This window comes from Xanthomonas campestris pv. badrii (assembly GCF_012848175.1).
GTDB lineage: Bacteria > Pseudomonadota > Gammaproteobacteria > Xanthomonadales > Xanthomonadaceae > Xanthomonas > Xanthomonas campestris_C.
The window spans coordinates 518,694-576,364 of record NZ_CP051651.1; the positions used below are offsets into that span (position 1 = coordinate 518,694).

A 57,671-nucleotide genomic window follows, 5' to 3' on the forward strand; every position below is an offset into this window, starting at 1 on the left:
GATGGCAACGACCAGTGGAATGCCACGTTCTTCTGTGGCTCGTGCGCGGTGATCAAGCGCACTGCGCTGGAAGAGGTTGGCGGGGTGGCCGTGGAAACCGTCACCGAAGATGCGCACACCGCGCTCAAGCTGCAGCGCCGCGGTTACCGCACCGCGTACCTGGCGGTGCCGCAGGCCGCAGGGCTGGCGACCGAAAGCCTGTCGGGCCACGTGGCGCAGCGCATCCGCTGGGCGCGCGGCATGGCGCAGATCGCGCGCATCGACAACCCACTGCTCGGCCGCGGGCTCAAGTTGTCGCAGCGGCTGTGCTATCTCAACGCGATGCTGCACTTCTTCTACGGGTTGCCGCGCATCATCTACCTCACCGCGCCGCTGGCCTACCTGTTCTTCGGTGCGCACGTGATCCAGGCCTCGGCGTTGATGATCCTGGCCTATGCGCTGCCGCACATCCTGCAGGCCAATTTGACCAATCTCCGCGTGCAGAGCCGGTTCCGGCATCTGCTGTGGAACGAGGTCTATGAGACCACGCTGGCCTGGTACATCTTCCGCCCGACGCTGGTGGCGCTGATCAACCCCAAGCTGGGCAAGTTCAACGTGACCCCGAAGGGCGGCCTGGTGGCGCGCAGCTATTTCGACGCGCAGATCGCAAAGCCCTATCTGTTCCTGCTGCTGCTCAACGTGGTGGGCGTGGTGGCCGGCGTGCTGCGGCTGATCTATGTGGGCGGCAGCGGCGAGCAGCAGACGATCTGGTTCAACCTGGCCTGGACGCTGTACAACATGGTGCTGTTGGGCGCCACGATCGCCACTGCCAGCGAAACCCGCCAGGTGCGCAGCGCGCACCGCGTGCCGCTGGATATCCCGGTCAACCTGTACCTGCCCGATGGCAACGTGCTGGCCAGCCGTTCGCTGAATTTTTCCACCGGCGGCATGGCGATCAAGCTCGATCAGCCGCAGCCGATCGAGCCTGGCCTGCCGGTCCAGATCGGCCTGAGCCATCGCGGCATCGAACAGACCTTGCCGGCGGTGGTGCGGCAGGATCGCGATGGCCAGGTCAGCATCCAGTTCACACAGATGTCGATGGAACAGGAACGCTGGCTGGTGGCGTCCACTTTCGCGCGCGCCGATATCTGGCTCTCGCAATGGGGCCAGCACGACCGCGATTCGTTCTGGCGCTCGATGGGCCAGGTGCTGGAAGCCAGTGCGCGCGGATTCGGGCGGCTGGGCCGGCATATGGTGGACAGTGCGCGGCAGGGTTTTCGCCCGTCGCGCCCGGTGGATCTGGAGTCGTGAGTGCGATGCGTGCTGTGTCCCTGTCCCTTGCCAAGAAGCGATTGATGCGAATGTCCCCCGCCGTGTTGACCTGCGCGCTCACCCTCCTGGCCGGTCTGGCACAGGCGCAGCAGGCCGCCCCGACCGCGCCCGCAGCCGATGCGCAGGCCGCCGCGGCAACCATGCCCGAGGCGCCGCTGCCTGCCGGCAGCGCGCGCGCGGCCACGCTGCGCGATCTGGGCATCGATTACGAAATCACCTTGCGCGGCGTGCAGGGCAGTGCCGGCGTGCCCTTCAGCGTGCGCAGCGACGAGATCGTCACCGCCGCCACGCTCGATCTCAAATACAGCTATTCGCCCTCCTTGCTGCCGGACCTGTCGCACGTCAAGGTCACCATCAACGGCGTCACCGTGGCCACCTTGCCCACCGACAAGGCCAACGCCGGCAAGCTGCTCTCGGCCGACCTGCCGATCGACCCGCGCCTGATCACCGACTACAACCAGCTCAACCTGCAGCTGATCGGCCACTACACGCGCGAATGCGAAGACCCCGACCACAGCAGCCTGTGGGCGAACGTGGATGCGGCCACCAGCCTGTCGCTGACCACCACGCCGCTGGCGCTGGCCAACAACCTGGCGCTGTTGCCGGTGCCGTTCTTCGATGTGCGCGACACGCGCCGTCTGGAGCTGCCGTTCTACTTCCCGCAGCAGCCGGACATGGCCACGCTGCAGGCAGCCGGCACGGTGGCCTCGTGGTTCGGCACGCTGGCCGGGTATCGCGGCGCGGTGTTCCCGGCATCGACCACGGCGCTGCCAGACAGCGGCAATGCGGTGGTGTTCGCCACCCCGGCCACCTTGCCGGCGCAGTTCGCCACCGCCGACAGCGGCGTGGCCGATATCCGCGGCCCCACCGTGGCGGTGGTGGTCAACCCCACCGATCCCAACGGCAAGCTGCTGCTGGTGCTTGGCCGCAGCAGCGAGGAACTGCAGCGCGCCGCGGCCGCACTGGCGCTGCGTGCGCCGTTGACCGGCGCGGTGGCCCGGATCGGCGAGATGTCCGCGCCGGCGCCGCGCCAGCCCTATGACGCCCCCAAGTGGGTGTCCAGCGAACACCCGGTGCGGTTCGGCGATCTGGTCACCCAGGCCGGTGCGCTGAATGTCACCGGCTACCACCCGGACCTGATCCGGGTCGGCCTGCAGCTGCCGCCGGACCTGTTCGTGTGGGAGCGCGACGGCATTCCGGTGGCGCTGAAATATCGCTACACGGTGCCGGAGGTGGACAACAAGTCTGCGCTCAACGTCAGCATCAACGAGTCGTTCGTGACCACGTTGCCGCTGACCGGGCGCCCGTTTGCCGAGTCCACCCCGATGCGCTGGTGGAACAGCCTGGGCGCGCGCGGCAGCATGCCGGTGCACCAGGACCTGACCTTGCCGGTGGGCGCGTTTTCGGCCAATAGCCAGCTGCGCTTCCACTTCTTCTTCGATCGCCCGCAGGGCGAGGAATGCAAGAACACCTTCCCGGACGTGTCCGGCGCCATCGATGCCGATTCCACCATCGACCTGAGCGGCTTCCACCACTACATGGCGATGCCGAACCTGGCCGCGTTCGCAAACGCCGGCTATCCGTTCACGCGGCTGGCCGACCTGTCCGAATCGACCATCGTGCTGCCCAACAATCCGGGCGACCAGGATCTGGGCAACGTGCTGACCCTGCTCGGGCGGTTCGGCGCGAGCACCGGCTACCCGGCGCTGCATGCGCAGATCATCGGCGCCAGCGCGGTGCAGCAGCACGCCGATCGCGATCTGCTGCTGCTCGGCAGCGCCGACTCGCAGCCGTTGTTCAAGCAGTGGCGCGCGCAGCTTCCCATCGGCCAGGACGGACAGAGCCGGCGGATCGGCCTGACCGACTGGCTGTTCGAGAAACTGCCCGGCTTCCTGTCCTTCGACGCGCGCCGCACCGACCTGCCCACCACCACCGAGATCGCGCTGCAGCCGCAGCCGGACGACGTGCTGCTGATGGGCTTCGAATCACCGCTGACATCCGGCCGCAGCGTGGTTGCGTTCCAGACCGAAGACCCGGCCAACATGAGCCGCCTGTTCGATGCCTGGTTCGACCCGGCCTTGCTGAAGGACTTCCAGGGCAGCGTGGTCTTGCTGCAGCAGAAGAAGGTCACCAGCCTGGTCGGCAACCAGACCTATTACGTGGGCCACCTACCGCTGCCGACCTGGTTGCGCTGGTACTTCTCGCACCACCCGGTGTGGCTGGCGTTCACCGTGGTGCTGCTGGCGCTGTTGCTGGCCCTGGCCGCCCGCGTGCTGCTGCGCCGGCATACTGCAGAGCGACTCAACGAAGGACACGGTACATGAGCGCGCATCACACCGGCAGTGCGATGACCCGCCGCCGCCTGCTGCGCGCTGGCGCGCTGGCCGGCCTGGCGGCGGTCCTGCCGGCGGGCGCCAAGCCGGCACCGGCGCAGTGCGGCAGCTGGCCGTTGTGGAATGCATTCGTGTCCAGGCACATCCAGCCCGATGGACGGGTGGTGGATTTTCTCAACCCCGACCAGCGCTCAACCTCCGAAGGGCAGTCGTATGCGCTGTTCTTCGCACTGGTGGCCAACGACCAGGTGCTGTTCGACAAGGTGCTGGGCTGGACCCGGCACAACCTGTGCGGTGGCCGCCCGGACCTGAACCTGCCGGCCTGGCTGTGGGGCCGTGACGAGGGCGGCAACTGGCGGGTGCTCGACCCCAACACCGCCAGCGACGGCGAGTTGTGGATCGCCTACGCCCTGCTGGAAGCGGGCCGGCTGTGGAACCGCCCCGGCTACGTCAAGGCCGGCCAGCAGATCCTGCAGCTGATGCGTGCGCAGGACGTGGCCACGCTGCCCGGGCTCGGGCCGATGCTGTTGCCCGGCCGCAGCGGATTCGCGGACAAGGGCCGCTGGACGCTCAACCCCAGCTACCTGCCGATCCAGGCCCTGCGTCGCTGCGCCAGTGCCGATCCCAAGGGCCCATGGGCCGCCATCGCCGCCAACAGCGCGCGCGTGCTGCGCGGCAGTGCGCCGGTGGGGTTCGCTCCGGACTGGACGGCCTGGGACGGCAGCAGTTTCAGCGCCGATCCCAAGCGCGGCAATGTCGGCAGCTACGACGCCATCCGCGTGTACCTGTGGGCCGGCATGCTCGATGCCGGCGAACCGCTGCGCGCCAGGTTGCTGCAGGACCTGTCCGGCCCGGCCGACCTGCTGGCAGCAGGCACCGGTTTCGCCGAAAAGATCGATACCGCACGCGGCGTGGGCACCGGCGCGGTGCCGGTGGGGTTTTCCGCCGCGCTGCTGCCGTACCTGAGTGCCCTGGGCCAGCCCGCAGTGCTCAAGGCACAGGCACAGCGCATTCCCGCCGCCGCCCAGCCCGCGGCCGCCGCCCTGCCGTACTACGAACGCACGCTGGCCCTGTTCGGACAGGGCTGGCTTGAGAACCGCTACCGCTTTGCCGCAGACGGGCGCCTGCTGCCCGCCTGGAGAACGCCTGCATGCTCCGCAAGAACCTGACCCCGCTCTACCTCGCCGGCATGATCGACCTGTGCCTGCTCGCCTGCCCGGTGCATGCGCAGGCCAGCGCCACCCAGCAACTGGTCGGGCAGGGCAATTACTGGCATGACCAGGGCCGCGACGACCTGGCCGCCGACACCTGGAAAAAGCTGCTCGGCATCGACCCGGACCAGCCCGACGCCTTGCTCGGCCTGGCCCAGATCGACCTGGCGCAGGGCCGCCAGTCCGAAGCGCGCAAGCGCCTGCAGCAACTCGAAGCGGCCCACCCGCAGTCGCCGCAGGCCCAGCGCCTGCGCGTGGCGATCGGCGCGCGCGGCAGCGCCACCGCTGGCGAAGATCCCAACCTGCGCAACGCGCGCCGCGCGTCTGCCGCCGGGCGGTATGTGGAAGCTGCCCGCAGCTACGAGGCCGTGTTCGCCGGCAAGGCACCGCCGCCGAACCTGGCGCTGGAGTACTACCAGTCCCTTGCCGGCACGCCCACCGGCTGGGAGCGCGCCCGTGACGGTCTGCGCAAGCTGCAGGCCAGCGAACCGGGCAATCCGTCGCTGCAGCTGGCCCTGGCCCAGGTGCTGAGCTACCGCGAACCCACCCGCCGCGAAGGCATCGCGCAGTTGCGCACGCTGGCCCAGCGCGCCGACGTCGGCGGCCCGGCGCGCATCAGCTGGCGCCAGGCGCTGCTGTGGCTCAATGCCACCACCGCCGATGCGCCGCTGTACCAGGCGTTTCTGGCCGGCACCCCGAACGATGCGGAAGTCACCGCCAAACTCGGCCAGCTGAGCAACCGCCGCAGCGCCGAGACCACGCCCGCCGATCCCAATGGCATTGCGCTCGGCGAAGGCTTCCGTGCGCTCAACGCCGGCAACCTGGGCGTGGCCGAACAGCGCTTCACCCAGGTGCTGCGTGCGCGTGCGCGCGACCCCGAGGCACTGGGTGGGCTGGGCTCGGTGCGCCTGCGTCAGCAACGTTTTTCCGAAGCGCAGGAGTTGCTGCGCCCGGCGGCGGCCAGCAGTGGCAAATGGAAACCCGCGCTGGACAGCGCGCGCTATTGGCAGCAGCTGCAGCAGGCCGAGGCCGCGCGCGCGCGTGGCGACCTGGCCCAGGCACGCCAGCTGGTGGAGCAGTCGGTGCAGTTGCTGCCCAACGAGCCGGCCGGCCATGTGGCGCTGGGCGGATTGCAGGCCGCCGGCGACCCGGTCGCGGCCGAGGCCAGCTATCGCAAGGCGCTGTCGCGCGATGCCGACAATGCCGGCGCCCTGCAGGGCCTGGTCGGGCTGTACAGCCGCCAGGGCCGCATGCAGGAAGCCACCGAGTTGTTCAACCGCCTGCCAGCTGCCGAACGCGCCAAGTCCGGGGGACAGGCCTTGCTGCGTTCCAACGTGCAGCGTGCGCGTGCCCGCCAGTCGCTGGATGCCGGCGATGCGGTCAGCGCGCAGGCCGAGCTGGAAGCGGCCATGGTCGAACGTCCCGGCGATGCCTGGATCCGCCTGGATCTGGCGCGCCTGTACCAACAGGCCGGCCGCCCCGACCAGGCCCGCAGCGTCATGGACGGCCTGCTTGCCGTGCATGCCGACCAACCCGAAGCGCTGCATGCCAACGCCTTGTTCGCCCAGGAAAGCGGCGACTGGCAGGGCGTCTACGACAGCCTGGACCGCATTCCGGTTGCCGTGCGCACGCCGGAGATGACCCAGCTGCGCACCACCGCCTGGATCGAACTGCAGGCACGCCAGGCGCGCGGGCTGGTGCAGCAGGGCCGGGTGGGCGAGGCCCAGCAACTGCTGGCGCGTACCGAAACCGCGCTCGGCAACCAGCTCGACGACCCGCAACTGCTGTCCGCGCTGGCCGGTGCGCATGCCGACGCCGGCAACGCCCCGCGCGCGCTGGTGCTGGCACAGCGCCTGGTCACCGGCGCCAACCCGCGCACCGAAGACCGCCTGCACTATGCCGGCGTGCTGCTGCGCGCGCAGCAGCACGCCGAGCTGTCGGCGGTGCTGCGCCAGCTGCAATCCACCACCATGACGCCGGAACAATTGCGCCGCTATCAAACCCTGCGCAGCGCCTACACGCTGCGCCAGGTGGATGCCCTGCGCGAGCTGGGCAATCTGGAAGGCGCCTACGACGCGTTGTCGCCGATCCTGGCCCAGCAACCGGACAACCGCGACGCGCAGGCCGCGCTGGCGCGGCTGTATGCCGCGGCTGGCGACCAGCCGCAGGCGCTGGCGCTGTATCAACAGATCCTGCAGCGCCATCCCGACGATCTGGACACGCTCACTGCCGCCGCCAACAGTGCTGCCGCGCAGTCGGATCTGCGCAGTGCCGAGGGTTATCTGCAACGCGCGCTGGCGCAGGCGCCGGAGTCGCCGGAGGTGCTGGCTGCGGCCGGCCGGGTGTATCGCAGCGCCGGCAAGAACCGCAAGGCCGAGCAGTATTTCCGGGCCTCGCTGGCCGCCCAGCAGCGCCAGGCCGGCCAGCTCGACAACGGCCTGCCGGCCGCACGCGGCCCTGCCGTCGTGGCCTCGTCCGGTCGCCCGCTCAACCCGTTCTCCGGCATGACCGGCGGCATGCCGCGCTCGCCGGCGGTGCTGTCCGAGCGCATGGACGCCGGCAGTGCCTACGCGCAGACCGCGCTGGCGCCGCTGCCCGCGCAACCGGCCGCTGTAGACCCGGCCACGGCCACAGCGATCGCTGCCTATGCGGGCAACAACCCCGATGTAGTGCCGCCGCCACTCGCCAGCGCCGCGCCGTCGGTGCTGCCAGGGCCGGCCAGCCGTTCGAGCATGCCCGCACGCAGCGTGCCGACGCTGGCACCGGCCGACGACCTGCTCCCGCGCGGTGTCGCGGCGCAGGCACTGCCGCCGGCCAGCAGCGGCAACAGCGTGCTCGACGAACTGCGCGCCGTGCAGTCGGAAAACAGCGACAACCTGGCCGGTGGCGCGCTGTACCGCGCGCGCGATGGCGAAGACGGCCTGGGCCGCCTGGACGACATCGAAATGCCGGTGCAGGCCGAATTCGCGGTAGGCGAAGGCAAGCTCGGCGTCACGTTGACGCCCACCGTGGTGGATGCCGGCACCCTGACTACCGACTACGCCACCGCCAGCCGCTTCGGCACCGGTCCGCAGACGGCGGTCAACGACGCGCTTGCCGCCGACCGCAGCCCGATCGACACGCTGACCAACTCGTCGGTGTATCAACTGCTCGCCACCGAAGGCAACACCGCCGCCACGCGCGAACGCCTGCGCCGTTATGCCTTGACTACCGGCCTGTTCGGCGAGCTGCTCACCGAAAACAACAACAGCACGCCGGCGGCGTTGGCCGCGCTGGCCAACGAACCGTTGCCGGCGTACCTGCTCAGCGTCAATGCGTCCAACACGCCGATCGCGCAGTTGGCGCGCGACATCCTCAGCAACACCGCCATCAGCGAACAGCTGGCCGCAGGCGACGGCGCCGCGTTGCAGGCATTGGGCAGCAGTTCCGCCGCCGCGCAGCAGACGCCGACCTCGCTGGCGGCCACGCTCAACAGCATGGCCGCCACCGGCAACGGTGCGCGCCGGCTCAGCCAGGACGACACCGGCGTCGGCGTCGGTGTGCGCTATCGCAACGGCGGTTTCAGCGCCGATGTCGGCAGCACGCCGATCGGATTCCAGGAGCAGAACATCGTCGGCGGGGTTGGCTATCGCGGCGAGCTCGGCGAGACGGTGAGTTGGTCGGCCGATGCTTCGCGGCGCGCAGTCACCGACAGCGTGCTGTCGTTCGCCGGCGCACAGGACGGCCGCAGCGGCCGCCAATGGGGCGGTGTCACCAGCAGCGGCGTCGTCCTGTCGGCCACGGCCGACAACGGCCTGCTCGGTGGCTACGCCAATCTCGCCGCACACCGCCTGACCGGCAACGACGTGGCCGACAACGACCACCGCCAGGCGGACCTGGGCTTCTACGTGCATGCGCTGGAAACCCGCAACCAGTCGCTGACCGCCGGCGTCAATCTGACCGCCATGCAGTACGACAAGAACCTCAGCGGCTTCACCTACGGGCACGGCGGTTACTTCAGCCCGCAGGAGTATGTGGACCTCGGCTTCCCGGTGCACTGGAGCGGCCGCAGCGCCGGGCAGAGCGTCAACTGGAAGGTCGATGCCAGCATCGGCGTGCAGCATTTCAAGACCGATCCCACGCCGTATTTCCCCACCGACCCGACCCTGCAACAGGCCGCCTACGATGCTGCGTCGCTGGCGGCGCTGCTCGGCCTGGTCGATCGCTACACCGATCCGGTGTACGCGGGCGAAAGCCGCACCGGGGTGTCCTACAACCTCAGTGGTGCGGCCGAGTGGCAGGTGGCACCGCAGTTGTTCCTGGGCGGGCGCATGACCTTCAACAACGCACGCGACTACAACCAGTTCAGCAGCAATCTCTATCTGCGTTTCGTGATGGATCGCCTGGGCGCCGCGCTGGGCCGCGCACCACAGGTGCTGACCTCGCCGTACGCCGCCGATCGCTGAGACAGCGGCGACGCTGGCGGTTCGCTCCACGCGGCGGGCAGTTGCGGCTGCATGGCGGGCCGGGCGATGCACGCTTGCGGCCTGCTGCGTGAGCGCACGCCGGGCAGGCTCGTGCATCCATCTTGAGAGCGGCGTGCGGCGCACTGCCCCGCGCCGCGCCGCATAAACGAACGGCGCCTCGCGGCGCCGTTCGCATCCCCATCAGGTAGTGCAGGCGCGCCTTACGGGCGAACCTTGGTGGCACAGACGAAGGTTGCCGCCTGCTGCACGCGGCTGATCGCTCCCTGGTCTTCCAGTTCGCGCAGATGGTCGTTCATGCAGCTCAGGTAACCGAGGCGATTGCCTGCATTCTGCGTCTTGCACAGGCTGCTTTCGGCGGTGAGGTTGGCGCCGGCAATCAGGCCGCCAGTCTCCACGGTCGGTACCAGCGTGTTGCAGTTGCCCAGCCGGGTCAGGCCACGGTTCAAGGTCCAGCCGATATCGGCAAACATCGCCGGGGTCAGGTCGATGTTCAGATGCGCCTGCACTTCCGGCGTATCGAACGGTTCCATCAACGCGTTGGGCTGCAGGTCGGTATCGAAGTGCGAGAACGTCGAGCCACCGGCCACCACGCTGGGCGCATACAAGCGCGTGCGGCCGGCGCTGTCGGTGCCCTGCAGCAGTTCCGGATCCTCGTACAGCCTGGCCACGACCGCGGTGCTGCCCTTCAGGCGTGCGCCATCGGCCTGCGACACCATGATCGCCGGGATGGTGATGTCGGTGATCGGCGGGGCCGCATTGCCCATGGTCTGCACGCCGGCGGCGTTGTTGGCCACGATCACGCCCACTGCGCCATTGAGCTGGGCGTTCTTGACCTTGATGGCGAAGGCGCAGGTGCCGCGGTCGATCAGCGCCACCTTGCCGGCCACCTTGGCCGCGTTGACGAACGGGGTCTCGCAGCCATCGGTCGCCGATGCGACGGCGACGCCGTCGTTGACGGTCACCACAGCGCGGGCGGGGAAATTGCCGGCGGTGGCCAGCGGGCCGAAGCTGGCAAAGCCCACCTCGAACTTGCCGGCGGCGCTGCTGGGTGCGGTGACCTGCAGCAAGGTGCGCGGATCCAGGATCAAGGCCGCCTCGCGGTTGACGCGCGTGCCGGCCCATACCGTGCGGCCCGGCGTGCGCATCGCTTCGGCGCGCAGGGCATTGGTCATGGCCGGGTCGTCGAACCGCTTGTTCTGCACGTTGTCGTAGGCCTGCGAGGTATAGACGTCGGTCAGGCCGCTGCCGGAGCCGAGCACGCCGGTGGTCTTGTTGAGGAAGCCGGCAGCGCCCAGGCCGTGGCCGATCTCGTGCATCACCACGTTGAGGAAGTTGATCTGGCCCTCCGGCGTCTTGCCGTCCAGACCCAGATACCAGCCGGAACCAGCCAGGCAGTCGTCCTTGCCCAGGTCGCCGTTGAATTGCGAGAACACGTCAGCCGGATCGGCCGGATCGGGCACCAGGTCCTGCCCGGCGATCGCATCGCCCAGCGCGGACGGATACAGCGTATTGGGCTTGGCGCCGGGGAAGTTGTTGACGATCCAGTTGGGGCCGGCCTGGCCCAGCGTGCCGCCGGTGGCGGTACAGGTCAGCCGTGCGAACGAGGCATACACCTTGATCTCGACGTTGCTCTGCAGCACCGCGCCCCACAGGTCCATCGCGTACTGGTAGGCGATACGACGCTGCTCGCCGACCGTGCGGCCCGGGTTGCCACCCAGTGGTGCGGCAGCGGTCGGGTCGTTCAAACCGACCACGGTGCCGGCATCGCCATTGATCAGCGTGACATTGGCTGCCCGCGCATGCAGCGGTGCCAGCGCGGCCACCGCCAGGGACAACAGCAACAAGGGCTTATTCATGCGGCAGCGCTCCGTGCTCGGCGTGGGCGGGTTGGGTGTCGGCGTCATCGCTGTGTTCGATGACGATGCGGCCATCGGCCTGGCGGGTGGCAGTCAGCGAACTCATTTGCGTGGCCGGCAACTTGCGCGCCACGGTGCCGTTGGGCAGGCGACGCTCGGTGGCGCGTGCGGCCGCCTCGGTCTGCGGCATCGTGGTGCGGGTCGCGGCGCTGCGGGCAGCCGCGCCGGCCTGCTGCTCCAGTGCCGCGCTCTCGGCGTCGGTCAGCGGGCGCAGCTTGCCGGTGACAGGATCGATACCGACCTTGGAACCGGCGGCGACATCCTGCGCCCCGGCAAGCGCCGGCAGGCAGGCGACACACAGCACGCCGGACAGCATCCATCCGGGCTTGCGAAAGCTCATCATCGTTGGGGTTTCCTTGGGTCCAACTGCAGAAAGAACGCCGTGCGAGGTCCCGGCGTTCGGGAGAATCTTTGCGTTCAAGTCTGTTCATGACTGAATCATGAATCAGTGATGTGTGTCAATCTTTTGACAGGCCGGGCGTCCCAGGCAGAGTCGCGGCCTGAAAAAGTTGGCTTCGTCCCCGTGATCGGCCGTTTTTTTACATTTCCACGTCCCGTCAGGCCGGTCCGGTCAGAAATCTGACGCGGTGGCGGTGACCGCTGGCGTTCCCTCCGAGCGCTGCCAGCACGGGCGGTCCATCCGCTCGTACACTGCGCGTCACGCATTGCGGCACGGTCGTCAGCGATCACCGTTGCACGCGAGGTCCGTCGCCCCCTTCAGGTCATGCATGCACGCCGTCATCTACCACAACCCCGCCTGCGGCACGTCCCGCAACACCCTGGCGCTGATCCGGCATGTCGGCATCGAACCGCAGATCATTCACTATCTGCAGCACCCGCCGAGCCTGCAGGTGTTGCAGCAGCTGATCGCCGAGGCGGGTCTGTCGGTACGCGACGCGATCCGGCAGAAAGGCACGCCATACCTGGAGTTGGGGCTGGACGATCCCGCACTGGATGACGCCGCCCTGCTGAGCGCGATGCTGGCGCATCCGCTGTTGATCAATCGCCCGTTCGTGCAGACGCCGCTGGGGACGCGGCTATGCCGCCCCTCCGAGCAGGTGCTGGCTGTATTGCCGCCCGCCAGCAGCGCCTTCTTCAAGGAGGACGGGGAGCGCGTGCTGGACGACGCAGGGCGGCCGCTCGGCGGCTGAACGCCGCCGCGTCGTGCAGGAGGCCGCGGCGTGACACGTATCGACGACGGCCACGCCCTGGTGCATGTGGTCGGGCGCGCCAGCGCTGCATGGCGCGTTTGTCCGGCGACTGTCCCGGGCAAGGCGCCTGGCTGGTCCTGGCCTGGCGCACGGCGTTGCGCTCACCTCAACGCACGCAATACGCACTAACATTGCGGCATCGTTTTTTCGGGAGCATCCGCATGATTCGCCAGATCATCCGCATGGGCGACACGCGGCTGTTGCGCGTCGCACCTCCGGTCACCAACCTCGGCAGCGACGAGCTGCAGGCGCTGGCGGCCGACATGTTCGAGACCATGGACGCCGCGCGCGGCGTGGGCCTGGCGGCGCCGCAGATCGCGGTGGACCTGCAATTGATGGTGTTCGGTTTCGAGGCCAGCGAGCGCTATCCCGAGGCGCCACCGGTCCCGCGCACGGCCTTGGCCAATGCGCAGATCGAGCCGTTGTCGGACGAGATGGAAAACGGCTGGGAGGGTTGCCTGTCGATTCCCGGGCTGCGCGCAGTGATTCCGCGCTACCGCCGCATCCGTTACCGCGGCTTCGCGCCCGATGGCACCGCGATCGATCGCGAGGCCGAAGGCTTTCATGCGCGCGTGGTCCAGCACGAGTACGACCATTTGATCGGTCGCCTGTATCCCTCGCGCATCGAGAACTTCGCTACCTTCGGCTTCGACGATGTGTTGTCCTACGATCTGTAGACTCTTGCATGGCGCAGGCGCTCAGCGGCGGCAGGCCGATGCGGCGCGCATCACTCTTCGACCAGACTGTAGCCAACCCCGCGCACCGAATGGATGCGAACGCGTTGGGTCTTCTCGCCGATGATCCGGCGCAGCCGCGAGATCTGCGATTCCAGCGAGTTGGAACTCACCAGCCGGTCGTAGCCGTATACGCGCGCTTCCAGCGATTGGCGTGGGACGATCACGCCGGGGCGCGCCATCAGCGCGGCAAGGACCAGCGCTTCGGTCCTGCGCAGTGTCAGCGGCTCGTCGTTGATCCAGAACGCACGACCGTCGGCGTCGTAGCCGAGCGGGCCAAGCCGCTTCACTTCGCGGCCGGTGATGACATCGTGCCGCAACGCATTGCGGATGCGTGCCAGCAGTTCGCGAGGCTCGAATGGCTTGGCGATGTAATCGTGCGCACCCAGCTCCAGCCCGGACACCTTGCTGTCCAGGTCCGCCAGCGCGGTGAGCATGATGAAACGCTGCGGCCGGCTGTGCGCGCGCGCGTGCATGATCAGCGACAGGCCGTCTCCATCGGGCAGGCGGCGGTCCAGCAAGACAAGATCGAATGCATTGTCCAGCAGCACCGTGCGCGCAATGGCCAGGGTCGGGGCGAGATCCACCACGAACCCCTGTTTGACCAGGAAATGGGTCAGGGTTTCGACGATGTCCTGCTCGTCTTCTACAAGTAACAGGCGCATGCATGTCTCGGAAGCTGACGGCTCCGGCAATGGTCGCCGGCGCCGTGTGCGGGGTCAGAACTCGTACTGGACTTCCAGCGAGAGTGTACGACCGGCCGCATTGTAGCGTGCGGTATCGTAGGGGCGGTTCTGGACCACCACGAATGGCGGGGTGGAATCCAGAAGGTTACGGCCGGCGAAGTTCAGGCGAAGATCGTTGCTCATCTGCCAACTCAGCGTCAGGTCGTAGGTCGTGAAGGACTCCACCGACCTGGCATAGTCCGGGTTGAGGACGTTGCCGGACACCATCGTCAGCACATAGTCGTTGAGATAGGTCGGGGTGTAATAGGCCCACAGGGTGGCGGTGATGTCGCGGTACTGCCAGCCGAGCTCGGCGACCACCTTGTAGTCATCCACCCCCTGTACCGTGCCGATCGTCCGCAACGGCGGCACGCCCGGCAGCGACAGGGTCTGGGCGGTGATGTTGTCCAGCCAGGTTATCTTCGGGCGGAAGGTACCCAGGCGGGTATTCCACAGATAGCCGAGTTCGTAGGTCACCGACGCATATTCGGAGCTCTGCAGGTTGAAGGTCATCTGATTGACGTTGACGACCTTGCCGCTGGCATCGCGTTCGTAGAAGGCGCTTTGCAGCAACTGATCGCGTGCCGACAGGTAGCGGCTGAGCATGCCGAAGGCGGCATATTCGTTGCTGACCTTGGAGTGGTTGTAGTTGACGTCCAGCGTCAGGCCTGACAACGCGCCCTGCGGCATCCAGGACAGGCCATAGGAGCGCTGGATGGAGGTTTCCGGTTTCAGGTCCGGGTTCGGTGCCACCACGGCGCGTGCGGCGTAGGCGTTGCTGCCGCCAAACGCGCAATCCGTGCTGCAGGCATAGAGCGGGTCGTTGAAGATGTGGGTGGTAAAGCTCTGCGTGCCGCTGATGTTGAACAGATTGGTCGGCGGTGGCGCGGAGAATCCGCGCGACCAGCGCGCACGCACCCGCAGGCTATCGGTGAGCTCCCACAGCGCACCGAAGCTGGGGGTGGTCTTGGCGAATTTATTCTTGCCGAACAGGATTTCGCCGCCTTCGATGTAGGGGACGTTATCGACGGTTCCGATGGCGCCTTCGCTGGTGTAGGTGTCACGTCGCGCGGCAAGATTGAAGGTCAGCGATTTCATCAACGGAAAGGAAAACGCATTGCCGAACACCGGGATGGCGGCTTCGGCGAAATACGCGTAGCGATCGCGATTGGTTGCCAGTACCGACAGGTTGCGCACTTCCCGGCTGTCCACGCCGTCTTCGTTGTAATCTGCGCCGACCGCGTAGTACACACGCCCACCCGGCAATTCGAAGGCGCTGCCACTCAGGCGAAGTTCCAGGTTCTGCAGGCGTGAGGCGCGGTCTTCGTTATCCAGCGTGTAGTAGAAATCGTTGATGTCTGCACCGATGGCATCGCCAGCGGTGTTCCAGGGATTGAACGCCAGGCTGGGATCGGTGCTGGTCAATGCCTGGCATTGGCGGGCGAAGATCGCCTGCAATTGCTGCAGCGCTGCGCCGCTCAAACGGTTGTTGTCGAGATCGAAGTTGGCGCAGCGCAGGCCGTTTGCCGCGCCTGGATCCGGCTCGAACGAGGTGACCACCGAAGCGAAATTCCGGCTTGCGCCTTTGTTCGTGCTGCGCGAGGTGGTGTAGATCAGATCCAGCTTGGTGCTGTCGTTGAAGGCGTAATTCAGCCCGAGGTTGGCCGTCCAGGCTTCGGTGGTGTTGGAGATCGTGCCCACCGGCAGTCTGCCGGCGGCGATCTCGGCTTCCGGAAAGTAATAGAGCGTGGTGCCGGGGCTGAAGAAGCCGGCGTAATTGGCTGGAAACGGGTTGTAGAACTGGCCTGGCGCCAAGGTGACCGCCAGACCGTTGTCGTAACGCTGTTCCTGCGAGTTGGTCGAGCGGTCGAACAGGCCATTGGCGGTGAAGGTCAGCTTGTCGGTGATGTTCTGCTCGAAGTTGAGATTGATGCTGGTGGATTTGGTGTCGGGTCCGGCCAATTCTGGAACGCGGTCGGACTTGGCGCTGGCATCGAGCAGCACCAGGTCGTCCATGGTCGGCGCGCGGCCCAGGCCGGCCGGGACGGTCAGCGCCGTGTCGATGCGTGTGGTGAGTTGCGTCTGCGGGTCGAAGATGAAGTCGGTGATCGGAAAGACTGCCGGTTGCCTGCCCTTGGAGAAGCTGCGGAAGTCGTAGTTCGGATCGCCGTTGAAGTACGCCGAGTAATCTTCCGTGGTGTAGCCGCTCTTCCAGTTGTTCACCGGCCGCCGCCGGCTGTGACTGAGCGTGACCGAGGCTGTGCCGCTATCCCAGTGATAGCCGGAATAGACGCTGATGCGGCGGGTATCTGCATCGTTGCTGGAGTTCTCGTACTGCGCATTGACCGTGGTGCCCACGTAGTCGCGGCGCAGGATGAAATTGATCACCCCGCCCATGGCGTCGGCGCCATAAATGGCCGAGCCACCGTCGGTGGTGATCTCCACCCGCTCCACTGCGCTCAGCGGAATGCCATTGAGATTGACGAAGCCTTGCTGGATGCCGGCCGCGCCGGCCATGCGCCGTCCGTTGACCAGGATCAGCGTGCGCCCGGCGCCCATTCCGCCAAGATTTGCCGCAGACACGCCCAGGCTGCCCAGTGCACTGACGTTGACCCTGCCGACATTGTCCTGCAGCGGGCCGTTGAGGCGTTCATTGGTGATCGCCCCGATGGTGGCGAGATTTTGCGGCAACGTGCGGATCAGGTCTTCGACGCTGCTGACGCCACGCGCCTTGATCTCCTCCTGATCGATCACGATCACCCGAGAGCTGACATCGCCCTGCTGCAGGCGGCTGCCGGTGACTTCGATGCGTTGTAATGCGGTGGCGGCCTGATTGTTTTCCTTGTAAGCAATGCTGTCCTGCGGCACCTCGGTACTCTCCTGCGCCCAGGCAGGCGACAGTGCGGCGGTCAATGCGATGGCGAGCACCGACAACGGAAGCGAATGCATGTTCAACGGACGATCTCCATGATTCCAGACACGAAGGGGTGGACTGCTGGTGAAGCCACGCGCTGCAACCGGGGTCAGGGACGCCTCCCACGTCCGCGTGTCTGCTCGCTGTTCACCGCGCCCTGCGCCTGTGCCCTGCAATGACATGAACTCCCTGCCCGATCGAATCGGGACTTCCAACGCTCGCGCGCGTTCGCATCGCTACCGTTGGCGAGTCATGTTTACGTCATCAAGCTTGCACGAACCTTGTCTGAAACTATCCGGTTGCGTGCGTTGAGCGTGCCTTGAATTGCCCGGGCTGGTGCAACGGCCGCGGCGTGTGTCACCGTACTGGCGCTCGCGTACGCGCGAAGATGCGGCGCGCCCTTGTCGCAGCACGATGGTTGCAGCGGTAACCGCATCCCTGGTGCCCGTCACGGCCGTGGTGTGGGAGCGGCCTGCGGCCGATTTGGATGGTTTGAATTTGCGCAGTGTCGCTGCCCACATCGCTGGGCGGCGCGCGCGCCATAGCCAGGACGATGCAGTGAAGGCACGACCGTTGACGTGGATGTATCGCTCGATGATGGGACAGGTGACGCTGCTGGCCCTGCTGTATCTGGGCGGGCTGGTCTACTGGTTCGGCCTGCGGCCACTGCTGGAGATCCCGTGGACAGGCTCGGGAGATCCGCTCCCTCGCACGGCCAGCGAGGTGAGTACCCGGCTTAGCCATCTGGTCGAACGAACCCGCCACGCACCGCAGGAAAATGTCTCGCTGAAGGACGATGCGGTGCTGGCGCAGATCAAGGCGCGCAATCCCGGCTTTCGCTGGTACGCGCGTGTCGGTGATCGGGAATTCGACAGCGGCGACGGCGAGCTCTGGTTCCACTCGCAGCATTTCGACAAGCTTGCCGCGTTGCGCGCGGACCCAACCTATCCGCAGGTCTGCAGCCAGACCGAGCGCGATATGCGAACCCCGCAGGGGCTAGGCCATTTGAGCTATTACGACTGCGAGGGCGTGGTGTCGTATTACGAATACGCCGGCATCCGCACGCCGCTGGATCTGGACGCCAGTCTGGTGCCGTTCTATCCAAAATGGGTCTGGGATTCCAGCCGTGGGTTGATGCTGACCGGTGCCGGCATGTTCGTGATCTTCGTGTTGATCGTCGGCATCAACGTGATCATGATCGGGCGCATCACCGCGGTGACGCGGTCGTTCGATCCCAAGCATCTGGACCGCAAACTGCCGGAGGCGGGCTTGCCCAGCGAGGTGGTTCCGCTGGTGCAGGCGGTAAACGAGATGATCACCAAGGTGGACCAGGCGCAGAAGCGCCGCGAGTTTTTCCTGTCCACCGCCGCCCATGAGATGCGGACGCCATTGACGGTGCTGCGCACCCGCCTGGAGATGCTGGCCGATGGCCCGCTGAAGGACAAGCTGGTCGGCGATGTCGGGCGCTTGACCATGCTGGCCAATCAGCTGCTGAAGCTGATGAGCATCAGTGGTGGCCGCAAGCTGGAGAGCCTGGTCGACCTGGGAGCGAGCTGCCGCCGCGTCATCGGCGAACGTACACCGCTGGCCGAAGCGCGTGGCGTGCAGCTGGAACTTCGCTGCGGCGATGGGCCGGTGCGCGTGCTCGGCGATCCTGGCCTGCTGGACGTGGCCATCGCCAATCTCGTCGACAACGCAGTGTCGTTTTCGCCCGATGGCGGACGGGTGGAGGTGGGGGTGAGCGAGCGCGCCGAGGTGTGGGTGCAGGACACAGGGCCGGGCATCGCGGCCGAGCACCTGCCGACGCTGTTCGAGCCGTTCGCCAAGTTTCCGCCCAACCGCAATGGGCACGGCCTGGGGTTGGCCATCGTCAAGGCGATCGCCGAGCTGCACGGCGGCAGTGTCACTGCCGCCAACGTTGCGCAGGCGGGCGCTCGCTTCAGCTTGACGTTGCCGCCGGTGGTGTCCGCCGATTGATCGCTGCGGTGCCTGCTTGCAGCGGCTGTTCGAGCAGTGCCTAGTCGGTAACGCGGCCGTCGGCGTCCAGGATCTGCAGCGTGCCGAGGCCCAACGCACGCAACGGTGCTTCGACCTTGCGGCGGTCGCCGACGATCACCCAGGTCATCTTGCGCGGATCCACCACCTGGGCGATCGCCCGCTGCGCAGCGGCCGCATCCACGCGTTCGAGCCGGCTTTTCAATGTCTGCACGTCATCGTCGGGCCGCCGATACTGGACGATCGCCTGCATCGCGTTCAACACCGATTCGGTGGTTTCCGCGCTGCCGGGCAATGCACGGATCCGTTGGTTGCGTACCTTGGCGACCTCGTCATCCGACAAGGGACGGTCGGTCGATAGCGCAATCGATTCCTTGAGGATCTCCGTCACCGATTCGGCGGTGCGGTCGGTCTGTACCGGTGCATAGATCAACAGCGGACGCTGTCCCTTGGCGTCCATGGCGAAACTTTGCGCGCCATAGGCCCAGCGTTTGTCCTCGCGCAGGTTCAAGTTCAGGCGCGAGGTGAAGGCGCCGCCGAATGCGGTATTGGCCAGGCCCAGCGCAAGCGTGGCGGCATCGGTGCTGGGCGGTGCCAATAGGCCGGCCAGGATCAGCGACTGTGGCGCATCCGGCTTGTCGAGCAGGAACATGCGGGGCGCAGCGGCGGCAGGCGCCTGTTGCAGCACCACCCGACCCAGCGGCGTCGGCGGCGGCGTCCAGGTGCCGAAGCTGCGCTCCAGCAACGCGATCGCCTGGCCCAGGCCGATATCGCCAGCGACCAGGATGCGCAGGTTGTCCGGGCGGATCCACTGCTGGTGGAAGCGGGCCAGGTCCGCTGCGCGCAGCGCGGCGATGGCGGCTGCCTGGCCGGTGCCGGTCAGCGGTGTGGCATACGGATGGCCAGTGCCGTACAGCAATGGCGGCAGCACCCGTAGCGCCATGGCCGTGGGTTGGTTCTTTTCCTGGGCGATGTTGGCGAGCCAGGCGCTACGCACGCGCGCGATGTCCGCGGCGTCGAAGGCCGGCTCGCGCACGATGTCGGCCAGCAGTTGCAGCGATGGTGCGAGTCGATCGTTGAGCGCATCCAGGGTGGCGCTGCAGGTGTCCAATGAGCACTGGACGGAGGTCTGCGCCCCCAGGCGCTGATGCAGGCGCGCGATGTCCAGGGAATCGTGGTGGCGGGTGCTTTCGCCCATCAATGCGGCGGCGAAACTGGCAGTGCCGGGTGTGCCGTTGCGGTCGCCGGCGTAGCCGCCGTCGAACAGCAACTCGAACTGGGTGGCGGGCACGCCATTGCGGTGCGCAAGGATCACCTGCACGCCATTGCGCAGCGTGCCGCGTTGCAGCTGCGGAAAGCGCAGCGCCGGGAACTGCTCGACCGGCGGAATCCCGGTGCTGCGATCCACCGCACTGGCGGTTGCGGCAAACGCCACGGCAGGCGGCGTGCGCGATGGCGGGCGGCCTGCCAGGGCCGGCCGCGCCACCAGGCTGGCATCCTCTGCAGCGGCATCGAATCCCGGCCCTGCCGGCAGGACGGTCAGCAGATAGTCGCTCCTGCCAAGCCAGCGGCGGGCGGCGTCGCGCACCTCGGTGGCGGTGGCGGTCTGCAGGCGGCGCAGATCGGCCTGGTAGGCGCCTGGATCGTTGCGATAGATCTGACCATCGGCCAGCAGGGCGGCCTTGTCGCCCACCTTCTCCAGCCCGCGCACCACCGTGGCACGCAGATCGGTACGGGTCCGTTCCAGCTCGTCGGCGGTGGGGCCGTGCTCCAGGAAGCGGCGCAGCTCGTCGGCGATGGCGGCCTCGACCCGGGCTGGATCGACGCCGCTGGCGACGTCGGCCTGCACGCTGAACTGACCGGCCAGCTGCAGCGGCGTGAGGCCGGTGCTGATGTCGTCCGCCACCGCGTCGCGGTACACCAGGCGCTGGTACAGCCGTGAGGTCTTGCCGGCGCCCAGCACGCTGCTGGCCAGGTCCAGCAGCAGCGCATCATCGCTGCCGGCTTGCGGTACCACCCAGGTGCGCAGGATGCGCGGCTGCGCCACGTGATCGTGCTGCACGCCGCGGCTGGCGACGGCCAGCGGGGTGATCCACGGCTGTTGGCGCGGCACCGCCCGACCGGCGGCGATATGTCCGAAGTAACGCTGTGCCTTGTCGCGTGCCTGCGCCACGGTGAGATCGCCCGCCAGCACCAGGGTGGTATTGGCGGCGCCGTAGTTGTCGTTGAACCAGTGTCTGACATCGCGCAAGGACGCCGCGTCGAGGTCTGCCATCGCGCCGATGGTGTCGTGCTGGTAGGGGTGATTGGCAGGGAACACGCGCGAGAGGATGTGCTGGCCGACGCGCCCGTAGGGACTGTTCTCGCCTTGACGTTTTTCGTTCTGGACCACGCCGCGCTGGGTGTCCAGCTCGGTCTGGCCGATCGCTCCGAGCAGATGGCCCATGCGGTCCGATTCCAGCCACAGCGTCATGTCCAGTGCCGTCGTCGGCACCGTCTCGTAGTAGTTGGTGCGATCGAACGAGGTGGTGCCATTGATGCCGGTGGCACCGACCTTTTCGAGCGCTTGGAAATAGCTGCCGGGAGCGTGTTCGGAGCCGGAGAACATCAGGTGTTCGAACAGATGCGCAAAGCCGGTTTTGCCGGCAGGCTCATCGGCCGAGCCGATGTGATACCAGATGCTGACCGCGACCACCGGTGCCTTGTGGTCCTCGTGCACCACCACCGTCAAGCCGTTGTCCAGCGTGAAGCGTTGGTAGGCAAGATCGGGGATGGTTGCATCGTGCAGTGCCTGCCGCGCGGCAGGGGGCGCCACAGCTGGCGTGGTGGCGCTGGCCGCGGCGTGGCCGAGGGTTGCGGCGGCCAGCGTCGCGGCGATGCGCAGGAACAGGTGTCGTAGCATGGCGCTCACAAATTCATGATGGACGGAAGACGGCCGTGGAAAGCCCGGCAGGGCCGCTGTGTGGCGCCCGGCCGCGTTGCCGCTGCGATCAACGCAGCGGTTTGCCGTACACGTCCCACACCTCGACCGGGCCCAGCCCAAGTGCGCGGATATCGGCCTCGATGCGGTGCAGATCGCCCACCACCAGCCATGTCATCTGCTCCGGTTTGTAGGTGTCGCGCGCTCTTGCGCGCACCGTCTGCAGATCCACCGCGGCCAGCCGCTGCATGGCCCCCTCGGCGCGGTTGTAGGGCAGGCCCATGGCGCGCGCGCTGATCATTGCCCCCAACACCGCGCCGCTGGTGGTGAAGCTGGCCGGGATGGCCTGGATCGCGGCGCCACGGTCGCGTTCGAGCTCCTGCGGGGTGATCGGACGGGTGCCCACGTAATCGCGGATTTCCTTGCGGATTTCCACCAGCGCCGCCGCGGTCTTGTCGGTCTCCACGGTGCCGCTGGCGGTGAAGACGCGCGGGCCGCGCACCGCGTCGCTGATGCCCGCACCGAAGCCGTAGGTCCAGCCCTTGTGCTCGCGCAGATTCATGTTGAGGCGGCTGTGGAAGCTGCCACCCAGCGCCGCGTTCATGAGCGCTTCGGTGGCGGCCGCGTCCTGATCCAATGCCGGCACCAGGTGACCGGCCATGACACTGCTCTGTGGCGCGCCCGGCGCATCGATCAGGATCACCCGTGGGCCGCTGCGGACAGGGGGCGCATCCTGCGCCGGGTCGGGTAATGCCGTTGGCGTGTTCGCGCGCCAGTTGCCGAAATGACGCTCGGCGGCGGCAGTGACTTCGGCAACGCTGATGTCGCCCATCACGTACAGGGTTGCGTTGGCCGGGCCCATTTCGCGGTCGTGGAAGCGCGCGATGGCCGCGCGATCGTTTTGCCTGGCGAAATCGGCGTGCGCTCTGGCCCGGGTGGTCATGCGACCGTTGCGGTGGTTGGGCCCCCACACGGCGGCGGCATAGAGTTGTGCTGCCGATTCGATGGGATTGCGCTCGTAGGCATCGTAGGCGGCGTCGATGTTGACGTTGGCGCGGCGCCGGTCGATCTCGCTCTGCGGATAGGCCGGGTGGCGCAGCAGGTCGGCGGCCAGTGCAAAGCTGTCGTCCACCCGATTGCTGGTGGTGCTCCAGTTGAGCCCCATGTTGCGCTCGCCGATGGAGGTGTTCATGTAGAAGCCGATGCGGGCGATTTCGCGCGACACGGCGCTGGCGTCGCGCTGTGTGGTGCCCAGCGCAAGCAGGTTGATGGCCTGCGTGGCCACGCCCTCGCCATAGCCGTCCTCGCCATCGGTCCCGGTGGCGAACTGCACGCTGGCATCGATCAGTGGCAGGCCGTGGCGTTCGGCGACCACCAGCTTCATGCCATTGGAGAGCCGGGTCTCGACGATGGCCGGAAACCTGACCGTGCCCGTGAACGGCCCCGGCGTCGGGGGGGCGCTGCGATCCACCACGCCGGGCGCCGGCGCATTGGGCAGCGCCGGCTGGATGACCATCTCGTAGTAGGGGCGATCGAGCCATTTGCTGGCGACCTTGCGCAGATCCTCCGGCGTGGCGGTGCGCACCCAGTCCAGCTGCGCCAGCGCGCCGGCCGGATCGCCGTCGTAGAGCTGGCCTTGCGCCAGCATCGCGCCCACCGCTGCGTTGCTTTGCAGCGAGCGCAGCAGATTGTTTTCGGTGCCGACCACGATGGCCTGGATGCGCTGCGCATCGCGTGGCCCCTTGGCGAAGTAGTCTGCGAGGCTGCGATCGAGAATGGGGCCCACCTGTTCCGGCGTGACGCCGGGCCTGAGCGTCATCGCAATGCTGAAGGTGCTGACCAGCAGGTTGTTGGAGAGATTGGCCGACACGCTGCTCGCCAGGTGCAGCTTGTCCACCAGCAGGTCCCACAGGAGGGTGTCCGGCGAGCCGGCCAACGTGCCTGCGGCCAGTTGCAGCCTGGCCAGTTCGCGCGGGTCCTCGCCCGATACCGGCCAGCTGCGCCGCAGCCCGCCTGCCGCGCCGGTGCCCTGCACGTAATCGCGCTTGATCTGCGGGAAGTCCGGCAGCCAGCGCTGCATGTGGGAGGCCGGCGTGCCGGCCGGTACGTCGGCGAAATAGTGCGCCGCTTTCTGTTTGGCCGTCGCCAGGTCGACGTCGCCGGCCATGACCAGCACTGCGTTGGACGCGCCGTAGTACTGCGCGAACCATGCCTTCACGTCGTCGAGCGAGGCCTTGTTCAAGTCGTCCATCGAGCCGATGGTGGTGTGGCGATAGGGATGGCCCAGCGGGAAGTAGCTGTTGCGGTGGATCTGCGCAGTGGGGTCCTGTTGGCCGAGCTCGTCCTGGCGCTTTTCGTTCTGCACGACCGCGCGCTGCGCGTCCAGACCGGCCTGGGTGATGCTCCGGCCAAGGTTGGCCATGCGGTCGGACTCCATCCACAGCGCCAGATCCAGCGCGTTGCTGGGCACGGTCTGGTAATAGCGGGTCTGGTCCACGTCGGTGATGCCGTTCATGTCCGAGCCGCCGGCCTTGTCCAGCGGCAGGAAATATTCGCTCTTGCGGTTGATGGTTTCCTGGAACATCAAGTGTTCGAACAGATGGGCGAACCCGGTCTTGCCCTCCGGTTCGTCCTTGGAGCCAACCCGGTACCACACCCCGACGAACACGTTGGGCACGCTGTGGTTGCTGTGCACCACCACGGTGAGGCCGTTGGGAAGGGTGAACACGTGATGGTCGATGCTCACCTGGCCGATGTCCTTTACCGCGCCGGCGCCAGCCGGTGCAGCGGCCTGCGCAGGCCACAGGGCGGTGGTGCACAGCAGGCTGGCAAGCACGACGGGGAGGGCAGAGTGCAAAAGACGGTTCACGACGGACTCCTGAGCAGGCCATGCGGCAGGCAGGAATTGACGCACGTCAAGCTTGCACCGGGCTGGCACGTCGCGCGCCGAAGGACCGGCAACGACGCGGTCTCGGTAAGGTCCATGCAAGTGTCCTGGTGTGGAATGCTAGACAGTCATGCAGACCACCCCGCGCACCATGTCCATCCCCCTCCACAGCACCGATGCCGCGCTGGCGCAGCAGCTGGATGCGCTCGCGCGGCAGGGGCAGCGTCTGCTGGATCGGGCTGCGCTGCGCGTGGCCGTGCAGCGCGGCCTGCGCTGGGCGCTGGCCGGCAGTGCCGTGGGGCCGGCACTGGCGCTGATGGTGGCCTTCTGGGTGCAGCTGCCGATGGCGCGCTGGCTGCTGGGCTGCGCGCTGCTGCCGGTGCTGCTGGCCGCGCTGCCCTTGCTTGGGCTGCGTCGTGGCGCGTCGCTGCAGCGGCACGCTGCGCTGGCACTGCTGGACCGGCGTGCCGGCGCGCAGGATCGTCTGACCGCTGCGGACCAGTTCCTGGCTGAGCGGTCGCTCGATGGATTTCGCCAGGCCGCGCTGCGCGACGCACAGGCCTGGATCGGCCCGGCCCGGCAGGCCAGCCAGGCACCGATCGCCGTGCAATCGCGCCCGATCGAACGGTGGCGGTTCGCCATGCCGGTGCTCGCCGCGGCGCTGTTGCTTGCGGCTGCGCTGGTCTCGGGGCAGCGCGCAGGCGCGGCCGCTGCACGCGATGCCAGCGTGGGGCGTGGCAGCGCTGGAGTGTCCACGCCGGTGCTGGCGCCCACGGATGCCGATCGCACCCGTATCCCCCCTGCCGACGTGCAGCGTGCGGCGACCCCGGCCGGGCGTGGTCGCAGCGATGCGGCGCAGCCATCTGCCCAGGATATCGGGAGCGCCAACCCGCAGATGCGGCCGGGCGCGGCGCAGGGCGAATCCGGCAAGACAGCCGCGGCCGCGGCGGCACGGAGCGCGGCGTCCACTTCGGCCAGCGGCGGTGCGGGCGAGGCCAAGGATGCGGCAGCGGCGGCATCGTCACCCAACGACGGCGCCGGCCTGCCGGCCGATGCCGAGCAGCAACGGCAGATGGACGATGCGGCGATGTCCGCCAGCGATGCGGCCGCGGCGAGCGGCAACGGCGATGGGATGCCGGAGGCCGGTGCGATCTCACGCGAGCGCCAGCCGTTGACGCAGCCGGCGCAATCGGCGCTGTCGCCTGGCGCTGGCGCGGCGCAGCCACCAAGCCAAAGCGGCAGCGATCCAGGCCAGGCGTCGCGCCAGCAGAGCAGCGAGCGAGGCGATCAGGGCCAGTCGCAAGGCGACGGCCAGCACAACGGGCAAGGCCAGGGACAAGGCCAGGGCACCGATGGTGCGCTCAAACGCACCCGCGGCCTGACCGGCCTGTTGCTGGGCGTGCCGATGGAAGATCAGCTCACCGGTACGCCCAACCGCGGCCGCGTGCGCAGCATCACCCGGCCGTCGGATCCGCAGGGCAGTCCTGCAACGCCCACGCCCGCACAGTCGCGTGGCAGCCAGTCCGGCGATGCCGGACCGGTCAGCCCGCGGCCCGCATCCGCAGCGGACCAACGCCTGGTTCGCGACTATTTCCTGCTGCAGCGCAAGCGCGGCGATTCCGCTACCGAGAACTGAGCCCGATGACCACCTCCCACTTCCCCGACGCCGACAGCGCCCGCACCGCCGCCGCCGAGTTCTGCCAGGCCTTCGATGCGATTTCCAGCGAGGTCGGTCGCATGATCGTCGGCCAGCGCGAGGTGGTCGACGGCGTGCTCACCGCGTTGATGGCCGGCGGCCATGTGCTGCTGGAAGGGGTGCCCGGGCTGGGCAAGACCATGCTGGTGGCGTCCATCAGCCAGGCCGTGGACCTGCCGTTCTCGCGTATCCAGTTCACCCCGGACATGATGCCGGCCGATATCGTCGGCACCAACGTGCTCACCGAACGCGAGGGCGGTGGGCACGAGCTGGCATTTCAGCAGGGCCCGGTGGTGGCCAATCTGGTGCTGGCCGACGAGATCAATCGCGCCACGCCCAAGACCCAGGCGGCCTTGCTCGAAGTGATGCAGGAAAAGCAGGTGACGGTGGGGCGCCGCACCATCGCCATGCCGGATCCGTTCTGCGTCATGGCCACGCAGAACCCGGTGGACCAGGACGGCACCTACCCGCTGCCGGAAGCGCAGCTGGATCGCTTCCTGTTCAAGCTGGTGGTGGGGTATCCCACCGAGCAGGACTACCACGCCATCATCGAACGCACCACCAGCGGTCACCAGGTTCAGCTCTCGGCAGTGGCCGATGCGGCGCTGCTGCGACGCATGCGTGCGGTGGTGCGCCAGGTGCCGGTGCCCGAAGCCGCGCGCACCTGTGCGATCCGGCTGGTCATGGGCACCCAGCCCAACAGCCCTTACGCGCCGGCGAGCGTCAATGCCAACGTGGCGCTGGGGGCCTCTCCACGCGGCATCCAGGGGCTGATGCTGGCGGCCAAGGTGCTGGCATTGCGGAGCGGGCGCTTTGCGGTTGCCGAGCAGGACATCCGTGCCGTCGCCCTGCCGGTGCTGCGCCACCGGATCCTCACCAACTTCCAGGCCCAGGCCAATGGCATCACGGCCGACGCGCTGGTGGCCGATGTGATGGCGGGCCTGCGCTGATGGCGCAAGCCGCAGTCACCGCGCAGGACCTGTTCGACGCCAGTTTCCTCGACGCGGTGCAGGCGCTGTCGTTGCGTATTGCCCGGGCGCAGCGCGGCGGCCGGCTGGCGGAGCAGCGCAGTTCTGCACGCGGCCAGGGCGCGGAGTTCGCCGATTTCAAGCCCTATGCCAGTGGCGACGACTTGCGCGCGATCGACTGGAACGTCTATCAACGGCTTGGTCGGGTGTTCGTGCGCGTGTTCGAGGAGCAACAGGACCTGCCGGTCTATCTGCTGGTGGACGATTCGGCCAGCATGGTCGCCGAGCAGCCGCCACGCCTGCGGGCCGCGCTGCGCAGTGCCTTCGCGCTGGCAGCGATCGCCCTGTCGCAACAGGATTCGGTCAGCATCCTGCCGTTCGCCGATGCCGCGCAGCTGCCGCCGCGCCGGCTGTCGGGACGGGCCAACCTGATGCGGATGGCCAGCCAGCTCGGCGCGTTGACCGGGCAGGGCGGCACCGCGCTGGTCCAGGCCCTGCGTCAGCTGGCGGGCAGCCGCCTGCGCCGCGGGCTGGTGGTGGTGGTGTCCGACTTCTTCGATCCGGCCGGCATCGATGCAGTGGTCGCCGCGCTGCAGGCGCTGCCGCACCGTGTGCTGCTGGTGCAGCTGGTGCGCGCGCACGATGCCGACCCGCAACTGCATCCCGAGTTGCAGGGCGATGTGCTCATCGATGACGGCGAGCCTGGTCATGCGGTACCGCTGAGCGTGTCGCCGGAGCTGCTGCGTGCCTACGCCCAGGTGCATGCGCGCTTCAATGCAGGCCTCGCCGGTTTCGTGGCTGCCGGCGGCGGTGGCCTGTTGCGTATCGACGCCGCCGAAGACGTGCTGCCGCAATTGCTTGCAGCCTTCGGCAATGGAGAGCTGCGCTTGTGATGTTCGCCAACCTCTCTTCCGGTCTGGTGGCCGCGGGCGCAGCGATATTGCTGGTGCTTGTGACCGCGCTGTATCTGCTCAAGGTGCGCCGCAGGAGCATTGCGCTGGCCGGCGCAACGCTGTGGCAGCAAGCCTTGCGCCAGGTCCCGCCGCGCTTGCTGGGCAGCCGCTGGCACAGGCCGCTGGGCTGGTTGCTGTCGTTGTTGCTGGTGTGGCTGCTGTGGCTGGCTGCCGCCGCTCCGCAGCTGGCATCCGGCGATGATGGTCGCCGTCATGTGTTCTACCTGGACGCCTCGGCATGGATGCTCGCCGACGCCGGGTTCGATGCGGCGCGGCAGGCGCTGGAACGCGATGTGGCCGCACTGCCCGGCGCGCATCGCGAGGTGATCCTAGGTGAGGCATTGCCCGCGTTGCTGCTGGCACCGGACGAGCGTGCGGCGCTGTTGCCGGCACGTCTGCGCCAGGCGCGTGCGCAGCCACTGCCGTCCGGTTTCCAGGCGTGGCTGAGCACCGTGGCAGGGGGCGGCAGCCATGCCACCGTGGTGCATTACTACGGCGCCGGGCCGGTGTATGCCGCAGCGCGCGCTGCGCGACCTGCCGGGGTCTGGCTGCAGGCGGCCTTTGTGGCGGCACCGCTGGACACCAATCGGGGCATCGTTGCGCTGGGCGCTGCACCGGCTGCGTCGCTGCGCTGGGATGCGGTGGATGTCAGGGTCGGCCTGGATGCGGTTGGCGCGCCGCTGCCCACGCCCGATGCGCTGGAGATCACCCTGGACGGCAAGCCGCTGCCGGCCGGCGTGAGCGTGCAGGCTGCGGCGGACGGACTGCTGCTCAAGGATGTGCCTGCCCATGGCGGCACCATGCAGGTGGCGTTGCGCCAGGGCGACCGCTTCCCCATCGATGACAGCGCGGCCCTGGTGCTGCCGTTGCGTGCGCCGCTGCGGGTGGCCCTGGTGGGCGAGCTGCCGCAGGCGGTGCAGGATGTGCTGGCACTGGACCCGTCGCTGCAGGTGGTGACGCTGCCGCAGGCACAGGTGCAGGTGCTGGCGCTGGCGCCCGGGCAGACGCCACAGGCCGGGTTGCCCACGCTGCACCTGGTATCGGCCACTGCAGGAACGTCGGCATTTCGCTTCACGGTGCGCGATGCGCAGGCGCAGGACGCGCTTGCCGCCCATCTGGATGCGCTGGGCCTGGATCAGGCGCGCAACGCCGCCATCGCCGACCAGCTGGGGCGTGCGGTGGGCATCGATATCGTGCATGGCAACCGCGCGCAGGTGCGCGTCTGGCAGGAGCTGTTCGCTGCCGATGGGGCGTTCGTGCAATCGCGCGCAATGCCGCTGTTCGTCAACCGCAGCCTGCACTGGCTCGCCGGCGACGCCTGGTGGGCCCCGTACGCGGCTGCCGGCACGCCCTTGCAACAGGACTTGCTGCTGCAACCGTTGGGGCAGTCCGCGCAGGTGCGCGCGCGTGCGCTGGGCGACCGCCTCATCTTGCCCGCGGCCGGCCGCCACACCATCGCCGGTCAGCCGTTGCAGGTGTCGCTGCTCGACCGCGGCATCACCCGCGGCGTGGCCGACCCCGCCGCGGCCGGCGTGGTCGTGGCGCCGATGCCGGCGGCGTGGATTCGCGGCGACCTTGCCAGCGTGTTGCTGGTGGTCGCCTTGTTGCTGTGCTGTACCGAATGGCTGCTGCACCTGCGCGGCCACATTCCCTGAGCGCTATGCACATCCTCTTCCAATCGCCCTGGGCAGCGGCGTTGCTGCTGTTGTTGCCGTTGTTGTGGTGGCGCTCGACGCAGCTGCCGCGTTGGCAGCGCGTGCTGCGCGCTGCATTGCTGATCTGCGTGGTGCTTGCATTGGTGCAGCCGCTGCTACTGCTGCGTGGTGGCCCGCCAGCGCAAGTGGTGATCCTGGATCAACGCGCGTCGCTGGACCCACAGCAGCGCGCAGCGCTGCGTCACCGTCTGCAGCAACGCCTGGCCGCGACGCCGGCCGGCACCCGCACCAGCGTGCTGCAACTGGCCGGAGCCAGGCTGCCGCTGGAGGTGGACGAGTATCTGTTGCTGGGCGCGCGCTCGCCGGTGCAGGCGCTGCACACCGCGCTCGAGCGCCTGCCTGCAGGTCACGGCGGGACGCTGGTCTATCTGGGCGACGGTGGCTCGGCGGACCGGCAGTGGGGCGCTGCGGTCGCCGCGCTGGTCCAGCGCGGGATCGGTGTGGCCGTGGAGGAACGTGCCGCCACGGCAGGCACACCCAGGCTGGTGGATGTGCAACTGGATCCCACCGCCAGCGGTGCCCTGGCGCTCGCGCGGATTCGGGTCGCCGGCCGGGCCGATCGCGTCCAGGTCGTGGTGCTGCAGCGCGGGACCGAAGTGGCGCGTTCTCCGACGCTAGCGCTGGACGGACAGGCCGATGTGACGCTGCGCTTTGCAGCCGGTGCGGCAGGGTTTCATCCAGTGCGGGTGGTGTTGCAGCAGGCCGGTAGTGGCCGCGAACTCGCCGCCCTGGCAGGCACCATGGCAGTACAGGACCCGCTATCGGTGCTGTATGTCGCCGCTGATCCCGCTGCGGGCGCGCCGTTGCAACGCCTGTTGGGCAGCGGCTTTCGGGTGCAGCAGCAGGCACCGGATGCCATCGATGCCGGCAGCGTCGCCTCCGCCGATGTCGCCGTGATCGATGGCCTTGGCGTCCAGACACTGCCTGCCACCGCCCAGGCAGCACTGGCCGAGGCGGTGAGCCAACGCGGCATGGGCCTGCTGTTCAGCGGTGGTGGCAGTGCGTTCGCCGGGCTGCCGCGCGAGGCGTCCCAGGGCGGCCCGCTGGCGCGGCTGTTGCCGGTTGGCGGGCAACCGCAGGAGCAGTTGCAAGATCCCAGCGTGGCGCTGGTGGTCATCATCGACAGCTCCGGCTCGATGGCCGGCGCGCCGATGGAGCTGGCCAAGCAGGTCGCGCGGCTGGCAGTGCGCCGTCTCAAGCCGGAAGACCGCGTAGGCGTGGTGGAATTCTATGGTGCCCGTCAATGGTCGGTGCCGATTCAGCCCGCACGCGATCCAGCCGATGTGGAGCGTGCGATCGGGCGGATGCAGGCGCAGGGCGGCACGCAGCTGTTCCCGGCGATCCAGGAGGCGTATTTCGGTTTGAAGAACACCGATGCCCGCTTCAAGCACATGTTGGTCATCACCGATGCGGGCGTGGAGGACGACAACTATCAGCGGTTGCTGCGGCACATCGCCCAGGACCGGATCAACGTCTCCACCGTGCTGGTGGGCGAGGGCGAGGGCGAGCAGCGGATGGCCGAGATGGCCAACTGGGGACGTGGCAGGTTCTATCAGATCGGCACCGATGCGAGCATGGTCGACATCAATCTCAAACAGCCGCAGCTACAGCCATCGCCCGGCTACCGGAGCGGTCGCTTCGAGGTGCAGCCTGCCGCCGGACAAGCCTGGTGGCAGCGTGATGCCCTGCAGGGGATGCCTGCGCTGAAGGGCCTGGCCACAGCGGTGCCCCGTGCGGGCGCGCAGATCATGGCGCGCAGCGGCGAGCAGCCGGTGGTGGCGAGCTGGCAGTACGGCGCAGGGCGCGTGACCACCCTGATGACCGAACCGCTGGGTGCCGGTACCGCAGGGTGGGGCGCCTGGCCGGGGTACGGGCCCTGGCTGGCGCGGCTGCTGGCCGGCACTGCCCGCCAGCAGCCTGCGCAGACGCTGCAGGTCTCGCGCAATGGCCAGGCCGTGCAGGTGCTGGTCGAACAGGCCGACGCTGAAGCGAGCGATACGCTTCGGCTGGCGCTGGTGGACGCGGACGGTGGCGAACGCGACGTGCCGCTGCAGCGGCGCACTCCCACCGTGCTGGAAGCGGGCCTGCAGCTGCCTGCCGGGCAGGATGCGCGCCTGACGCTGCAGGCTGCACACGCGGTCCTGCGCGCCACCGACGGGGTCTGGACCGATGTCGGCGCCGAGCCGTCGCCGGTCCGCTACCGATTGCCGTTGCAGGCGCTGGCCACGCTCACCCGGCAAACCCGCGCAACGCCGGAGGCCGGGTGGCAGCTGCATGATCTGCGCACGCTGCTGGCGGCGCTGGCCATTGCGTTGTACCTGATCGAACTGCTGTGCCGCCGCTGGCCGTGGCGGACACCCTCGTTTTCCTGGAATTCGCCTTGATCGCCGCCAAACCCCGCGTGCTTGCCCTTGCCCTTGCGCTGGCTGTCGCTGCCACAGCCTCCCCGCTGCAGGCAGCGACACCCGACACAGCAGCAGCGCTCCAGCAGTACCTGCGGGCGCCGCACGCCGATCTTGAAGCGCTGGATGCGCTGATCCGGCGCAGCGCAGCGCAGGGGGTGACGCCAGCGATGCTGATGCAGCAGCTGGACGCCAGTGCGGCGCAACCACAGAACACCCCGATGGCAGCGCGCGCGCTGCTGGCACGCGGCTGGCTGCAGTGGCGGCAGGGCGACGCGGCCGCTGCGCTGGCGACGGTGGATGCCGCGCTTGGCCTGCAAGCCGACCTGCCGGCCTTGCGCCTGCGCGCCGCACTGCTGGACGCCTCCGGCGATATCGCTGCGGCGGCCGACGCCTATGCCCTGGCCGCCTCTGCCAGCAGCGGCGAACTGCGTTGGAACCTGTCGGTACACCGCGCACTGGCGAGCGCCGATCCGGCGGCGGCACTGATCGCGCTGGGCAAGGCCGACCCAGCGCAACAGCATCGGCTAGCGGTGTTGCTGGCCATGCTGGGGCGTAGCGATCTGGCGCTGTCGGTCGGTAGCCACGCAGCAGCGACTGGCGGCGATGGCGCGATCGCGCACCTGCGCCGTGCGGTGTGGTCGCTCGATAGCGGCGATGTCGCCCAGGCACGGACGCAGGCCTGGGCCGCGTTCGATCAGGCCAGCGACACCGGCGACAAACGCTACGCGCTGGCGCTATGGATGGAAGCATGGCGCGATGCCGGGCAGATGCAACAGGCGGTGGACTGGCTACGCAGCCAGCCCCCGCAACCGGAGTCGCGCCAGGCCCTGGTCGATGCGTTGCTGGAACTCAGGCGCTTCGACGAGGCGATCGCGCTCGTGCGCGGCTCCGACGATCCGGCGCTGCGTCAACGCCTGCTTGGCATCCTGGAGCTGGCCGGGCGCAGCGAGGACGTGGCGGGCGAGTACCGGCGACAGATCCGCACCGATCCACACGATGCTGCTGCCTACAGCGCATTGGCGGCGCAGGAAATGGCGGCCGGCCGCCAGGCAGAGGCGGTGGCGGTGTTCGAGCAGCTGTTCGCGGCCAACCCTCACCAGCCGCAGGTGCTGTTGCCCGCAGCGCGGCAGATGGCCGGCATGGGCCTGCAGGCGCAAGCGCTGGCGTTGCTGCGCAGCGCCGGCCTGGGCAGCGCCGCACGCTCGGCGGTGGACATGTTCGCCTTCGACAGCCTGCTCGCGCAGGGCGAGAACGCCCGCGCAGCGGAGGTGCTGGCGGGGCTGCGCGCACGCACCCCGGCCGGCGATGCAGTCCAGGCCGATGTGGCCGATGGATACGAGCGGCTCCAGCAACCGCGGCAGGCGCTCGATGTGCTGTTGGCGATGGAGCGCGCGCGCCGGCAGTCGCTGGATTACGACCTGCAGGTTCGCATCGCCAACCTGTCCCTCACCGCAGGCGAGCCCAAGCAGGCATTGCAGCGTTGGCGCGCCTTGTGGGAACAGGCGCGACTGCCGGCGCGGCGTGCCTTCCTCGAACGGCAGATCGTCACCACGGCCCGCGGGCTCCAGATGCTCGAACCCATGGCTGCGGCGTTGGAACAGCAGCAGCGCAGCGGTCGGCTGCAGCCGGCGCAACTGGATCTGCTGGTAGCCCTGGCGCTGGCATTGGAGATGCCGCAACGTGCGGAGGCGGCGGTTGCCCGCCAGGCGCGTGCCACAGGTGCCGGCCGTGTCGCCGAACTGCTGCAACTGGGCGGCTTGTACGCCCGCCTCGGCGACGGTGCGCGGGTGGAAACCACGCTACGCGCCCTGGTGCAGGAGGATCCGGCCAATGCCGGCCTGTACCTGCGCAAGCTCGCCCTGATCACCGCACGCCAGGTGCGTGGCGACGGCACATCCGGGCCGCGCGACGATGCCCAGCGTCTACAAGCGCTGCAGGACGTGGTGGCACAGCTGCAGGCGCGTGAGCCCGAGGCGGGCCAATCCCTGCAATACGCTGCCGGCCTGTATGCGATGGCCGGTCTGGACGATGCGGCGGCCCAGGCTTACGAGCGCGCCGTGGCGCTGGCGCCGGACGATCTGGACAACCAGCTGCAGCTGGCCGAGCTGCGCAAGCGTCAGCAACGGCTCCCCGAGGCGGTGGCGATGTTGCAGGCCGCCGCCACCGCCAGCGACAGTCAACGCCTCTACATCCAGCTGGTCGATGCGATCGTAGGCCTGCCGGTCATCGGGCCAGGCGAACAGATGCGCCCAGGCGACCCGCGCGCCGCGTTGGCGCCACGCGTCAATGCGTGGGCGAAGCGGCAGTTGCTGGCACGGTTGGCCATCGATACGCAGGAATATCCGCTGTACGCGGTGCTGGCCGACCTGGCCCAGTCGCAGGCGGACTTTCCACTGCAGCAGCGCGCGTACGACAACGCATTGGCATCGGCCGGCGAACAACGCGGCCTGGTGCTGCGGCAACTGACGACGCTGGTCTCCGGGAACGACGGCTTCGATGGCAGCGCAGCTGCGTCGATCGGCGACAACGCACGCAAGGTTCGCTACGCACGACGGCTGCTGGCGCTCAAGCGCGAGTTCCCGCCGGACTTCTTCGCCGACCTGGGCCGTTCGCTGCTCGCCAGCGGCGACGACCTCGGCGCCGAGCGCGCGTTTGCCGCCATGTCCGATATCGGCGGGCTGGTCAACGTCTGGCAGATCAAGGGCGACGCCTACGCGCGTGCGGGCCGGGTCGAGCAGGCGCTGATCAACTACAGCCAGGCGCTGGCACGCGACCAGGACAATCTCGACCTGGCACTGAAGACCTCGATCCTGCTCGAGCAGCGCGGCGAAAATGCACGCGCCAATTACTGGTACTGGCATGCGCTGCGCAGTCTTCTGCAACGCCAGCCACTGCAGAACAACGGGCTGATCAATGATGCGTTGCTGGACAGCCAGCGGCTGCAGCCGTCGCTGCTGGAAGGATTGCTGCTGACCTGGCGTGCGGACGACCCTGCAGCCACGCAGGCCTGGCAGCAACTGCAGACGATGTTCGAGCAGACATTGGCCCAGGCCGACCCGGCGGTGCAGCCATTGGCACGTCACGATCGCCTGCAAGGTGCATTGACGCTGCTACAGCGCTGGGGAACCAATCGTGGCGCCATGGACCGGGTGCAACGTGCAGAAGACGCGGTGTTGGCGCGTTTTGCCGGCGATGCGCAGGCACGTACCGAGATCGCCGCCGTCCGGCTGCGCGCGGGCCGCAGTGCCGATGAGGCCGCAGCGGCCGATCCCGATTGGGCGCTGAACGGGCTACGGCGTCAGACCGCGCTTGGCCGCAGCAACACCGGACTGGCGCTGGCGATCGCCGCCACAAACGGCGATGACGCGCAGATCCAGGCGGTCGTGCAGGACGCGTTGCAGGCCGAGGCCGCGTGGCAGCGCCTGGATGCCCGTCAGCCACAGTCCACGCCAGGTCCCGATGGTCTGTATGTCCTGTTGGCGCAGGGGATGCGGTTGTTGCCCGCAGAACGCTTCGTGCGGCAGATATTCACCCCGCTGGATGCTACGCCCGAACGCGAGAGCGTGCTGTTCAACCTTTACCGTGGCGCCCCGGACACGTATCGCGCGCTGGAAACGCAGGTCGGCCGGCCGCTCCTGGACGACCGGGTCCTGATGCGTCTGCTGGTGGAAAAATCCAATCTGCCACTGCCCTTCGTGGTGACCAAACGCATCTCCCTGGAGGAAGCCGGTGAGCAGCTGGAACGTCGCTTCGATGCCGACCAACGCTTGCTGATGCTGGAGCAGTTCAATGCCCTCGCACAGGCCGGCAAGGGGAGTTCGATGTTCCAGCCGCTGCTGCTGGCCGGGCTGCTGCGCAAGCCACTCACCGGGCCGCAGCGCGAACGCGTGGGCAAGGCGATGACGTCCATGATCCATCATCCGGCAGACTTCGAGCAGGGCAGTGCCGCCTTCACGATCAAGAAATTGCTGATACTGGATGCCGATCCTGGCAACCGCGCACTGCTGGTCGATGCCGCGTCTGAGCTTGCCCGCCTGCGCCCGGACGGCGCCCACTTCCCGGGGTTTCTGCAGGCCTGGTTCGACGGCGACCGCAGCAAGGCGCTGGCGCAATTGCAGGCGCTGCACGCCGACACCGGCGATGTCGCCGGCAACTACACGCAGGCGCTGGTGGCCCGTTGGTTCCCGGAGCAGCGGCAACAACGCATCGCTGCCTTCCTGGCCAACCCCTCGCCCGACGCTGCCAGCACCGCCGCGTTTTACCGCGAGTTCCTGGCCGACACGCAGTCCGGCGCCGATGCCTTGCAGCCTGCCCAGATGCGCGCATACCTGGAGCGCCTGGTCGCGCTGGAGCCCGATAACGAGACCTATCTGGCCAGCTTGCTCGATGTGTTGCTGCAGAGCGACGCGCGGCAGCCCTTCATCGCCCACCTGCAGCGCTTCGTCCAGGCCCATCCCACGCAGGCCAACGCGGCAGCGGCGCTGGCGATGGAGTTGCGTATAGACGGCGATACGGCGCGCGCCACACAGGTGGAGAAAGACAGCGGCATCGATGTGGATGACAGCGCCGCGATGCTGGTGCTGATCAACAAGGCGCAAGTGCCCAAGCAGACCTCCGCTGCCGACTTCGACCGGATCCTGATGCAGTCGTTCGCACGCTTCCAGCAGGCGCTGCCGCAAGCGGCGCTTTCCGTCGCCGTGGTCAAGCAGGCCAAGGCCAGCGCACAGGTGCGGGCGGACGCACTGCAACTGCAAGGGCTGGCCCGCGCCCACCGCGACGCCCCTGCGGCAGTCGCTACGACGCTGCGCGGGATCTGGCGCAATGCGTCGCCGGGCGCCCGCCAGATCCTCATGTTTCAGCCATTCGACAGCGACGGCAACATGGCCGGAACGCCCGTCTCCAGCGCGACCGATGGCGTCGACCTGCTGCATGCGGTGGCTGCAGATCCCGGCGTGGTGGAGGAACTGGAGCGCTATCTGCGGGCGTTGCCGGATATCCAGCGGCAACGTGCACAGCCGCTGTATGCCCTGGTGGCCTCCGGCCTGGTGGACACGGGGGTGGCCCCCGAGCGGCTGGCGCAACTGCAAGCGCAGTTGATCGCGCATCGCCTGGATGGCCATGGCCTGCAGCTGATGGCCAGCGTGCTGGTACAGATGGGGCAAGGCCTGGACGAGCAGGCCTTGCAGGCACTGCAGCGTGCGTTGCTGCGCATGCCGCTGATGGAGGCAGCGCAACGCGGCGTGTTCGCGCAGGTCTTTGCCCTGTCCGGCCGCAGCGACGACGCCACCTCGCTGCTGCGGGCTGCTGCCCTGCAGTTGTTGTACCCGGCTGGCGCGGGGAGTGCCGACCAGGATCTGTGGCAGCGCCCGCAGGAAGGCCTGGAGCTGCTCGCCGAGTCCATGGGGCGCTGGCCCGACCGGGCCGCGGCCGTGCAATGCTGGGGTTGGCTCACCACGCAGGTGGAAAGTGCCGGTGCCGAGCTGGGAATCAAGCAGCTCAAGCAGCCCGCATGGTTGCACTGAGTCAGTGCGGCAGATGCCGGCTGCGGGTTGCTCTCACCGCAGGTGCGCGTGCACCGCGCCGCGACATCGGCAACGCCGTCTCGCGCAGATCGCCGCCGCGGCTGCGCACCCATGAGCACGCACCCGGACATGAGAAGGGCGCCTGGCGGCGCCCTCCTGTTGCTTACTTCAGCGCCTTGAAGCGCAGGCGCTTCGGGCCGGCATCGTCGCCCATGCGGCGACGCTTGTCTTCTTCGTACTCGCGGTAGTTGCCCTGGAAGAACTCCACGTGCGAGTCGCCTTCGAACGCCAGGATGTGCGTGGCGATACGGTCCAGGAACCAGCGGTCATGCGAGATCACGAAGGTGTTGCCGGGGAATTCCAGCAACGCATCTTCCAGTGCGCGCAGCGTTTCGATGTCCAGGTCGTTGGACGGTTCGTCGAGCAGCAGCACGTTGCCGCCCTGCAACAGCGTCTTGGCCATGTGCAGGCGACCGCGCTCGCCGCCGGACAGCGAGCCGACCATCTTCTGCTGGTCCTGGCCCTTGAAGTTGAAGCGGCCGATGTAGGCGCGCGACTGGATCTCGGTGCCGTTGATGTTGAGGATGTCCAGGCCGCCGGAAATCTCCTGGAACACGTTGTGGTTGCCCTCCAGTTTGTCGCGGCTCTGGTCCACGTAGGACAGCTGCACGGTCGGGCCGACCACGATCTCGCCCGAATCGGGTTTCTCCGCACCGGTGATCATCTTGAACAGGGTCGACTTACCTGCACCGTTGGGGCCGATGATGCCGACGATGGCGCCCGGCGGCACGATCATCGACAGATTGTCGATCAACAGGCGGTCGCCGAACTTCTTGGACACGTTCTTGAACTCCATCACCGCGTTGCCCAGGCGCTCGCCCGGCGGGATGAAGATCTCGTTGGTTTCGTTGCGCTTCTGGTAATCGACCGACTGCAGTTCGTCCAGGCGCGCCAGACGTGCCTTGCCCTTGGAACGGCCGCCCTTGGCATTCTGGCGCGACCATTCCAGTTCCTTCTGGATCGCCTTCTGGCGGGCCTTCTCCTGGTTGTCTTCCTGCTTGAGGCGCTCGTCCTTCTGGGTCAGCCATTCGGTGTAGTTGCCCTTCCACGGAATGCCGCGGCCGCGGTCCAGTTCCAGGATCCACTCGGCGGCGTTGTCGAGGAAGTAGCGATCATGGGTCACCGCGACCACGGTACCGGTGTAACGCGCCAGGAACTGCTCCAGCCATTCCACCGACTCGGCGTCCAGGTGGTTGGTCGGTTCGTCGAGCAGCAGCATGTCCGGCTTCTGCAGCAGCAGGCGGCACAGCGCCACGCGGCGCTTCTCGCCGCCGGACAGGTTGGCGATCTTCGCGTCCCACGGCGGCAGGCGCAGCGCATCGGCGGCCACGTCCAGCTGGTTCTCCAGGGTGTGCGCATCGCCGGCGGCCAGGATGGCCTCCAGACGTTCCTGTTCCTTGGCCAGCGCATCGAAATCGGCGCCTTCTTCGGCATATGCCGCATAGACCGCTTCCAGGGCGGCCTGTGCCTGCAGCACTTCGCCCACGCCTTCCTCGACCGATTCGCGCACGCTCTTGTTCGGGTCCAGCTCCGGCTCCTGCGCCAGGTAACCGACCTTGATGCCCGGCTGCGGGCGGGCCTCGCCCTCGAAATCGGTGTCCACGCCGGCCATGATCTTCAGCACCGTCGACTTGCCGGCACCATTGAGACCGAGCAGGCCGATCTTGGCGCCCGGGAAGAAGCTCAGCGAGATGTCCTTGATGATCTGCCGCTTGGGCGGGACCACCTTGCTGACGCGGTTCATGGTGTAAATGTATTGCGACATGGGTGCTCCGTGGACGCAGGCAGCCCGCCGGCCGGGGCCGGAGGCGGCGGAAAAGGGATTGCGCCGATTATACCGGCAACGGCCTGGAGCCGCGGCGGGCCGATCCGGAGCTAAACGGCAGCCTACCTATTACCTGAATAGGGTTTTTCGTAACCGATTCCAGCAAGAATGCGTTAAGGCGGGCAGCCTCTTAATGGAATTGCGACATCGCAAACAGGAGCTGGTCATGAACCGCAAACGCATCGTTACCGTTGTGCTTTCCTCCATCCTGGCGCTGGGCTGCGTGGCACCGGCTGCGTTCGCCGGGGACTGGGACCGCGACCACGATCGCCGCGGCCATGACCGCGACCACCGCCGTGATTGGCGCGACGATCGCCGGGCCGACCGTCGCGAGTGGCGCGATGACCGCCGCTATTACAGCAGCGGATACCGCGAGGGTTACCGCGACGCGCGCTACCAGGATCGCCGCTACGACCGCAGGCCGGTCTATGTCTATGATCGCCCGTCCTACTACCGCCCCGGCCCGCCGCCGCGTCCGTACTGGGCCCGCGGCCAGCGCTATCACGGCCCGGTCTACGTGATCAACGACTACCACCGCTACGACCTGCGCCGCCCGCCGTACGGCTACCGCTGGCAGCGCGACGACCGCGGCAACCTGCTGCTGGTCGCCATCGCCACCGGCATCATTGCCGACCTGGTGCTCAACAACTAAGAGCCGCTCTAAGCCGACGCTGCGACCAGCGGCGTCCGGCCGCTGGAGGGCAATCGAGCCGGTCACCACACAAGGGCGCACCTTCGGGTGCGCCCTTGCCATATGTGCCGCGCGCGCGCATGGGCTGCGCCCTTGGCCGATTGGTCACCCGTGCGGCGGGGGCTTACAATCGGCGGCCCTACTGGCTGCAGCTGCCCCGGAGCTTCGAATGTTCTCGCGCGACGTCCGACTGGAAACCTACGACCCCGAACTGGCCAAGGCCATCGCCGCTGAAGTCGGCCGCCAGGAGGATCACGTCGAACTGATCGCCAGCGAGAACTACTGCAGCGCGCTGGTGATGGAAGCGCAGGGCAGCCAGCTGACCAACAAGTACGCCGAAGGCTACCCGGGCAAGCGCTACTACGGCGGCTGCGAGTACGTGGACATTGCCGAGCAGCTGGCGATCGACCGCATCAAGCAGGTGTTTGGCGCGGGCTCCACGGAAGACATGTACGCGAACGTGCAGCCGCATAGCGGCTCGCAGGCCAACCAGGCGGTCTATCTGGCGCTGCTGCAACCCGGCGACACCATCCTGGGCATGAGCCTGGCCCACGGCGGGCACCTGACCCACGGTGCCAAGGTCAATGTGTCCGGCAAGCTGTTCAACGCGGTGCAGTACGGCGTCGACGACCAGGGCCTGATCGATTACGACGAGGTCCAGCGCCTGGCCACCGAGCACCAGCCGAAGATGGTGGTGGCCGGTTTCTCTGCGTACTCGCAGAAGATCGACTGGGCACGCTTCCGCGCCATTGCCGACAGCGTCGGTGCGTATCTGTTCGTGGACATGGCCCATATCGCCGGCCTGGTCGCTGCCGGCGTGTACCCCAGCCCGCTGGAGCATGCGCACGTGGTCACCTCGACCACCCACAAGACCCTGCGCGGCCCGCGCGGCGGCATCATCCTCGCCAAGGGCGCCAGCGAAGACCTGCAGAAGAAGCTGCAGTCGATCGTGTTCCCCGGCATCCAGGGCGGCCCGCTGATGCACGTGATCGCGGCCAAGGCGGTGGCGTTCAAGGAAGCGCTGGAGCCGGCGTTCAAGACCTACCAACAGCAGGTGGTCAAGAACGCCCAGGCCATGGCCAACACGCTGATCGCGCGCGGCTACAAGATCGTCTCCGGCGGCACCGAAAATCACCTGATGCTGGTGGACATGATCGGCCGCGATGTTTCCGGCAAGGATGCCGAAGCCGCGCTGGGCAAGGCCCACATCACCGTCAACAAGAATTCGGTGCCCAACGACCCGCGCTCGCCGTTCGTGACCTCGGGCCTGCGCCTGGGCACTCCGGCGATCACCACGCGCGGCTACAAGGAACAGGACAGCATCGACCTGGCCAACTGGATTGCCGACGTGCTGGACGCCCCGAACGACGAAGCCGTGCTGGCCAAGGTGCGCGATGCGGTGACCGCGCAGTGCAGGAAATATCCGGTGTATGGCTGATGCCGGAATGGGGAATAGGGAGACGAGAATGGTAAAAGCAACGCTGCGATAGCTCTGCTGTTCCGATTCCCCATTCCCCTTTCCCTATTCCCGGACGCCTGATGCACTGCCCCTTCTGCCAGCACGACGACACCCGCGTGATCGACTCGCGCGTGTCCGAAGACGGAACGACGATCCGGCGGCGCCGCGAGTGCGAGGCCTGCGGTGAGCGCTTCAGCACCTTGGAAACGATCGAGCTGAAACTGCCCACCGTGGTCAAGAGCGACGGCGGGCGCGAGGCGTTCGATGCACGCAAGCTGCGCACAAGCTTCGACCGCGCGCTGCAGAAACGGCCGGTGGCCGAAGAGCAGATCGAAGCGGCGGTGCGTGCGGTGGTGCACCAGCTGCGCATGTCCGGCGAGCGCGAAGTGGGCTCGCTGCGGGTGGGGGAATATGTAATGGCCGAGCTGCGCAAGCTCGATCATGTCGGCTATGTGCGCTTCGCCTCGGTGTATCGCAGCTTCCAGGACGTGGCCGATTTCCGCGAGGAGATCGAAAGGCTCGAGCGGGAGCTTCCGGTCGGCAGCGAGCAGCTGCCGTTGCTGGAAGCGGCGCTGGAACGTGCCGGCAAACCCGGCAAGCGCTGAGCGCATGCGCATCGCCTGCGTGGCGGACACGCCGCAGCATCTGCCGGCCATCGCGCAGGCGCATCTGCAGGCGTTCGGCGCGTTGTTGCCCGACTGGACCCTGGACCAGGCGCTGGACGAATTGCGCAGCCACACGCGCGATGGTGTGATTCCCGCCACCTGGGTCGCGCTCGATCGCTCGCACTGGCTCGGCTCGGTGAGCCTGCTGGACACCGACGACGCCCGTCTTGGTGACTGGTCGCCCTGGTTGGCGTCGCTGTACGTGCAGCCGCAGGCGCGCGGGCAGGGCATTGGCCAGGCCTTGGTGGCGCACTGCGTGCAGGCCGCCACACGCTTGGATGTGGCGCTGCTGTATCTGTATTGCCAGCCGACGCTGGCGCCGTTCTACCAACGCCTGGGCTGGCGGACGCATGCAGAACTGCTGCTGGGGCCGATGCAGATCGTGGTGATGTGCATTCAACCGAAGGAGCGAGGCAATGAGTGAGGCTGCGCCGCCCGCAACGGCGGACGACCATCGCTGGATGGCGCAGGCCTTGCGCCTGGCCGCACGCGGCGCCTACACCACCCGGCCCAATCCGATGGTGGGCTGCGTGATCGTGCGCGATGACGTGTGCGTGGGCGAAGGCTTCCATCAGCGTGCCGGTGGGCCGCATGCGGAAGTGTTCGCATTGCGCGCAGCCGGCGCGCTGGCGCGCGGGGCGACCGCCTATGTCACCCTGGAGCCGTGCGCGCACTACGGGCGCACGCCGCCGTGCGCGTTGGCCTTGATCGAGGCCGGCGTCACGCGTGTGGTCGCGGCCATGGCCGACCCATTTCCGCAGGTCAACGGCGGTGGTTTCGCCTTGTTGCGCCAGGCCGGAATCGAGGTGCTCAGCGGTGTGCTGCAGGCGCAGGCGCGCGAACTCAACCAGGGATTTCTGTCACGGGTGGAGCGTGGACGTCCGTGGCTGCGGGTCAAGCTGGGCGCCAGCCTGGATGGACGCACCGCGTTGGCTAGTGGCCAATCCAAATGGATCACCGGCAGCGACGCGCGTGCCGATGTGCAGCGCTGGCGCGCACGCGCCGGCGCGATCCTGACCGGTGCCGGCACGGTGCTGGCCGACGATCCATCGATGACGGTGCGGCTCGGCGACGACACCCCGTTCGTGCCGCCGCTGCGGGTGGTGCTGGATGCCGGCCTGCGCACGCTTGCGTGTAGCAACATCCGCCAAGGCGGCGCGCCGACGCTGTATCTGCATGGCGAAGCCATGATGCCACCGCAGCTCGAAGATGCCGAGTTCGTCGGCATGCCGCTGCACGACGGTCGTTTCGATCTGAGAGCAGTGCTGGCCGTGCTTGCCGAGCGCGGCGTCAACGAGGTGCATGCAGAGGCCGGTGCGAGGTTGAGTGGCGCGCTGCTGCAAGCAGGCCTGGTCGACGAACTGCTGGTCTACATGGCACCGGTGGTGCTGGGCGATGCTGCAAAGCCCCTGCTCGCCGGGCTTGGCGTCGAAACGTTGGCGCAGCGCCACGCATTGCAGCTGTGCGATGTGCGTCAGATTGGGCAGGATCTGCGCATGCGCTATACGCCGCTCGCAATGGCGTGAGTGCCGCAAAAGAAAGGCCCCGCATGCGGGGCCTCCCATTGCCGGTGACGCGCTCGATCAGAAGCTTGCGCGCACGCCGACGCGGTACTGGTTGGCGTTGTCGATGAACTCGACTTCGCCGACCAGGCCCCAGGTGGGGGTAAAGTTGACCTGGCCGCCGAGGGTGCCGACGAATTCGCCTTCGTCCACGTCGCTGCCGTCGATGTAGCCGGCCTTGATCCAGGCTTCGGTGCGCGGCGAGGGCTTGCCACGCAGGCCCAGGTTGCCGAAGCCCAGCGTGCTGGTATCGGACGAATCGCCAAGCGAACGACCGCCGCGACGCAGATCCGATTCGACCTTGGAGCGCAGCACGCTGATGTCGGCGGTGAATTCGACGCGCTCGGTCATTTCCTGGCGGTAACCGATACCCAGGTTTGCCTGCTGCAGGGTGCCTTCGAGCACGAAACCCGCGCCCAGGTTGAAGTCCTTCTCCGCGCGCTGGTAGCCAGCGAAGACGTAGACGGGCTCGGCGATCTGCCACGAACCGCGAATGTAGCCGCCATCCAGGTCGTCCGAATCGTCGTTGACGCTGATCTCGGTACGGTTCCAGCCGCCTTCGACGTAGCTATAGCTCAGGCCTTCCGCAGACGCGGCAAACGGGGCGGCGGCCAGCAGGGCAGCCAGAATCAGGGTAGTGCGCATTGCGTGTTCTCTCCGAAGTGATGTCCGTGTCTCCGCCCCGTTGCGAGGCGGAAGGGCGACGTCTCCCGTCGCGGAGCGCAATTTAACAGAACCTTCACGATGCTGGCTATGGGGAATTCCCTGACACGACACAGCGTCCTGCCAGCCTTATCTGTCGGTCAGCCATGGCGCCAGAACGCGCTGCTAAACTGCACGAGCCGGTTCGCCGGCACTTACGAACGTCTTCAGGGCGGGGTGCGATTCCCCACCGGCGGTAGGCACGTGCAAGCGTGCGAGCCCGCGAGCGCTTCGCTGCCGCCCCGCCTCGTGCGGACGCGGGGGCGAAGGTCAGCAGATCCGGTCCGATGCCGGAGCCGACGGTATAGTCCGGATGAAAGAAGACGGCCAACGCGCAGCCCTCGCGGCTGCGCGCGCGCCTGTTCGCTTTGCCTTGTGGCGTTTTTCGCTCAACTCCTGCGAGAAACGACGATGTCTTTGCATCACCTGCCGCGCTGTAGTGCACGTGTTCACCGCCTGATTCCTGCGCAGCGCCCGCTGCCCAAGGGGGCGCGCTGATGTTCACCGGAATCATCGAGGGCGTCGGCCGCCTGGCCGCGCGCCAGCCGCAGGGCGGCGATGTGCGATTCACCTTTGCCACCGGCAGCCTGCCGTTCGACGCCGTGCAACTGGGCGAGAGCATCGCGGTCAATGGCGTGTGCCTGACCGTGATCGCGTTCGACGCAACCAGCTTCCAGGCCGATGCGTCCACCGAAACCCTGTCGCTGACCACGCTGGGCGCGTTGCCCGAAGGTGCGGTGATCAATCTCGAACGCGCGATGCGCCCCACCGACCGGTTGGGCGGCCATCTGGTCAGCGGGCATGTCGATGGCCTGGGCCAGGTGCACTCCGTCCATGACGATGCCCGCGCACAGCGCTGGCGGTTTGCGGCACCGCCCGAGGTGCTGCGGTATGTCGCCAAGAAGGGATCGATCTGCGTCGATGGCGTCAGCCTGACCGTCAACGCCGTGGACGACGCCGGCTTCGAGGTCGCGCTGATCCCGCATACCGTGGCAAACACGGCGTTCTCGGCAACGGCGGTGGGTGCGGCGGTGAATCTGGAAATCGACCTGGTGGCGCGGTATGTCGAACGCCTGCTCGGCACGCGGGGTGGGGCATGAATTTCGCACCGGTTCCCGAGCTGATCGAAGAGTTGCGTGCCGGGCGCATGGTGGTGATCGTCGATGACGAGGACCGCGAAAACGAGGGCGATCTGATCATGGCCGCCGAGCTGGTCAAGCCGTCGGACATCAACTTCATGGTCACCCACGCGCGCGGCCTGGTGTGCCTGTCGCTGACCCGCGAGCGGTGCGCACAGCTTGGCCTGGCGCCGATGGTGCGCAACAACACCGCGCAGTTCCAGACCAACTTCACCGTCAGCATCGAAGCGGCCGAAGGCGTGACCACCGGCATCTCCGCCTACGACCGCGCGCACACCGTGCGCACCGCGGTACGTCCGGATGCCAAGCCGCAGGATCTGAGCCAGCCGGGGCATATCTTCCCGCTGATCTCGCAGCCCGGCGGCGTGCTGACCCGTGCCGGTCACACAGAGGCGGCCAGCGACCTGCCGATGCTGGCCGGGCTGGAGCCTGCCGGCGTGCTGGTGGAGGTACTCAACCCGGACGGCAGCATGGCGCGCCGCCCGCAGCTGGAAGTGTTCGCGCGCGAGCACGGGCTGAAGATGGGCTCGATCGCCGACCTGATCGCCTACCGGCTGGCCAACGAGCACACCGTCGAGCGGGTGGATGCGCGCGAGATCACCACCGAGTTTGGACCATTCCAACTGGTGACCTACCGCGACCGCATCGCCCACGACCTGCACTTCGCCCTGGTGCGCGGCACGGCCGATCCGCACACGCCCACCCTGGTGCGGGTGCAGGTGGAGAACCCGCTGGCCGACCTGCTGCACTGGCAGCGCGAGGATTTCGGCGTGGCTGCCACCGATGCCCTGCGCGCCATTGCCGCCGAAGGGCAGGGCGTGATGGTGGTGCTGTCGGCCCCGCGCGACAGCGAATCGTTGTTGGCGCGGTTGCGCCAGCAGCCCGAGGCCGCCACCAATGCCAAGGACGTCAGCCAGTGGCGGCGCAATGGCGCCGGCGCGCAGATCCTGGCCGAACTGGGCCTGGGCAAGCTGCGTGTACTGGGGACGCCGCGGCGTCAGGTCGGCCTGGCCGGCTTCGGACTGGAAGTGGTGGAGTACCTGGAATGCCACCCGGGCCAGGGCGTGCGCTCGGTGCCGCCGGACGCGGTGCCGTAACCAATGGTTCTGGGCCAGTGCCGCGCCATGGCGTGGCACTGGCCCAGTCTGGCCGCCAATGCGCCGGCCGCAGTGCAGCCGCAGGCAGCGCGCGGGCCACCGGTCGCCGCCTGCCTATCGCCTGCCCATACTGTTTTGGCGCCAAGCGCCAAGCGCCAAGCGCCAAGCGTCGAGCGCCAGGCGTCCGGCGTCCGGCGTCCGGCGTCCGGCGCCAAGGCAGGGCCTGCTTTGCCGGGCCACGCCGTGCCGGTGCCCGCCGGGGCCGACCCCGGCAGCTGTTAAACTTCCCGCCCCCTCGAGTTGCCGACCCGCATGACCCACTACGAAGGCGATCTTCGCCCCACCACCGCGCGCTTTGCGATCATCGCCAGCCGCTGGAACGCCCGCATCACCGATGTGCTGGTTGCCGGTGCACGCCAGAGCCTGGCCGGCAATGGCATTGGCGAGGACGCCATCGACGTGATTCGCGTGCCCGGCGCCTGGGAAATCCCGATCGCCGCCAACCGCGTGGCGCAGTCTGGCCAGCATGGCGCGATCATCGCGTTGGGCTGCGTGATCCGTGGCGATACCCGCCATTACGAACACGTGGCCGACCTGTGCGCCGAAGGCCTGATGAGCGTGCAGCTGCAGACCGGCGTGCCGGTGCTCAACGGCGTGCTGGCAGTCGAGCGCGTGGAAGATGCCGAGGCGCGTGCCGGCGGCAGCCATGGCAACAAGGGTGAGGAATGCGCGCTTGCCGCGCTGGAACTGGTGAATTTGATGGAGTTGTTGCCATGAGCAAGTCCGGTGGACATGCACGCCACGGCCGTCGCGACGGCATCGACCCGGTGCTGCGTTCGCGCGCGCGCCGCCGCGCCCTGCAGGCGGTGTATGCCTGGCAGATCTCCGGCGGCTTCGCCAAGCAGGTGATCGCCCAGTTCGCGCATGAGCAGGCGCACGAAGTGGCCGATCTGGCGTATTTCGAAAGCCTGGTCGATGGCGTGATCGCCAACCGCGCCGAACTGGATACCGCGCTGACGCCGTATCTGGACCGCGGCGTGGACGAAGTCGATGCGATCGAACGCGCGGTGCTGCGCCTGGCCGCCTACGAGCTGTTGTACCGGCAGGACGTGCCCTACCGCGTGGTCATCAACGAAGCGATCGAAACCGCCAAGCGCTTCGGCTCCGAACACGGCCACACCTATGTCAACGGCGTGCTGGATCGCGCCGCGGTGGAGTGGCGCAAGGTTGAGTCGGGCGCCAGCGGCGCGTGAGCGCCGCGGGAATCGGGAGTGGGGAATCGGGAATCGTAAAAGCCTGCGTTCCCGCTATGTCCCGATGCATTTGCGATTCCCCATTCCCTATTCCCTATTCCCGTCCCGATGCCCGAATTCGATCTGATCGCTCGTCTGCGCGCCCGCATTGCGGCGCGTGCCGATGTGCCGTTGGGCATTGGCGACGATGCGGCGCTGGTGCAGCCGCCGGCCGGCGAGCAGTTGGCGATCACCGCCGATACGCTCAATGCCGGGGTGCATTTCCCGCACGAGACGCTGGCTGCCGATGTCGGCTGGAAGACCTTGGCGGTGAACCTGTCCGATCTGGCGGCCATGGGCGCACAGCCGCGCTGGTGCACCTTGTCGCTGTCGCTGCCCAGCGACGATCTGGCCTGGGTGGACGGGTTTGCCGATGGCTTCTTTGCGCTGGCCGATGCGCACGACATTGCCCTGGTCGGTGGCGACACCACGCGCGGGCCGTTGTCGTGTGCGGTGACCGCCATCGGCAGCGTGCCGCCGGGTGCGGCGTTGCGTCGCGATGGCGCGCGCGTGGGCGATGACGTGTGGGTCACCGGGGCGCCAGGCGAGGCCGCAGCGGCGTTGTCGCTGTGGCAGGCCGGCCGGCTGGATGTCACGCAGGTCGCGGCCGATGCCGTGCATGAAACCTGGCGCGGCCGTCTGCTGCGCCCGCAGCCACGTGTGCAGGCCGGCGTGCGTCTGCGTGGGCTAGCGCATGCCTGCGTGGATGTCTCGGACGGTCTGTTGGCCGATCTGGGCCACCTGTGCGAGCGCAGCGGCGTGGGCGCGCAAATTTTCTCTGCGACGCTGCCTCCGATGCGGCGCAGCGATGGCATCGATGCGCTGGCCTGTCTCGGCTGGCAGCTCGGCGGCGGCGACGATTACGAGCTGTGCTTCACCGCCGCCCCGCCGCATCGCGAGGCAGTGGAGCAGGCAATGGCGTTTGCCGGCGTGGCTGCAACGCGCATCGGCCGCATCGTGGCCGCACCGGGTGTGGTGGTGCATGACGCCGACGGCAATCCCTGGCATCCACCGCAGCGCGGGTATCAGCATTTCGTTGGCTGATGCGGGCTTGACCTTGGGTTGATGTTGCAGCTGGGGACTGTGGATGTTGCCGGCGGCCCTCATCCGCCCTTCGGGCACCTTCTCCCGCAAGCGGGAGAAGGCAGCGTGCTCGCGTAATCCCGCCAGTCCTTCGCGATGAGTGCATGGCGGCGGAACTAGGCGCGACTCCCGAATCCCGAATCCCGACTCCCGACTCCCGACTCCCGACTCCCGACTCCCGATTCCCGATTCCCGATTCCCGATTCCCGATTCCCGATTCCCGATTCCCGATTCCCGATTCCCGATTCCCGAATCCCGAATCCCGAATCCCGAATCCCGAATCCCGAATCCCGAATCCCGAATCCCGAATCCCGAATCCCGAATCCCGAATCCCGAATCCCGAATCCCGAATCCCGAATCCCGAATCCCGAATCCCGAATCCCGAATCCCGAATCCCGGTCCTTGAGCCATACCGTACCGTCTGGTACGTTCGCCCGGCGTTCTCCCCCGAACCATGGATGCATGGCAATCGCCGCTGGGCCATCCCGGCCCGGCCTTGCGTGGGAGAAGCAGCATGAGCAAGCGTTGGATTGGTGGCATCGCCGCACTGGCGTTGCTGGTGGCATCGGCGTCGGCCGTGGCGGGCGCCTTCAGCAAGACCTATGAGCGCATTCCCCGGCTGGGACGGCGCTCAGATGGGCGCCCTGGTGCTGGTGCCGCAGGGGCAGGGGGCCGGGCCGTTTCCGCTGATCGTGATGCCGGCCAGTTGGTCGCTGCCGAATATGGAATACCTGGGCCGCGCCACCCAACTGGCCAGCGACGGCTATGTGGTGGTCAGCTACACCTCGCGCGGGTTCTGGGATTCGGCTGGTCAGATCGATATCGCCGGGCCGGACACGGTGGAAGACGTCAGCGCGGTGATCGACTGGGCGCTGGCGCATACGCCAGCCAACCCGAATGCGATCGGTGCGTCGGGGATCTCCTATGGCGCCGGCATCAGCCTGCTGGCGGCCGAGCGCGACCCGCGCATCAAGGCAGTGGCTGCACTCAGCGGCTGGGCCGATCTGGAGGCGTCGCTGTACTCCAATCGCACGGTCAGCCAGCAGGGTGTCGGCTTGCTGGTCGGCGCGGGGGCGTTGACCGGCCGGCCTGGTCCTGACCTGGCGCAGATCGGGCAGCGGGTCGCCGTTGGCGACTACGACGGCGCAGTGCAGGGCTTCCTGCCGCAGGCCGCTTCGCGCAGCCCGGTGCGCGGGGTGGACGCGCTCAACCTCAACCGCACCGCCGTCTTGCTGGGCAATGCCTTCAACGACGGTCTGTTTCCGCCGAACCAGACCATTGCGTTCTTCAATCAATTGCGCGGGCCCAAGCAGTTGCTGCTGAGCCAGGGCGACCATGCCACGACCGAACTGCCGGGCGCCCTGGGCCTGCCCAATGAGATCTACACCGCAGCCACGCGCTGGTTCGACCGCCATCTCAAGCAGCGTAACAACGGCGTGGATGCCGAAGCCGCCATCCGGCTATCGCCGCGCGCCGGGCAATGGCTGGAGTATCCGGACTGGGCGGCGGTACAGCAGGGCAGCACGCGGCTGGGCCTGTCCGCGCCAACGGGTCTGCTCAGCCCCACTGGTGGCCTGATCGGGGGCAGCGCCAGCGGATGGCAATCGCGTATCGCCACCGATGTGCCCACCCTGGCCGACTCCGGCGTGGTGCTGGTCAGCGGTCTGTTGCAGGGCATCGGACTGCCGGTGACCACCTCGATTCCGCTGGTGACGCGTGCCGGCGCAGCGGTCTGGGTGGGCTCGCCTTCGAGCGGCATGCGCCGGCTGGCGGGCAGCCCGTCGCTACGCGTGACGGTGATGCCCAGTCAACCGAATGTGAGCCTGTTTGCGTATCTGTACCGCATGGACGCGTTGGGTGTGGCGCAGTTGATCACGCATGCGCCGTATTCGCTGCGCGGTGCCACCCCGGGGCGTGCGCTGACGCTGGACTGGACATTGCAGGCCGCTGCCGCCGAGATCCCGGCGGGGCAGCGACTGGTGCTGGTCATCGACACCCGCGACGCGCGCTACACCGATGCCAGCGACGGCGGCGGCACGGTGACGTTCTCCTCGCCGGTCGCAACCCCATCGGTGTTGAACGTACCGCTGCGATAGCGGCGCTCGGTAGATGGGGCACTGCCATCTTGCGGCGCAATCGCAACCGGTTGCGCCGCTCAAGTGCTGGTTTGCATCCAGTGCGGATGATGCGCCCCGACACGCAGTCGCTGGATTCGGTGAGGCTCCGGGGGCTTGAACCCCGCAAGCGATCCTGCCCCCTCGAAGCATCCCTCGATTCTGTAGATCGCCGGTATGCGAAGAGGCATCACGCGGCGCGCTCCGGGCGTCGTGAACTCGGAATCGATTCGACCTTCGGCATCGGCCACCGCGGAGCAATCTGCCGCAATCGCAAACGCAATCGCAATCGGCTATGTGCCGAGCGGCCGGCGCTTATCCAGCTTTCCGGTTACCCAGCCATCTCGCGGCTTTTATGCGGAATTTACGCTCCGGCTGCGGCAGGTCCATAGCGACTTTACGCAGCCCGGGAAGACACTGCGCGGGTTGGCGGAGCGGTTCCGCCGTGGACGATCCCGATGCATCCCTTGACCTGTCTGCTCCACCGGCGCTGCGCGCGCGGTGCGGCGGCGCCTTGCCCTGTCGTCGTGTCCCGGCTGCCTGAAGATGCAGGCAGCTTCATGTTGTCGCGTGCCTGCGCACGTTTCGGGGAGTGAACGACATGCCTGCCTGGTTGTCCCTGTTGTGCGGCGTGGCCGTCCTCGTTGCCGCCGCGTACCTGCTGTACGTGGTGCTGCGGCCCGAAGACTTCTGATGCGAGTGCGCTGCAATGACTGAAACCTTTCTTGTTTACGCGCTGGCCATCGTGCTGGCGTGGCCCGTGGGCCGGTACCTGGCTGCGGTGATGCGCGGTGCCCCGATGCGGGGCGATGGCGTGTTCGGGCTGATCGAACGGCCCCTGTACGCGCTGCTCGGCACGCGCCCGCAGCAGGGCATGTCCTGGCGCGGTTACGCCATGGCGTTCGTGATCAGCAACCTGGTGGTCGGCCTGCTGACCTGGGTGGTGTTCATGACCCAGGCCTGGTTGCCGCTCAACCCCGATGCCATTGCCAACATGCGGTGGGATACCGCGCTGCACACCATGGTGTCGTTCCTCACCAACACCAATCAGCAGCACTACTCGGGCCAGTCGCAGTTGTCGTACCTGTCGCAGATGACCGGCATCGTCGGTCTGCAGGTGGTGACGCCGATGATGGGCCTGGCATTGGCGGTGGCAACGCTGCGTGCGTTGTTCGGTGGGCGCGCCATCGCACCCCCGTCTTATGGCACGCCGGCATCGGACGCAACGGCGAGCGCCAGCGCGGAGACACTTCCCGAAGCCGATGTCGGCAACTACTGGGCCGATGTCATCCGCGCCAGCGTGCGCGTGTTGCTGCCGCTGTGCCTGCTGTGGACCGTGCTGCTGGGCTGGCAGGGCGTGCCGTCCACGCTGCAGGGCGCGGCCACTGCCGTGCCGCTGGACAGCGGCGCCGGGATGGCCAGGCAGACCATTCCGGTAGGCCCGGTGGCGTCGATGGTGGCGGCCAAACAGCTCGGCACCAACGGTGGCGGCTGGTATGGCCCCAACAGCACGGTGGCGCTGGAAAACCCCACGCCGCTGAGCAACTTGCTGGAAACCCTGGCGCTGGTGCTGCTGCCGATGAGCGTGGTGTTCATGGTCGGCTATCTGACCGGGCGCAAACGGCTCACGGCGCTGGTGTTCGGCACCATGTTGACGATGTCGGCCGTGTCCACCGCGTTGTTGCTGTGGTCCGAAGCGCAGTCGGGGAGTTCCGCTTCGCCGGCGTTGATGGAAGGCAAGGAAGTGCGCATCGGCGCCGACGCCTCTGCGTTGTGGGCCGCGTTGACCACGCAGACCTCCAATGGCTCGGTCAATGCGATGCACGATTCGCTGGCACCGTTGAGCGGCCTGGTCACGCTGGTGGACATGCTGATCAATGCCATCTGGGGCGGCATCGGCTGCGGCTTGCAGCAGTTCGTGGTGTATCTGTTGCTGAGCGTGTTTCTGGCCGGTTTGATGACCGGGCGCACGCCGGAGTTGTTCGGCCGCAAGATCGAATCGCGCGAAGTGCAATTGCTGGCGCTGCTGATCCTGCTGCAGCCATTGGTGGTGTTGGGCTTTACCGCGGTGGCGCTGGCGGTGCCGGCGTTCACTGCCAATTCCAATCCCGGCTTTCATGGCATCAGCCAGGTGTTCTACGAGTACACCTCGGCGTTCGCCAACAACGGCTCGGGTTTCGAGGGGCTGGGCGATGCCACGTACTGGTGGAGCCTGAGTTGCGCGGTGGTGCTGGCCCTGGGCCGCTACCCGGCGCTGATCCTGCCGTTGATGGTGGCTGCGCGCATGGCGGTGAAGCGGCGCGCGCCCGAGTCGGCCGGCAGCCTGCAAGTCGAAACGCCCACCTTTGCGCTGACCCTGATGGCGATCGTGCTCGTGCTGACCGTGCTGCAGTTCATGCCGGCACTGGTGCTGGGCCCCATCGCCGAAGACCTCGCCCTGGCGGCGTCCTGAGACCGAGCAATGTCTACGATCGATATGAGTGAGAAGCGCGAACGCGGCAACGCCGCCTTGTTCGATGCTGCGGTGCTGGCTGCAGCGCTGCGCGCGGCCTTTATCAAGTTGTCGCCACGGCATCTGCTGCGCAGCCCGGTGATGGCCGTGGTGATGGGCGGTACCGTGCTGGCGGCGGTGATCACCGCCAGCGGTCAGGCGCATGCCGGCTTCGGCTGGGCGGTGACCGCCATCCTGTTCGTAACGGTGCTGTTCGGCAATTTCGCCGAGGCCATCGCCGAAGCGCGCGGCCGCGGCCAGGCCGCCTCGCTGCGCCGTGCACGCAAGGACCTGGTGGCGCGGCGGGTGGAAACCGCGCTGGGCGGCCGCGAGACGCGGGTGCCGGCGGCCGAGTTGCGCCCGGGCGATTACGTGATGGTGTCCGAGGGCGAATTCGTCCCCGCCGACGGTGAAATCGTGCGCGGTCTCGCCACCATCAACGAAGCGGCGGTCACCGGCGAATCGGCCCCGGTGCTGCGTGAGGCCGGCACCGATCGCAGTGGCGTGATCGGCGGCACGCGGGTGCTGTCCGACGAGATCGTGTTCAAGGTCACCGCCGAGCCGGGGCATAGTTTCCTGGATCGCATGATTGCGTTGGTGGAAGGCGCCAACCGGCAGAAGACGCCGAACGAGATCGCGCTGACCCTGCTGCTGGCGGCGATGACGCTGACCTTCCTGATCGTGGTGGCCTCGCTGCCGGCGATTGCGGGCTTTGCCGGCGTCACGCTCGATCCGCTGCTGCTGATCGCGTTGCTGGTGTGCCTGATCCCCACCACCATCGGCGGGCTGTTGCCGGCGATCGGTATCGCCGGCATGAATCGCGCGCTGTCGGCCAATGTGTTGGCCAAGTCCGGCAAGGCCGTGGAAGTGGCCGGCGACGTGGACGTGCTGTTGCTCGACAAGACCGGCACCATCACCTACGGCGATCGCCAGGCCACCGCGTTCCATCCGCTGGCTGGCATCGACCGCGCACAGCTGCGTGACGCAGCCATGCTGGCATCGCTGGCGGACCCGACGCCGGAAGGCAAGTCCATCGTCAAGCTGGCGCGCCAGCAAGGTGCGGTGGCGGTCGAGCCGGGGGCGCCATTGGATGCGGATCCCTCCGCAACGGACCGCGCATCCATGCGCGGGGTTCCGCATTACATCGCCTTCACCGCGCAGACGCGCATGTCCGGCGTGGATCTGGGCGGCCGCAGCATCCGCAAGGGCGCCGGCGATGCGATCGTGGCGTACGTGCAGGCGCAGGGTGCGACGGTCTCGCCGGAACTGCAGGGCCGCATCGAGGAAGTTGCGCGCGGCGGTGCCACGCCGCTGGTGGTGGCCGAAGGCCGGCATGTGCTGGGCGTGGTCGAGTTGAGCGACGTGGTCAAGCAGGGCATCAAGGAAAAGTTCGCGCAATTGCGGGCGATGGGCATCAAGACGGTGATGATCACCGGCGACAACCCGCTCACCGCTGCCGCCATTGCCGCGGAAGCCGGCGTGGACGACTACATCGCGCAGGCACGCCCGGAAGACAAGCTGGCACGCATCCGTGCCGAGCAGGCCGGCGGGCGACTGGTGGCGATGGTCGGCGACGGCACCAACGATGCCCCGGCGCTTGCCCAGGCCGACGTCGGCCTGGCGATGAACTCCGGTACGCAGGCGGCCAAGGAGGCCGGCAACATGGTCGACCTGGATTCGGATCCGGCCAAGCTGCTGGCAGTGGTCGAGGTGGGCAAGCAGCAGCTGATCACGCGTGGCGCCTTGACCACCTTCTCGCTGGCCAACGATGTGTCGAAGTATTTCGCGATCCTGCCGGCGTTGTTTGCGGCGGCGCCCGCTTCCATGGGAATGGGGTCGATGGCCGCGCTCAACGTGATGCAGCTCTCCAGCCCGCGGCATGCGGTGCTGGCGGCACTGATCTTCAACGCCTTGATCATTCCGGCCTTGATTCCGCTGGCGCTGCGCGGCGTGCGCTTCCGTCCTTCCAGCGCCACCGCGCTGCTGCGCCGGAACATGCTGATCTACGGCCTGGGCGGTGTGCTGCTGCCGTTCGCGGCCATCAAGCTGATCGACCTGGCGCTGGCCGCCACCCTGGGTACCTGAGTCATGACCACTTCTTCCAAGAGCACTGCCATGTCCACCTCCCTGCCATTGCGCGACGATGGCGTCCTGCGTGCCTCTATTGGCCTGGCCGCGTTCACGCTGCTCGGCCTGGGCCTGGCCTATTCGCTGGTCGCCACCGGCATCACCGGCGCGCTGTTTCCGGCGCAGGCGCAGGGCTCGCTGTTGCGCGCGGAGACGAAGGTGGTCGGCTCGGCACTGGTGGCGCAGCCGTTCACCGATGCACGTTACTTCCAGCCGCGCCCATCGGCGGCCAAGTACGACCTCACCGCTGCCGCCGGCAGCAACCAGGCGCGTTCCAACCCGGACCTGCAGGCGCGCATCGCCGCCACCCGTGCCGAAGTCGCCGCGCGCGACGGCATCGCCCCGGACGCGGTTCCCGGCGAGTTGCTGACCCAGTCCGGCAGCGGCCTGGACCCACACCTGAGCCCGGCCGGCGCGCAGGTCCAGGTGCGCCGCGTCGCCGCCGCCCGCGGCTGGCCGGAACAACGCGTCGCCGCACTCCTGCAGGCCGCCACCGAACAACCCCAGTTCGGCCTGCTTGGGCAGCCACGGGTGAATGTGCTGGCGCTGAATCTGGCGCTGGATCGCGCTGGGAATGGGGAAACGGGAACCGGGAATGGGGTGAAGCAAAAGCACTAGGATCATCGGGCAGCTGTAGGCTTTGCGATTCCCCATTCCCTATTCCCAATGATTGACTCCCGCACCCAACACGCCGACGCGCTGATCGGCGAACTGCAACGCGACCATGGCGGGCGGCTCACGGTCTTCCTGGGTGCGGCGCCCGGCGTGGGCAAGACCTACGCCATGCTGTCGCGGGCGCGCGAGCGTCTGCGGCAGGGCGTCGACGTGGTGGCCGGCGTGGTGGAAACCCACGGGCGCAGCGAAACCGCTGCGCTGCTGGACGGCCTGCCGCTGCTGCCACGCATGCGCGTGAACTACCAGGGACGGGTACTGGAAGAACTCGATCTGGATGCATTGCTGACGCGCAAGCCGCAGCTGGCGCTGATCGACGAGCTGGCGCACCGCAACGTGCCGGGCAGCCGGCACGAGCGCCGCTGGCAGGACATCGTGGAATTGCTCGATGCCGGAATCGATGTCTACACCACGGTCAACATCCAGCACCTGGAAAGCCTCAACGACATCGTGCTGCGCATCACCGGCGTGCGCGTGTCCGAAACCGTGCCCGATGCGGTGTTCGACCGCCTGCGCGACATCGTGCTGGTGGACCTGCCGCCACGCGAACTGATCGAGCGCCTGCAGCAGGGCAAGGTGTATCTGCCCGAACAGGCCACGCAAGCGCTACAGGCGTTTTTTTCGCCCTCCAACCTCACTGCCCTGCGCGAACTGGCGATGCAGACCGCCGCCGACCGCGTCGACAGCGATCTGCGCGACACCCAGGCCGCGCGCGGGCTGCCCGGCACGGCCGCGTTGCGCCGCCGCGTGGTGGTGGCCATCGATGGGCGTGGCAGTTCGGAGTACCTGGTGCGGGTGGCTCGGCGCCTG

Annotated in this window: 36 protein-coding genes, 1 pseudogene and 1 riboswitch (2 of these 38 cut by a window edge); of the genes and pseudogenes, 29 read left to right on the top strand and 8 right to left on the bottom strand. The window is 67.8% G+C overall.

All coding sequences use genetic code 11. The features are described 5' to 3' along the window. The 4 genes in view from bcsA to HG421_RS02145 are tightly spaced (at most 44 nt apart) and all read left to right on the top strand, a layout consistent with a single transcriptional unit that may run on beyond the window. On the top strand, positions 1-1,290 hold the 3' portion of the coding sequence (gene bcsA, locus HG421_RS02130; RefSeq protein WP_169704802.1) for a UDP-forming cellulose synthase catalytic subunit. 855 nt of this gene lie to the left of the window's left edge; the window shows 1,290 of its 2,145 coding nt (coding positions 856-2,145); its start codon lies off the left edge, out of view; its stop codon occupies positions 1,288-1,290. Positions 1,291-1,334: 44 nt separating this feature from the next. After that, positions 1,335-3,635 (top strand): cellulose biosynthesis cyclic di-GMP-binding regulatory protein BcsB, encoded by a 2,301-nt coding sequence (gene bcsB, locus HG421_RS02135; RefSeq protein ID WP_169704804.1) that lies wholly within the window; start codon positions 1,335-1,337, stop codon positions 3,633-3,635. Beyond that, the gene (gene bcsZ, locus HG421_RS02140; protein WP_169704806.1) at positions 3,632-4,813 is read left to right on the top strand and encodes a cellulose synthase complex periplasmic endoglucanase BcsZ; all 1,182 of its coding nucleotides are present in this window, start codon (positions 3,632-3,634) and stop codon (positions 4,811-4,813) included. The genes bcsB and bcsZ overlap by 4 nt, the downstream gene beginning before the upstream one ends. Beyond that, positions 4,795-9,300, top strand: a complete 4,506-nt coding sequence (locus HG421_RS02145; protein ID WP_169704808.1) for a cellulose biosynthesis protein BcsC — start codon at positions 4,795-4,797, stop codon at positions 9,298-9,300. Before bcsZ ends, HG421_RS02145 begins: the two co-directional genes overlap by 19 nt. Positions 9,301-9,521: 221 nt before the next feature. On the opposite strand, the gene HG421_RS02150 is transcribed toward HG421_RS02145, so the two are convergent. Continuing rightward, positions 9,522-11,177 (bottom strand): PA domain-containing protein, encoded by a 1,656-nt coding sequence (locus tag HG421_RS02150; protein ID WP_169704810.1) that lies wholly within the window; start codon positions 11,175-11,177, stop codon positions 9,522-9,524. Beyond that, the gene (locus HG421_RS02155) at positions 11,170-11,580 is read right to left on the bottom strand and encodes a post-PEP-CTERM-1 domain-containing protein (RefSeq protein WP_169704812.1); all 411 of its coding nucleotides are present in this window, start codon (positions 11,578-11,580) and stop codon (positions 11,170-11,172) included. Before HG421_RS02155 ends, HG421_RS02150 begins: the two co-directional genes overlap by 8 nt. Positions 11,581-11,965: 385 nt before the next feature. Here HG421_RS02155 and arsC point away from each other — a divergent pair, with 385 nt between their 5' ends. Both arsC and def read left to right on the top strand, forming a co-directional pair. Then, positions 11,966-12,388: an arsenate reductase (glutaredoxin) gene (gene arsC, locus HG421_RS02160; RefSeq protein WP_169704814.1), complete on the top strand. Its 423-nt coding sequence runs from the start codon at positions 11,966-11,968 to the stop codon at positions 12,386-12,388. 221 nt (positions 12,389-12,609) lie between these two features. Then, the gene (gene def / locus HG421_RS02165) at positions 12,610-13,125 is read left to right on the top strand and encodes a peptide deformylase (protein WP_169704816.1); all 516 of its coding nucleotides are present in this window, start codon (positions 12,610-12,612) and stop codon (positions 13,123-13,125) included. 50 nt (positions 13,126-13,175) lie between these two features. Here the strand turns inward: def and HG421_RS02170 are convergent, their stop codons facing one another. Beyond that, positions 13,176-13,847 (bottom strand): response regulator transcription factor, encoded by a 672-nt coding sequence (locus HG421_RS02170; RefSeq protein WP_169704818.1) that lies wholly within the window; start codon positions 13,845-13,847, stop codon positions 13,176-13,178. Positions 13,848-13,901: 54 nt separating this feature from the next. Further along, a complete protein-coding gene (locus tag HG421_RS02175; RefSeq protein ID WP_248279497.1) occupies positions 13,902-16,856 on the bottom strand; it encodes a TonB-dependent receptor plug domain-containing protein in 2,955 nt (984 codons plus the stop codon). 523 nt (positions 16,857-17,379) lie between these two features. Here HG421_RS02175 and HG421_RS02180 point away from each other — a divergent pair. Continuing rightward, positions 17,380-18,798 carry a sensor histidine kinase gene (locus HG421_RS02180; RefSeq protein ID WP_169704820.1) on the top strand — a complete coding sequence of 473 codons (1,419 nt, stop codon included), beginning with the start codon at positions 17,380-17,382 and terminating at the stop codon, positions 18,796-18,798. Positions 18,799-18,838: 40 nt separating this feature from the next. On the opposite strand, the gene HG421_RS02185 is transcribed toward HG421_RS02180, so the two are convergent. Together HG421_RS02185 and HG421_RS02190 are read right to left on the bottom strand one after the other, a co-directional pair. Beyond that, entirely contained in the window at positions 18,839-21,718 is a 2,880-nt protein-coding gene (locus tag HG421_RS02185; RefSeq protein WP_169704822.1) for a M16 family metallopeptidase, read from the bottom strand. Between the two features lie 88 nt (positions 21,719-21,806). Continuing rightward, positions 21,807-24,605, bottom strand: a complete 2,799-nt coding sequence (locus HG421_RS02190) for a M16 family metallopeptidase (protein WP_169704824.1) — start codon at positions 24,603-24,605, stop codon at positions 21,807-21,809. A 169-nt stretch (positions 24,606-24,774) separates the two neighbouring features. Between HG421_RS02190 and HG421_RS02195 the strand changes: the two genes are divergently transcribed. The 6 genes from HG421_RS02195 to HG421_RS02220 are packed head-to-tail and all read left to right on the top strand — an operon-like array spanning position 24,775 to position 37,882. Further along, positions 24,775-26,259 carry a hypothetical protein gene (locus tag HG421_RS02195; protein ID WP_169704826.1) on the top strand — a complete coding sequence of 495 codons (1,485 nt, stop codon included), beginning with the start codon at positions 24,775-24,777 and terminating at the stop codon, positions 26,257-26,259. A gap of 5 nt (positions 26,260-26,264) precedes the next feature. Beyond that, the gene (locus HG421_RS02200) at positions 26,265-27,269 is read left to right on the top strand and encodes an AAA family ATPase (protein WP_169704828.1); all 1,005 of its coding nucleotides are present in this window, start codon (positions 26,265-26,267) and stop codon (positions 27,267-27,269) included. Next, complete coding sequence (locus tag HG421_RS02205; RefSeq protein WP_169704830.1) at positions 27,269-28,180, top strand: DUF58 domain-containing protein; 912 nt, start codon at positions 27,269-27,271, stop codon at positions 28,178-28,180. Before HG421_RS02200 ends, HG421_RS02205 begins: the two co-directional genes overlap by 1 nt. After that, positions 28,180-29,895 (top strand): hypothetical protein, encoded by a 1,716-nt coding sequence (locus HG421_RS02210; protein WP_169704832.1) that lies wholly within the window; start codon positions 28,180-28,182, stop codon positions 29,893-29,895. Before HG421_RS02205 ends, HG421_RS02210 begins: the two co-directional genes overlap by 1 nt. A 5-nt stretch (positions 29,896-29,900) precedes the next feature. Further along, positions 29,901-32,339, top strand: a complete 2,439-nt coding sequence (locus HG421_RS02215) for a VWA domain-containing protein (RefSeq protein ID WP_169704834.1) — start codon at positions 29,901-29,903, stop codon at positions 32,337-32,339. Further along, positions 32,303-37,882 (top strand): hypothetical protein, encoded by a 5,580-nt coding sequence (locus tag HG421_RS02220; RefSeq protein ID WP_169704836.1) that lies wholly within the window; start codon positions 32,303-32,305, stop codon positions 37,880-37,882. Before HG421_RS02215 ends, HG421_RS02220 begins: the two co-directional genes overlap by 37 nt. 163 nt (positions 37,883-38,045) lie before the next feature. Here HG421_RS02220 and ettA read toward each other — a convergent pair whose 3' ends face one another. Further along, a complete protein-coding gene (ettA, locus tag HG421_RS02225) occupies positions 38,046-39,707 on the bottom strand; it encodes an energy-dependent translational throttle protein EttA (protein WP_169704838.1) in 1,662 nt (553 codons plus the stop codon). A gap of 226 nt (positions 39,708-39,933) precedes the next feature. On the opposite strand from ettA, the gene HG421_RS02230 reads away from it, so the two are divergent. From HG421_RS02230 to ribD, 5 genes are all read left to right on the top strand, one after another. Next, the gene (locus HG421_RS02230) at positions 39,934-40,419 is read left to right on the top strand and encodes an RcnB family protein (protein ID WP_169704840.1); all 486 of its coding nucleotides are present in this window, start codon (positions 39,934-39,936) and stop codon (positions 40,417-40,419) included. A gap of 208 nt (positions 40,420-40,627) precedes the next feature. Next, a complete protein-coding gene (gene glyA, locus HG421_RS02235) occupies positions 40,628-41,896 on the top strand; it encodes a serine hydroxymethyltransferase (RefSeq protein ID WP_169704842.1) in 1,269 nt (422 codons plus the stop codon). Between the two features lie 101 nt (positions 41,897-41,997). Beyond that, positions 41,998-42,522 carry a transcriptional regulator NrdR gene (gene nrdR / locus HG421_RS02240; protein ID WP_169704844.1) on the top strand — a complete coding sequence of 175 codons (525 nt, stop codon included), beginning with the start codon at positions 41,998-42,000 and terminating at the stop codon, positions 42,520-42,522. 4 nt (positions 42,523-42,526) lie between these two features. Further along, positions 42,527-43,006, top strand: coding sequence for a GNAT family N-acetyltransferase (locus HG421_RS02245; RefSeq protein ID WP_169704846.1), 480 nt, complete (start codon positions 42,527-42,529; stop codon positions 43,004-43,006). Continuing rightward, a complete protein-coding gene (ribD, locus tag HG421_RS02250; RefSeq protein ID WP_169704848.1) occupies positions 42,999-44,108 on the top strand; it encodes a bifunctional diaminohydroxyphosphoribosylaminopyrimidine deaminase/5-amino-6-(5-phosphoribosylamino)uracil reductase RibD in 1,110 nt (369 codons plus the stop codon). The genes HG421_RS02245 and ribD overlap by 8 nt, the downstream gene beginning before the upstream one ends. A gap of 57 nt (positions 44,109-44,165) precedes the next feature. Here the strand turns inward: ribD and HG421_RS02255 are convergent, their stop codons facing one another. Continuing rightward, a complete protein-coding gene (locus HG421_RS02255; protein WP_169704849.1) occupies positions 44,166-44,789 on the bottom strand; it encodes a hypothetical protein in 624 nt (207 codons plus the stop codon). A gap of 216 nt (positions 44,790-45,005) precedes the next feature. Beyond that, a riboswitch (FMN riboswitch) is annotated at positions 45,006-45,175 on the top strand. 168 nt (positions 45,176-45,343) lie between these two features. Here HG421_RS02255 and HG421_RS02260 point away from each other — a divergent pair. The 11 genes and pseudogenes from HG421_RS02260 to HG421_RS02310 all read left to right on the top strand — a co-directional run. Further along, entirely contained in the window at positions 45,344-45,946 is a 603-nt protein-coding gene (locus HG421_RS02260; RefSeq protein WP_169704851.1) for a riboflavin synthase, read from the top strand. Continuing rightward, complete coding sequence (ribB, locus tag HG421_RS02265) at positions 45,943-47,082, top strand: 3,4-dihydroxy-2-butanone-4-phosphate synthase (RefSeq protein WP_169704853.1); 1,140 nt, start codon at positions 45,943-45,945, stop codon at positions 47,080-47,082. Before HG421_RS02260 ends, ribB begins: the two co-directional genes overlap by 4 nt. A gap of 312 nt (positions 47,083-47,394) precedes the next feature. Beyond that, positions 47,395-47,859, top strand: a complete 465-nt coding sequence (gene ribH, locus HG421_RS02270) for a 6,7-dimethyl-8-ribityllumazine synthase (protein ID WP_003490334.1) — start codon at positions 47,395-47,397, stop codon at positions 47,857-47,859. Next, a complete protein-coding gene (nusB, locus tag HG421_RS02275; protein WP_169704855.1) occupies positions 47,856-48,335 on the top strand; it encodes a transcription antitermination factor NusB in 480 nt (159 codons plus the stop codon). The genes ribH and nusB overlap by 4 nt, the downstream gene beginning before the upstream one ends. Before the next feature lie 108 nt (positions 48,336-48,443). After that, the gene (thiL, locus tag HG421_RS02280) at positions 48,444-49,418 is read left to right on the top strand and encodes a thiamine-phosphate kinase (protein WP_169704857.1); all 975 of its coding nucleotides are present in this window, start codon (positions 48,444-48,446) and stop codon (positions 49,416-49,418) included. Positions 49,419-49,971: 553 nt separating this feature from the next. Further along, positions 49,972-51,553, top strand: a pseudogene (locus HG421_RS02285) (CocE/NonD family hydrolase). Positions 51,554-52,172: 619 nt separating this feature from the next. Beyond that, a complete protein-coding gene (locus HG421_RS02290; RefSeq protein ID WP_006452907.1) occupies positions 52,173-52,265 on the top strand; it encodes a potassium-transporting ATPase subunit F in 93 nt (30 codons plus the stop codon). Between the two features lie 15 nt (positions 52,266-52,280). Then, positions 52,281-54,023 carry a potassium-transporting ATPase subunit KdpA gene (gene kdpA, locus HG421_RS02295; protein WP_169704859.1) on the top strand — a complete coding sequence of 581 codons (1,743 nt, stop codon included), beginning with the start codon at positions 52,281-52,283 and terminating at the stop codon, positions 54,021-54,023. Between the two features lie 9 nt (positions 54,024-54,032). Further along, entirely contained in the window at positions 54,033-56,147 is a 2,115-nt protein-coding gene (gene kdpB / locus HG421_RS02300; protein WP_169704861.1) for a potassium-transporting ATPase subunit KdpB, read from the top strand. Between the two features lie 30 nt (positions 56,148-56,177). After that, positions 56,178-56,807: a potassium-transporting ATPase subunit KdpC gene (kdpC, locus tag HG421_RS02305; protein ID WP_169704863.1), complete on the top strand. Its 630-nt coding sequence runs from the start codon at positions 56,178-56,180 to the stop codon at positions 56,805-56,807. A 48-nt stretch (positions 56,808-56,855) separates the two neighbouring features. Next, positions 56,856-57,671 carry the start of a sensor histidine kinase gene (locus tag HG421_RS02310; RefSeq protein WP_169704865.1) on the top strand. The gene runs 1,845 nt beyond the window's last position, so the window shows 816 of its 2,661 coding nt (coding positions 1-816); it begins with the start codon at positions 56,856-56,858; its stop codon lies off the right edge, out of view.

Coding starts and splice junctions, on each gene's coding strand:
- bcsB (WP_169704804.1), top strand. CDS start 1,335: ATGCGAATGTCCCCCGCCGTGTTGACCTGCGCGCTCACCCTCCTGGCC.
- bcsZ (WP_169704806.1), top strand. CDS start 3,632: ATGAGCGCGCATCACACCGGCAGTGCGATGACCCGCCGCCGCCTGCTG.
- HG421_RS02145 (WP_169704808.1), top strand. CDS start 4,795: ATGCTCCGCAAGAACCTGACCCCGCTCTACCTCGCCGGCATGATCGAC.
- HG421_RS02150 (WP_169704810.1), bottom strand. CDS start 11,177: ATGAATAAGCCCTTGTTGCTGTTGTCCCTGGCGGTGGCCGCGCTGGCA.
- HG421_RS02155 (WP_169704812.1), bottom strand. CDS start 11,580: ATGATGAGCTTTCGCAAGCCCGGATGGATGCTGTCCGGCGTGCTGTGT.
- arsC (WP_169704814.1), top strand. CDS start 11,966: ATGCACGCCGTCATCTACCACAACCCCGCCTGCGGCACGTCCCGCAAC.
- def (WP_169704816.1), top strand. CDS start 12,610: ATGATTCGCCAGATCATCCGCATGGGCGACACGCGGCTGTTGCGCGTC.
- HG421_RS02170 (WP_169704818.1), bottom strand. CDS start 13,847: ATGCGCCTGTTACTTGTAGAAGACGAGCAGGACATCGTCGAAACCCTG.
- HG421_RS02175 (WP_248279497.1), bottom strand. CDS start 16,856: ATGCATTCGCTTCCGTTGTCGGTGCTCGCCATCGCATTGACCGCCGCA.
- HG421_RS02185 (WP_169704822.1), bottom strand. CDS start 21,718: ATGCTACGACACCTGTTCCTGCGCATCGCCGCGACGCTGGCCGCCGCA.
- HG421_RS02195 (WP_169704826.1), top strand. CDS start 24,775: ATGTCCATCCCCCTCCACAGCACCGATGCCGCGCTGGCGCAGCAGCTG.
- HG421_RS02200 (WP_169704828.1), top strand. CDS start 26,265: ATGACCACCTCCCACTTCCCCGACGCCGACAGCGCCCGCACCGCCGCC.
- HG421_RS02205 (WP_169704830.1), top strand. CDS start 27,269: ATGGCGCAAGCCGCAGTCACCGCGCAGGACCTGTTCGACGCCAGTTTC.
- HG421_RS02210 (WP_169704832.1), top strand. CDS start 28,180: ATGTTCGCCAACCTCTCTTCCGGTCTGGTGGCCGCGGGCGCAGCGATA.
- HG421_RS02215 (WP_169704834.1), top strand. CDS start 29,901: ATGCACATCCTCTTCCAATCGCCCTGGGCAGCGGCGTTGCTGCTGTTG.
- ettA (WP_169704838.1), bottom strand. CDS start 39,707: ATGTCGCAATACATTTACACCATGAACCGCGTCAGCAAGGTGGTCCCG.
- HG421_RS02230 (WP_169704840.1), top strand. CDS start 39,934: ATGAACCGCAAACGCATCGTTACCGTTGTGCTTTCCTCCATCCTGGCG.
- glyA (WP_169704842.1), top strand. CDS start 40,628: ATGTTCTCGCGCGACGTCCGACTGGAAACCTACGACCCCGAACTGGCC.
- nrdR (WP_169704844.1), top strand. CDS start 41,998: ATGCACTGCCCCTTCTGCCAGCACGACGACACCCGCGTGATCGACTCG.
- HG421_RS02245 (WP_169704846.1), top strand. CDS start 42,527: ATGCGCATCGCCTGCGTGGCGGACACGCCGCAGCATCTGCCGGCCATC.
- ribD (WP_169704848.1), top strand. CDS start 42,999: ATGAGTGAGGCTGCGCCGCCCGCAACGGCGGACGACCATCGCTGGATG.
- HG421_RS02255 (WP_169704849.1), bottom strand. CDS start 44,789: ATGCGCACTACCCTGATTCTGGCTGCCCTGCTGGCCGCCGCCCCGTTT.
- HG421_RS02260 (WP_169704851.1), top strand. CDS start 45,344: ATGTTCACCGGAATCATCGAGGGCGTCGGCCGCCTGGCCGCGCGCCAG.
- ribB (WP_169704853.1), top strand. CDS start 45,943: ATGAATTTCGCACCGGTTCCCGAGCTGATCGAAGAGTTGCGTGCCGGG.
- ribH (WP_003490334.1), top strand. CDS start 47,395: ATGACCCACTACGAAGGCGATCTTCGCCCCACCACCGCGCGCTTTGCG.
- nusB (WP_169704855.1), top strand. CDS start 47,856: ATGAGCAAGTCCGGTGGACATGCACGCCACGGCCGTCGCGACGGCATC.
- thiL (WP_169704857.1), top strand. CDS start 48,444: ATGCCCGAATTCGATCTGATCGCTCGTCTGCGCGCCCGCATTGCGGCG.
- HG421_RS02290 (WP_006452907.1), top strand. CDS start 52,173: ATGCCTGCCTGGTTGTCCCTGTTGTGCGGCGTGGCCGTCCTCGTTGCC.
- kdpA (WP_169704859.1), top strand. CDS start 52,281: ATGACTGAAACCTTTCTTGTTTACGCGCTGGCCATCGTGCTGGCGTGG.
- kdpB (WP_169704861.1), top strand. CDS start 54,033: ATGTCTACGATCGATATGAGTGAGAAGCGCGAACGCGGCAACGCCGCC.
- kdpC (WP_169704863.1), top strand. CDS start 56,178: ATGTCCACCTCCCTGCCATTGCGCGACGATGGCGTCCTGCGTGCCTCT.